This window comes from Asticcacaulis sp. (assembly GCF_051954415.1).
In the GTDB taxonomy this organism is placed as follows: Bacteria; Pseudomonadota; Alphaproteobacteria; order Caulobacterales; family Caulobacteraceae; genus Asticcacaulis.
Genome location: NZ_JBQCHT010000043.1, coordinates 1 through 57671, shown reverse-complemented (window position 1 = coordinate 57671; position 57671 = coordinate 1). Strand labels below are relative to the sequence as shown.

Genomic DNA, 57671 nt, shown 5'->3' with positions numbered 1-57671 from the left:
ATTTTTGATACGCGACCGTGGCATATTGCCGGCGAAGGCCCAACTCAACTCACATCCGGTCAGTTTGGTGAAGGCGGCTTCAAGGGGTTTAGTCGTGAAGATATCCGTTTCACGACCAAGGGCAAAGCGCTTTATGCCATGACGCTGGGACGCCCAGGCGAGCAAATCAGCATCGCTTCGCTCGGTGAGCGCCGAAAAGTGTCTCGGGTAGAAGTGGTTGGCAATTCCGAACCTTTGCGCTTTACCCAAAACAAGGCCGGCCTGCATGTCGATATTCCCGCAAGCGCGGCTCATGATTTCGGGGTGGCGATCAAGATCCTGGGAAACGGCCTGGTCTAGCCGGATTTCGACCTTTCCCGAAACAGGTTTGTTCGAGCGGGAATGTCATTGTTCGGTCGACCGGCGGCTTGACAGGAAAAGTTGGCTTAGACGCAGATTTGTGCGGTTATACTGAAAGTCGGGCGCCGATTTGCCTGGCAAAAAATATCTGCTGTGCAGGATTGGAATTTCCTTCAAGTCAGAGACATCTGTTATATCCGCAAAGCCACACTCTGTTTCGACTTATCCAGCTCTGGCTGCCATAAGGGATTATTCCATGACGCTTTTTGGCGGGCATTTCCGTCGTTTGATCTGGCGGGTAAGCTTGGGTGTCTTACTCGCATTGGGGCCTGAACTGTCGCAGGCTGCGCCGGTAACCCGCCAGGCCGTGACGGTCAGGGTCGCTCCGCGTTGGGCCGAGCCGGGCCAGCCATTCGAGGGATGGGGTACGGCCCTGGCCTGGTTTGCCAATGTGACGGGGAAGCTGCCGCCGGCGCAGCGCGAACACCTGGCGGATTTGCTCTATGGCGCCGATGGCCTGAAATTCAATATTGCCCGTTATAATATCGGCGGCGGCAATGCGTCCGAAACGGAAACCTATCTGCGGTTGGGGGCTGATATCCCCGGCTTCTGGCGCCGGCCGGCCGGTGCCGCCGGTATGGACTGGTGGAACCCCGACGAGGCGGCGCAGTGGGACTGGTCGGCGGATGCGGGGCAGCGCTGGTGGCTGGATGCCATCCGGACGCGGGTGCCGGCACGTGAGCAGATTTTTGAAGCGTTTTCAAACTCGCCGCCTTACTTCATGACGGTAAGCGGGCGGGTTTCCGGCAATGCCAGCGGCCTGGATGACAATCTGCGGCCCGGTTACGAAGATAAATTCGCCGATTATCTGGTCAGGGTGACGCTTGAGCTGGAAAAGCGGCACCATATCCATTTCCGCACCCTATCGCCGGTCAATGAGCCGGGTACGCCTTACTGGTATGCCGCCAATACGCAGGAGGGCGCGCACTGGTCGCCGGCCCGGCAGTCGCTGATCTTGAAGGCGGTCCGAAAAACCTTGCGTGCGGAGAAATCGGACATGCAAATATCCGGCATTGACGAGACCAATGCGCAGACCTTTGTGCAGGACTGGGAGGGGCTGGACGATGAGGCCAGGGCCGCGATCGATCAGATCAATGCGCACAGCTACAATACAACCGGCAAGACGGCGGTGCGCGATATCGCCTGCATGACCGGCAAGCGCCTGTGGATGTCCGAGGTGGACCTGTCGCCGCCCAATGTGACGCAGGATTTCGACGATATGCGTCCGGCCATTGCTTTGGGCGAGCAAATCGTCAGCGATATCAACCGTATGCAGCCAGTTGCGTGGGTACTGTGGCAGGCGGTTGAGCGCGAGACGTTGGAACCGGGCAAGGGGTCGAACTGGGGGCTGATCAAGATGGATTATACCAATCCGACAGACCCAAAGATCAATATTACTTCGAAATATGGCGCCATGGCCAATTTCTCCCGCTATATCCGGCCGGGTGATCGCTTCCTGCCGGTGGATGATACTGATACGGTCGTGGCGGTAAGGGCGGACGGCCAGTCGTTCGTGGTCGTTCATGTCAATCCGGGGCCTTATGAACGCCGCCTGGACATAGACTTTCCTGGTATGAAAACAGGTTATCACGTCACCAGGATTGTAACGGACCAGACGCATCGGGCGGTAAAGGCCGGCGAGGCTGAGCCTCTTGAGCAGGGGCTGGTGGCGCCGCCATTATCGGTGACCACCTTTATTGTGACGGCGCGGTCGTGACTACCGCCTTGCGCCGGAAGGCGGCCTCGCTCATAAAGCACAGGCATTGGGAGCGGTGTGAGGCATGACTGAGAACGGAAATGGTCCCGACCTGGAGGGATTTGGCGATTCGACCTATGAGGAAGCGGTCTCCCATGGGCGGCTGCATGGCACCCTGGCGCATCGGCTGGCCGTCGATATCCTGAATGGTGTCTACAGGCCGGGTGATACATTGCCCTTCCAGCTCGATTCCAGCGAGGCGCTGAATATTTCCCGCACGCCTTACCGCGAAGCCTTGAAAATTCTGGCCGCCAAGGGGTTTGTCGATAGCCGGCCCAAGCGCGGCACGCGCGTGCGCGAACGCACGAACTGGAACCTGCTCGATCCCGAAGTCATGGGCTGGATGTTCGAGACCACGCCGACGGAGGATTTTATCCATGGCCTGTTCGAACTGCGCCTGATCAATGAGCCGGCCGCGGCGGAACTGGCCGCCGAACGCCGGACGGCGGAAGAGGTCGAGCGTATGCGTCACGCGCTGGAGGTGATGCGCGTGGAGACCCTGGCGACCGAAACCGGCCGGCTGGCGGACATCGATTTTCACAAGACACTGCTGATTGCCACCCGCAACGAGGTGCTGATCTCGCTCAACAGTTCGATCGCCGCGGCCATTGCCTGGTCTACCCGTCTGAAATCGACGGACCCCAAGGACTCGCGCAGCAGTTGGCAGGATCATGCGCGCGTCTTTGAGGCCATCGAGGCGGGGGACGGCCGGGCGGCGCGCTGGTCGATGGAGACCCTGGTGCGCCTGGCGCTGGAAGACACTCGCCGATCGCAAAAGCGGCGCGAGGCTGAAGACGAAGCGCGATAATCTGGCAATAAATCGCATTTTATAATTGCTGTATTCTTATTGTGTGATAATTCATAGGCGTGGCCGCTTATGGATTGGTCTGTCGCCCGTGAAAATTCTGCGTTTTCAGTTCGGCAGGTTGGACGTTTGAAAATTCCTTCCAGGTGGCGAATAAATTAATCACACTAAATGTGAGCGTTGGGCGTGCCTGTGCGTGCGCAGCCTGAGCCAGGAGGAACGAATGAGCCAGATGAAACAAACGCGCCGGAATTTCCTGGCATCGGTGGGCGGCGCCGGCGCCGTGATTGCCCTGTCCGGCGCGGCCGGCGCAAAGACCGCATCGCGTTTTACGGTGGCGAATGACCAGTTCATGCTTGATGGCAAGCCGTTCCAGATCCTGGCGGGCGAAATGCACTATCCCCGCATTCCGCGCGAATACTGGCGCGATCGCCTGCGCAAGCTGAAATCCCTGGGGCTCAACACGCTGACCACCTATGTGTTCTGGAATGCCCATGAGACGTCACCGGGCGTCTTTGATTTCAGCGGCAATCTCGACGTTGCGGCCTATATAAAACTGGCGCAGGAAGAGGGACTGTGGGTGAACCTGCGGCCTGGCCCTTATGTCTGCGCCGAATGGGACAGCGGCGGCTTGCCGGCCTGGCTCTTCCCCGAAGAAACCGGCATCGCCCGCACCAGCGACCCCAAATTTGTCGGACCGATGAAGGCCTGGTTCAAGCGCCTTGGCCAGGAACTGGTACCGCTGCTGATCGATAATGGCGGGCCGATCATTCTGACCCAAATCGAAAACGAATACGGCGCTTTCGGCGCTGATCACGACTATATGCGCCAGGTCATGGAGGCCGAGCGCGACGCCGGGTTCTCCGGCCTGCTTTACACGGCCGATCCGTCGCAGTTTGTCGCCAACGGCTCTTTGCCGGGCATCGTCGCCGGCATCAATTTCGGCACCAACTACAAGGCGGAAGAAGAGTTCGCGGCGCGGGTCAAGGTGCGCGGCGACGGGCCTTTCTTCAATTCCGAGCTCTGGGGCGGCTGGTATGATGCCTTCGGCGACCTGCACACGACCATGGAGATTCCGCCGCTGGTCGACAGCCTGAAATGGATGCTCGACCGCAAAATGTCGATCAGTTTCTATATGCTGCACGGCGGCACGTCATTCGGCTGGTATGCCGGCGCCAACTGGGATTCCAAGGGCTACAGCGCCGATATTTCCAGCTATGACTACGACGCCATTCTGGACGAGGCCGGCCGGCCAACGCCGAAATATGCGGCGGTCAAGGCCCTCTTCCAGAACTATCTTCCGGCAGAGTCTTTCGCGCCCCTGCCGCCGGCCGAGGTGCCGGTGACGGTGCCGCGCTTCCGCCTGACGGAGGCGGCGCCTCTGGAGCCGCTTCTCGGTAAGCTAGTGCACCAGTCGTCGCCGAAATCGCTTGATGAGCTGGGCCAGATGCACGGCCTGATGGTCTACCGCCATCGCGCTGAAGCGCCGTTGTCGGGCGTCCTGAAATTCGACGATGTCCGCGACTATGCCCTGGTGCGGGTCAATGGGATCACGGTGGCAACGCTGGACCGCCGCCTGAAAGAAACCTCCGTGGCCATCGACGTCGCCAAAGGGGCGGTGCTGGAAATCTGGGTCGATACCCATGGCCACTGCAACTATGGCAAAAACATCGGCCGCGACCAGAAGGGCCTGATCGGACAGGCGACGCTGAATGGCGCGCCGCTTAACGGTTGGGAGCAGGCGGGCATCACCTTCGATAATGTCTCGGGTTTGACGTTTGCCGCCAAGCCCGTGGCCGGGCCGGCCTTCTATCGCGGCACTTTCACTGTGACGGCGGATGGCGGCGTGCCGGGCTTTACCTTCCTGGATATGCGCGGCTGGGGCAAAGGCTATGTCTTCGTCAACGGGCATAATCTTGGCCGTTACTGGTCGGTTGGTCCGCAGCGCGCCATGTTCGTGCCGGGGCCCTGGCTGAAGTCGGGCGTCAATGAAGTGGTCGTGCTCGATCTGCATGAGGCGGGCGAGCGCACACTGGCGGGCGGGCCAAATGAAATCTGGGATTTGCCGGGACTGGTGAAGGCGTAACGGCCTCCGGGTTTAATGCCGCATTTTTGGATGCTAACTGCATTACGCGATAGGAAATGAAAATAATCGGCTTTAAAGAGTCGATTATTTTCAAAATGGTATGATTAAATGTAGTCTTCGCTGCGAAGCGTGTTTTGCCTTCACTGCCCATTACGGACGGTTTAAAAGAGTTTATTTTTTAAAATATTGTTTATAATCAATATGTTTTATACATTGCACGATGCGGTGCGGCCTTTTTGCGTTCGGGATGTGGGTCCAGTTGTTGCATAATTGTTACGACGCGGCCTCATTACTCATTCTATATAAATCCGATTTGAAAATAAAATCATATTGTCGTACAAATCCCCTCAACCGGCGCCGTGACGCCGCCAGAAGAAACAGGAGGGAACTTTATGAAGTCCAAAATGAGATTGCTCGCGTCTGCGTCCATCGTGCTGATGATTGCTGGCGGTGCCGCGTTTGCCCAGGAAGCGGCCCAGGAGACGGCTCAAGAGACGGCGGCCAGCACCGATCAGGCAACTGCCGAAAAAGCCAAGGATAAGGACGATCCGACCGTCATCGTGGTCAAGGGCTATCGCGCCAGTCTGCGCTCCGCCCAACAAATCAAGCGCCGGTCTGATTCGATCATCGACGCCGTCGTGGCCGAAGATATCGGAAAGCTCCCCGATGTGAATGCGGCCGAATCGCTGGCGCGCCTTCCGGGCGTTCAGATCACGCATGGCAGTGACGAAGGCAGCGGCGTGCTGGTGCGCGGCCTGCCGGATGTGGCCACGACCGTCAATGGCCGCGATATTTCAACCGCCGAACTGCGCCGTGTTCAGATGCAGGATTTCCCGTCCGGCGCCCTGGCCGGCATGGAGGTCTACAAATCCGGCACGGCTGACCTGCTGGAGCCGGGCCTGGCCGGCCTGATCAATGTCCGCACCCGCCGCCCGTTCGATTTCAAGGGTTTTGAAATCGATGGCGCCGTCCGCGAGACCTATAACGACCAGAACGGCAAGTTCAACACCAACGGCAACGTGCTGATCACCGATCGCTGGATGACCGGCGCCGGTGAAATGGGCGCCCTGCTGAACCTCTCCTACACCGAGCAGGATTTCCGCAATGCCGTGCGCTGGGCGACCGGTTATATCGCTTCCGGTACTGTGAATGGACAAACCGTCAGGTATCCGGACCAGGTTGGCGTTTATATGGATACCGGCCACCGCTGGCGACCTTCGGCCAATGCCACCCTGCAATGGCGCCCGAACGATCAAACCGAACTTTACGCCGACTTCCTGTGGCAGGCCTATCGCGCCGAACACTGGAATGACTGGGCCATGGCACCGTTGTGGAGCGGTACAAAGACCAATGTCGTGATGCAGGAAGGCACCAATCAAGTCGCCAGCATGACCAACACGGGCGGTGATCCGATCCAGTTCTACCGCTCGACAGGCTTTGACCGCACTGACACACAGCAGATCGCTGTGGGCGGCAGCTGGACCAGCGGCAAGCTGAAGCTCTCCACTGATCTGGCCTATACCAACAGCCTTTATTCGAACTCGTCATGGAGCCTCGACTCGGCGCTCAAGCAATCCTATCCGATTAATGTCAGCTATGTCACTGACGGTGGCGCTGCCTGGTCGGCCGAAGGTCTAGATGTCTCGGATGCCAGCAATTATATCTGGCGCGGCTATTATGAAAGCATCTACAAGGTTGGCGGCAACGGTATCCAGTGGCGTGGCGATGCGGTCTATGATACCGATTGGGGTATCTTCAAACAGTTGAAAGCCGGCCTGCGTTACTCGGATCGTAACGCTTTCTACGAAGCCAATGATCGTTATGGCTGGGTGTTGCCGCTCGCCATTCCGTTCGACTCGATCGGTGTTGGCGAACTGTCTCTCACGCAAGATACTTTCAGGGGCAGCGATCAGGGCTTCCGGAACTACCTGCAGCCTTCGCGTGCCGGCATCGTAGACAACACGACGCTGCTGGTGGAAGAGACCCGCGCGGCGCTTGCCCAAATGGGGAATACTGGTGGCGTGGCGCAGTACACCCCGATCCTCATGGGCTATGATCCATTCCGTGGTTTCACCGCCAAGGAAGCGACCCGTACAGCTTACGCCCAGGAGCACTATCAAACCCACTTCTTCAACTCGGATGTTGACGGTGTGATTGGTGTGCGTGTGGTCAATACGGTCGGCAAATACAGCGGATATTCGCGCGTGAAGTGGAACAATGTCGAAACCGGCGTTCCGAAAACCATTGATCAGAACTACATCGATGTTCTGCCTAATTTCAGCATGCGCCTGAAGCCGAACAGCGAAATGCAGATTCGTCTGGGTGTAACCAAAACCCGCACGCGTCCTGACTTCGGTCAGCTCAACCCGGCGTACAATATCACCCAATTTGATCCGAGCACTGGTGGTAACAATCCTGACCCGGCCGACGCCTACGGTTCTGCCGGTAATCCAGACCTGAAGCCGCTGACCTCGACCAACTACGACATCACTTTGGAATATTATCCTTCACAAAATACCTCCGCGAGTGTGGCCGTATTCTATCACGATCTCTTTGGCTTTATTAACAACTACACGACGCGGACGAATGATCCCGTTTACGGCGTTCTTGAAGTGTCCCGTCCTGAAAACGCCGGCGCGGGTAAGATCAAGGGTATAGAAATTGCGGGCCAAACCTTTTTCGACTTCCTGCCTGACGCATGGAATGGTCTCGGTGTTCAGTCGAACCTGACCTATATCGACGCCTATAACGAACTGCCCGCGGCTTTGGGTGGCGCGGGCCAGATGGTGAAGATCCCAGGTGTGTCGAACTGGAGCTACAACCTGGCCATCTTCTACGAAAAGGACAAAATCTCGACACGTCTGTCCTATAACGGCCGTTCGCGCTGGATCAATTCCTATGATAATCGCAGCGGTGGCTGGGAAGGTGAAGGCACGGAAGCGGTAAATCGTCTGGACTATTCGTTCAGCTATTCGCCGACCGACGCCTATACGCTCAATCTTGATGTCTCGAACATCCTGGCCAAGCCTTTCCATAACTTCCATGAGTACGAAGCGGGTAAGCGGTTCGTCCGTGATATCCGTGACGAAGGCCGCTACTATGGCCTGTCAGTCCGCTTCAAATATAACTGATGAATGAGGGGGCCGCGCCTTGCGGCCCCCGAATTATTGCTGGATTTCAAGTTCTTGGGACCGGTCCGGACGGATTCGGCCCCATCGCTATCAGTCAGGGGCCCATTCATGAGAACGCGCAAATCCCTCACCATCACGCTTGCCGCGCTGACCGGCTTGTTTGGTCTCTGGTCGGGCGCCGCTGATGCCGAACCGAAAAAGCCGGATACGGTCCTGTTCGGCGTCGCCTATTACGATGAATACACGCCCGTTGATCGCGTCGAGGAAGACGCGCGGATGATGAAGGCGGCAGGCATTTCCGTTGTCCGTATCGCCGAATCCACCTGGGGCACGCTTGAGCCGCAGGAAGGCGTCTTCGATTTCAGTCATATTGATCGCACCCTGGCGGCCATGAACCGGCAAGGCATCAAGGTGATCATCGGCACGCCCACCTATGCGGTCCCGACCTGGCTGGTCCGCGCGCATCCCAATGTGCTGGCCATCACGCCGCAGGGGCCAAATAAATACGGCCCGCGCCAGAATATGGACATTACCGATTCGGATTACCGCCGGGCGTCAGAGCGGGTGATCGTCGCCCTGATCGACCATGTGAAGGATAATCCGGCGGTCATCGGCTATCAGGTCGATAATGAAACCAAGGCTTACGGAACGTCAGGCCCGAATGTGCAGGCCGGCTTCGTGGCGCACATGAAGCAGACATATCCGGACCTTGACGATCTGAATAAAGCCTTCGGCCTCGACTACTGGAGCAACCGGATCAATAGCTGGGAGGATTTTCCTTCGGTCAGTGGTTCCATCAATGCCAGCCTGAGCAATGCCTTCGCCGAATACCAGCGCGGTCTGGTTACTGATTTCTTGATCTGGCAGGCCGGTCTGGTGCGTGCCCATGCGAGGCCGGACCAGTTCATCACGCAGAATTTCGACCTCGGCTGGCGCGGTTATTCCTACGGCATCCAGCCGGAGGTCAATCACTGGGAAGCCGCCAAACCGCTCGATATCGCCGGCATCGATATCTATCACCCCAGTCAGGATAAGCTGACCGGCACTGAAATCGCCTTCGGTGGCGATGTCACGCGCTCTATGAAGAATGGTCAGAACTATCTGGTGCTGGAAACCGAGGCGCAGGGCTTCCCCGACTGGACGCCCTATCCGGGGCAGTTGCGTTTGCAGGCATTCAGCCATCTGGCATCGGGCGCCGACATGGTGGAATACTGGCACTGGGCCACGACCGCCAATGCCATCGAAACCTACTGGCGCGGACTGCTCTCGCAGGATTACCAGCCGAATGCCACCTATGAAGAGGCCAAGACCATCGGCGCCGATTTCAAGCGCCTGGGGCCAAAGCTCGTCCATATGCAAAAGCATAACAAGGTCGCCATCTATGTCAGCAACATGGCACTCAGTGGCTTTGATGCCTTCCGGATCAATGCCGAGGGCAGGAGCATTGGCTATAACGAGGTGCTGCGCCCCTTCTACGATTCCCTGTATCGCCAGAACGTCGAGGTCGATATCCTGTCGCCGTCATCGACCACGCCCCTGGAGGATTATCAGTTGATCGTCGTGCCGGCGCTCTATGCCGCCAGCGATGCCGAGATCGACCGCTTGAACGCCTTTGCAAAGAAGGGCGGGCATCTCGTCTATACCTTCAAGAGCGGTTTCTCCGATGAGAACACCAAGGTGCGCTATGAGAGTCAGCCCGGCCATATCGCCGAGGCCGCCGGCATAAAATACAACCAGTTCACGATCCCGGACAATGTGTCGCTCGAAGGCAATCCCTTCGGCGTTGGCGAGGCGGATAACAAGGCGCGCTGGTGGATGGAATTTGTGACGCCGACCACGGCCAAGGTGGTGGCGCGTTACAAGCACGCCTCATGGCCGGACTATGCCGCCGTGACGCGTAATCAGTACGGCAAGGGGCAGGTAACCTATATCGGCTTCATGCCCACCGATGCCCTGATCGACAAGATCCTGGCGCAGGAAGTCCAGGGCGCGGGCGTAGCCGATCAGTCGTCCGGGGCGCGCTTCCCCGTCATTGTGCGTTCCGGCACTTTGCATAATGGCCACAGCGTCCATTATGTCCTGAACTATTCTGCGACGCCGCAAACCCTGTCCTATCGCTTTGCTGCCGGCAAGGAGCTTTTGTCGGGTGCCGGCGTGGCGACCAACACGGACTTGGGTCTTGAGCCCTGGGGCATCAAAATTATCGAAGAAAACTAATAATAACTGGAGGAAATAGTCGTGAGTTTCATGTCTTCGAAAGCTTTCCGCGCGGGCGTGGCGTCTGTGGCGCTTCTGGCCATCCTTGGCGGTCAGGCCCATGCCGAGACGGCCCGCTGGACAGCAGTAGCGGCGAACCAGTGGTACGCGAAGCAGCGCTGGCTGGTCGGTTCCAACTTCCTGCCGACCGACGCCATCAACCAGTTCGAGATGTGGCAGGTCGATACCTTCAATCCGGCCGAGATCGACAAGGAATTCGGTTACGCCGAAGGTATCGGCATGAACACCATGCGCATCTTCCTGCAGGACCAGCTATGGGCGCAAGACCCGGAAGGGTTCAAGAAGCGCATCAATACCGTGCTGGATATCGCGGCCAAGCACCATATCAAGCCGATGCTCGTCCTGTTCGATTCCTGCTGGGATCCGAACCCGAAACTGGGGCCGCAGCATCCGCCGATCCCGGGCGTGCATAATTCCGGCTGGGTGCAGTCGCCCGGCACGGCCGGCCTGATCGAAGAGGCCGGCTGGGGCAAGTACGAAGCTTACGTCAAGGGCATTGTCGGCGCTTTCGCGAGGGATGAGCGCATCCTGGCCTGGGACGTGTGGAATGAACCCGACAATCAGGGCGGCGGCAACTATAAGCAACTCGACGAACAGACGAAGACCGCGCAGGTGGCCAAGCTGCTGCCGCAGGTCTTTGCCTGGGCGCGTACGCAAGACCCCAGCCAGCCCCTGACCTCCGGTGTCTGGCATAATGACGACTGGTCGCCGAACGGCAAGCTGAATGCGGTTGAGCGCGTGCAGATCGATCAGTCGGACGTCATCAGCTTCCATAGCTATGACTGGCCGGAGCGCCTGGAAGAGCGCATAAAGTCGCTGCAACCCTATGGGCGCCCGCTGATCATGACCGAGTACATGGCGCGCGGCAACGGCTCGACCTTCGACACGGCCCTGCCGATGGCGCGCAAATATAATGTCGGCGCTATCAACTGGGGCTTCGTGCTCGGCAAGAGCCAGACCAACCTGCCGTGGGATTCATGGGAAAAACCCTACACGAAAAGCCCTCCGACCCTTTGGTTCCACGATATCTTCTATCCGGATGGCAAGCCTTACCGGCCGGCCGAAACGGCGCAGATCAGGGCGATGACGGCCGAAGCGGAAAAAACGTTCAGGAAGAAATAGGGCGGTTCGCGGGGAACTGATCATGCAGGGGACGGAGGACGGGCTCGGCGAACAACCGGCCCGTCAAGAAAGCGGCTTTGGGTAGTTCCAACTGTTTTCTTATTTTATTCTTTGTACGCCAAAAAGCTTCCCCGCACGCACTCGACGATCGGAACCGTGAATAACAAGCTCGAAAGTGAAGCCCTGCTGGCGCAGGCCCGCCTGGGGGCGATTGTCGAATCGTCCGACGACGCCATTGTCGCCAAGACGCTGGATGGCATTATCACCTCATGGAATGAGGCGGCTGCCAAGATTTTCGGCTATTCCGCGCAGGAGGCGATCGGCCAGCACATTACCCTGGTCATTCCCGATGACCGCCGCTCCGAGGAAGACCTGATCATCGGCAAGATCAGGGCCGGCGAGCGCGTTCATCACTTTGAAACGGTCCGCCGCCACAAGTCCGGGGCGGCCATTGATCTGTCGGTCACGGTATCCCCCATTCGTGACCCGGAGGGCCGGATTATCGGGGCATCGAAGATTGCCCGTGATATCTCTGAGCAGAAGCGTGAGACGGTCCGCCGCCAGGCGCTGATGCGGCTGACTGACGAAATCCGCGATGTGGAAGACGCCGACGAGATCGCTTTTGTGGCAGCGAGGCTCCTGGGTGAAACCCTTAAGGTCAGCCGGGCGGGATATGGCGTGATCGATACGCTCAACGAGACGATTACCATCGAGCGTGACTGGAATGCGCCCGGTATAAAAAGCCTGGCCGGCGTGCTGCATTTCCGTAATTACGGCTCCTACATCGAAAACCTGAAGCAGGGCGAAACCGTGATCTTCGCCGATGCCGAAACCGACCCGCGAACCGCCGGCTCTGCTGCGGCTCTGAAAGCGATCAGTGCGCAGTCGGTCGTCAATATGCCGGTCACCGAACGCGGGCGCTTTGTCGCCCTGCTTTACCTCAATCACGAGACCGCGCGGGAATGGCCGGAGGAGGAACTGGCCTTCGTGCGCGAGGTGGCGGAGCGGACCCGCACGGCCACCGAACGCGCGCGTGTCACGGCGGAACTCAGGGCGCTCAATGCCCAACTGGAAGAGCGTGTCAGCGCGGCCCTGGCGGAACAGCGCATCTTGGCCGACATCCTGGAAGCGACCGACGCCTTTGTGCAGGTCGCGGATATGAATCTGAACTGGCTGGCCATCAATCGGGCGGGTTCAGAAGAGTTCAGTCGTACTTTCGGTGTCACGCCGAAGGTCGGGGACAATATACCGACGGTTCTCAGCCATATGCCCGAGCAGCAGGCGGCGGTCCGCGCGCTCTGGGGCCGGGCTCTGGACGGCGAAGCCTTCACCGAGGTGGCCGAGTTCGGTGCCCCGGAGCGGGAGCCGCGCCATTATGAAATGAAGTTCAACCCCCTGTATGACGAGAGGGGGCGCCAGATCGGCGCCTACCAGTTCGTCTTCGACGTGACCGAACGCATACGGGACCAGGTGCGCCTGCATGAAGCCGAGGAGCAACTGCGCCAGGCCCAGAAGATGGAGGCCGTAGGGCACCTGACCGGCGGCGTGGCGCACGATTTCAACAATATGCTGGCGGTTGTGTCCGGTTCGCTGGAACTCCTCGACCGTCGCACAGCGGTTGATGATCCGCGCGCCAAGGCGCTGATTTCTTCGGCGCTTGAGGCGTCCAAACGCGCCGGCAACCTGACCCGACGCCTCTTGGCTTTCTCGCGCCAGCAGCCTCTGAAGCCGGAAGTGACCGACCCTAACAGGCTTGTGGCCGGCATGTCGGACCTGTTCCGCCATTCCCTCGGCGCAGATGTCCAGTTGGAGACGGTTTTAGCAGGTGGCGTCTGGCGCATACATGTCGATCAGAACCAGTTGGAAAGCGTCCTGCTCAATCTGGCGGTCAATGCCCGCGACGCCATGGAAGGGGGCGGCCGTCTGACCATCGAGACCCAGAACGCGCATCTCGACAAACGCTATGTCGCCAGGGAACTGGGCATCACGCCCGGCCAGTACGTCATGATCGGCGTGACCGATACCGGCAGCGGCATGGCGCCCGATGTCCTGGCCAAGGCGTTCGACCCGTTCTTCACGACCAAGGAGGTCGGCAAGGGGACCGGCCTGGGGCTCAGCCAGGTTTATGGTTTCATCAAGCAGTCGGGCGGGCACACCAAGATCTATTCCGAGGTCGGGCATGGAACGAGCGTGAAAATATACCTGCCGCGCTACATGGGCGATGCTGTTGACGGAGGCGACGCCGACCGCCTGGTGGATCTGCCGAGCAATGAAGGGTGTGAACTGATCCTGGTGGTCGATGACGAGGATCTGGTCCGGCAGTTCTCGGCTACAGCGCTGACAGACCTGGGATACCGCGTTCTCGAAGCCAGCAATGCCCAGGGCGCCCTGGCCACCCTGCTCGACCGGCCCGATGTGGACCTCGTGTTTACCGATATCGTCATGCCGGAAATGAACGGCCGCAAACTGGTTGATCTGGTGCGCGAAAAGCGCCCGGACCTGCCGGTGATCTACACCACCGGATACACGCGCAATGCGGTGGTCCACAATGGTATACTGGACAATGATGTCGAACTGATCGGCAAACCCTTCACCCTGGAGGAACTGGCCCTGCGCGTGCGTGAGGTACTGGACAGGGCCGCGCTGAAGCGGCGATAGGCGCGGAGGCGAATTTACGTGGCGGCGCCGTCTGCCAGCCTCCGGTCGCATCGATATTTTACGGGGCCTGTCATAGCTTCGCTCAACCCAACCGACTGGAGTTGACCACAATGACAAGGGCTGGCGACAAAACGGACAGCCAGAATCCGCATCCCGAAACACCCGGCTTTACCCCGGAAACGCTAAACCTGCGTGCCGAACTGAAGGCGGCCGATGAGCCGGAAAGCCAATGGCTATTTGGCGATTATACGGTTTCCACCCACCATGGCCGGGACTCGCTTTGGGTGGTCGTTCGCGGACCGGGCCAGGGCGGCATTGCCCTGCGCACCTATCCGATCATGGGCCAGAATATCATTGTCGAGGCCCATCGTCGTGAGGATGGCGGCGACTGGAAAGTCGAGACCCATTCCGGTGTTTACCGCATCAGCCTGACCTTTCTTGGCGACAATCTCCTGCGCATGATTTCGCGCCTTGTACCCTCGCATGACCTGCTGGTCGTCTTCTGGCCGCGTGATCTTTATGTGCTCGATGAAAACGACGATCCGCGTCAGGCCGAAGGCCGGGTGGAGGCGGGGCAGCGGGGTCTAAATGCCGGCCTTTGCTATCTGTGCCTTAAAAAGCCGGCCTTTGGCAGCGTGCTCTACATGCAGAATCTGACGGCACTCAATCCCTTCTTTATCGACACAAAAACCAAGCCAGACGGCGTGGTGGGCGGGCAATGGCCGGAACTCGGCTACCAGCCGCCGGGATCACCCAATGGCGACTCGCCGCCGGTCAATCCGCTGAAGGAGGGGCAGGACTACGTGATCTCCGACGCCCTGGTCAGCCTGCGCGCTGACTGCGGGGCGAACGAGTTCGAGGTGGCGCGCAACTTCGTCGAGATGCTGGCGGACATCTATCCCCATCTCGACAAACCTGAACCGGAATACCGCGACTGGATCTGGCGGGCCGACAAGACTCTGCTTGACCTCAAGACATCGCCCGATGTCATCGAGGTGCATGACGGAAAAACCTATATCCGGCCCTATGTCGCGGCGGAATATCCCGACAGCATGGTCCAGATGACGGTGCTGAAATCCCTGCGCGAGTACGAAGCCTGGCGCGGGCGCCGTGATCCGTTTTCGGATGACCTGGCCGATGCCATGGAAGGGTTTTTTGACAATGACCTGCGCACCCTGCGCCGCTACCTGCCGGATGTCGGTGACGACAAGGACCGTGACGCGGTCGATTCCTGGTATATCTACCATCCGCTGATGAACCTGGCGCGCCTGGCGCTTAAGGGCGAAGCCTGGGCCGATACTTTGTTCCGTAAGTCGATCGCCTTTACGGTGAAGGCGGCGCACCATTTCAAATACAAATGGCCGATCCAGTACGACCTGACGACCCTGAAGGTGATCGAAAAGGATCGTGGTGATGGCCTGGGCCAGACCGATGTCGGCGGCTTCTATGCCTATGTCATGCTGCTGGCGCACGAACTGACCCAAGACAAAACCTACGTCGCCGAAGCGAAGGCGGCGCTGAAGGCCTTGGAGGATGACCGCTTCGAACTGGTCTACCAGACCAATCTGACGGCCTGGGGGGCGTTGGCCTGCCTGCGCCTGTGGAAAATGGGGGACGATCCGCATTATCTCGATCAGGCCTACGTCTTCATTGCCGGCCTGATGCACAATTGCGAACTGTGGGGATCGAAGATCGGCTGGGCCCGCCACTATGCCAACTTCTTCGGCGTGACCTGCCTGCATGACGGGCCCTATATGGCGGCCTACGAGGCCTTTGAGATGTTCGCGGCATTTGATGAAGCGCTGAAGATATCTGATGCGGAGCTGCCTGAGCCGCTGAAGCTTCTGATGTGCGAATACCGGCGCTATGCACTTGATGTGCTGTGGTCCTTCTATCCCGATTTCCTGCCGGCGGAGAGCCTGTCCGATACAGTCCGAAATGGCCACCTCGACCGGGCGCTTTCGCTTCCGCTGGAAGATATCTACGGTGACGGCAGTCCCGCGGGGCAGGTGGGGCAGGAGGTCTATGGCGCCGGCAGTGCGTTCTTCCTGGTGTCGCGCGCCTATTTCCCCTGCGGTGACGCGCCCTTCCGGTTGTACGTCGATTATCCGGCCAATGTCGAGCCGAAGGACGGCTACCTCGCCATCAAACTCAAGGGGCCGAAAGGATGTATCGCGCGCCTCCGTCTGATCGCACTCGACGGCAAGGCCGGTCCGCCCGCAGTCTCAATTGACGGTCTGGAAGCCACGGGTAGGGGTGATGCCTATGTCGAATACCGTCCGATGGCCGATGCCGAGATTACGGTGCGCTGGAGCGCATGAACGGAAAGCGCCTGAATTCACAGACAGGCAAGCCGGCCAATTCCGCATTGGTTCCTAACAGAGAACCGGGCAGTATGAACGCATAATGGAAATTCAGACAGGGAGGTTCTGATGGCTCAATACCATGCGGTTGCAAACAGCCGGAACATTGGCCGCGGCATGGCCTTCACCATCCAGAGCGGCGTCCTGCGCCGGATGGATGTTCTCGATTTACACCTGGAAGAGGACGGTAAGGTCGAGGCCACGATTGAGCATTTTGACCCGACCGGGCTATGCATCAGCCTGAATGGGGCAACCTTCAAATGCCGTCCGTGGCGAATGGGGGATGCGGCGGTCAGGCGGCTGCCGGGCACGATTTCAAGCTGGACCATCGACCAGATACTGGAAGAAGCTGCGGATGCCTGACAAGGTTAGCGCTTGACCCGGTCCCTGCTTGCGCCCTAAGGTCTTACCGTTACGGCGTGGGGGCGCCTGTATGGCGAACGGGACGGGGGATAGCAGGCTTTGACGCAGACCGGGGCAACAGACAGCGCCTCACATGCCGTGGCGGGTGCCGGGCATGGCAGGGTCGATGTTGTCGAAGCCAAGCGCCTGATTGGGCAGGTCAATGGCAGTCATGACCTGCAAACCACCTTCACGGCCCTGCCCAAGCCGGATTTGAAGGCGCTGGAATTCTGGAAACGGGTTTTCAAGAATATCGGTGAATTTTTCGAGAAGGTCGCCAGTGTCTTCAAACCGCTGGCCCCCTTCATGCCCTATATTCTCGCAGCCCTGGCCATTGCCCTGATCGCGCTTCTGCTGTCGCCCTTCGTGCGCATGATGATCACCTCGCGGTTTCAACGGCTTTTTGCACGCGATCACCTGCGGGCCGACGCGCCGTGGCGGCCGACACGCGAAGCGGTGACGGCCCTGCTCGGCGATATCGACAAACTGGCGGCCGAGGGCAGTTATGACGAAGCCGTCCACCTGCTGCTGGTGCGGTCTGTGGCGGATATCAACGCCTTCCGGCCAGACCTGGTGCGCAAACATTATTCGGCGCGCGATATCCGTTCGCATCCCTTATTGCCGGAAGCGGCGCGGCCCGCCTTTACCGAAATTGTCCGCTGTGTCGAAAAGAGTTATTTTGCCGGCATAGCCGCCACGCGCGCCAATTTCGAAGCCTGCCGCGCCGCCTATACCGCCTTTATTGCCGCCGAGGGGATCGCCTGATGGCCAAACCGGCGGCAACAAAAAAGACCTTCGGCCAACATATTGGGGCCAGGATCGGCAAAGCCTCCGGCTGGCTGCCGGCTGTGGCGGCCTTTCTCTGCCTGTGCTTGTTCGCGGCGGCGGCCATCACGCTTTTCGATGTCAATTCGGTGCCGAAAACGGGTCAGAAAGCCAATGCGACCGGTCTTTCGGCGCAAGGCACGGCGGGCCTGCGCCGCCTGCTGGAGGCAAGGGGACACGAGGTCATTGTCAACCGCATGGAAGACGGCCCGCTGATCGAGCATGGCGACCTGGAAATCATCACGCTCGATGATGACGGCGGCACCCTGACCTATGCCTATCATTTCGACAGCGACGATACGTCGTCAGCCTCTTCGAGCAGCGCGTCTTCGGCTGAGGTTTCCTCGGCCAATGCTGCCTCGGCCAATTTCACCTCGGCCAATGCCACCTCGGAAAGCGCCGCCTCCGTCAGCGCCTCAGCCAGCGGTGACGCGGACGAGGAAACGGGCTCCGCGACTCTGATCCCCGATCCCAGACGATCGAAACACGTCCTGCGCCAGCCGCTGGGCAAGGTGGTGCTGGTCGTGGCGCCAAAATGGAACGCCGGGCCCGATCCGCGCAACCGCTACTGGGATCGCGGACCGACCCTGGTGGCGACGGCGAATGTCATTGACAGCCTGGGCTTCCTGTCGCCGGTCAGCGAGGTGCCGGCGCCGAAAGATGACAGACAGGCGATGGCCAGGGTAAAAGCCTCGCCGCCGGGGACGCAAACCGTGCGCAATGGCGACAGTCTGGTGACGTTCGATCGGCCCCCCTATATGCTAAAACGCGACATGCGTCCGATGGCCGGGAAAGCCGAAAAGGGGACAGCACAGCCCTTTGAGCCGGCACCGCATCTCTGGACTTTCCGCCCGGCCCAGGGCGGCCCGTTCAGCGCCCCCGTTTCCGTGGGCGCGATCACCGGCCTGCAATCGATCACCGGACCGAATCTGAGGCCGCTGCTTGTTGGTCCCAATGGCGAGGCAGTCCTGTCACAAGTCATCGTCACAGGTAATCGCCCGCAACCGAAGGCGCCGATATACCTGCTTAGTGATCCGGACCTGCTCAACAACCAGATACTGGCCGATCCGGAAAAGGTCGTCGCCGCCCTGAGCCTGATCGATGCGATCAGCCCGCCGGCGGAGAAGCCCGGCCGCGTGGTCTTCAACCTGACCTTCAACGGCATATCGACCGATCATGATCTGCTGCACGCCCTCAGCCGTCCGCCGTTCATCGCCGTACCCCTGTGCCTGCTGATCGCTGGCCTCGGCCTGATGTGGGCGGCGTTTTCGCGCTTTGGTCCGGCCCGCGAGGCGCCTGTGGAGCCGCCCCTGGGGCGCGGCGTGAAGATACTGGCCGATAATGCCGCCCGCCTGATGGCCATCACCCTGAAAGAGGTTAAGCTGGGGCCGGCCTATGCCGACCTGGTGCGCGATCAGGTTCTGAAGGATAAGGGATACCGGCTGGGCGTCAGCCCTGAAAGCCCGGACGATCTCGCCGAGCGCCTCGGCCAGGCGCAAAAAACGACCGACTCCTTTATCGACCTCAAGGCCCGTGCGGCCAAGGTCATGACCGTACACCAACTCATCGATATCACACTCAAGCTCCACGCCTGGAAGACGGAGATACAACGTGCTCATACCTGACATCCAAGCTCTGGCCGCCCGGCTGCGCGCCGAGATCGGCAAGGTCATCATCGGCCAGACCGATACGGTCGACCTGCTGCTGACGGCGCTGTTTTCCGGCGGCCATGTGCTGCTCGAAGGCCCCCCGGGCACCGCCAAGACCCTGCTGGCGCGCGTTTTCTGCCAAAGCTTAAGCCTCAAATTCGGCCGCATCCAGTTCACGCCGGATATGCTGCCGGGCGACGTGCTGGGCTCGAACCTGTTCAACTTCCAGACATCGAGCTTCACCCTGACCAAGGGGCCGATTTTCTGCGACCTGCTGTTGGCCGATGAAATCAACCGCACACCGCCAAAGACCCAGGCCGCCCTGCTCGAAGCCATGCAGGAACGGTCGGTGACGCTCGATGGCGTCAGGCATGATCTGGGCCAGCATTTCACGGTCATCGCCACGCAGAACCCGATCGAGCAGCAGGGCACCTATCCGCTGCCGGAAGCCCAGCTCGACCGTTTCCTGTTCAAGCATGTGCTCGGTTATCCGAGCCTTGAGGAAGAAAAGCGCATCGTCGATACCGCCGGCAATGCGGCCGCCACCGATCCGGTGCTGGCCGGCGTCTCGGCCGTTCTCAGCGCCGCCTCTCTGGCGGAGGCGATCCAGGTCGTTTCCACCGTCAAACTCAACGACGCCAATCTCAACTATATCGTTGCCCTGATCCGCGCCACCCGTGAAGCGCCCCAGCTTTCCGTCGGCGCATCCCCGCGCGCCGGCGCCCTGCTGGCCCGTGCCGCCCGTGCCAGGGCGGTACTCGATGGCCGCGACTATGTGCTGCCGGACGATATCAAGGCGCTCTATTCCGCCACCATGCGTCATCGTGTCCTCTTGTCGCCTTCCGCCGAAATCGAGGGCGAAAGTGTCGATCGCGTCCTTCAGGGACTGCTTGAAAGAATTGAAATACCCCGCTGATGCCCATCTATCCCACACCGCGACTGCTGATCCTGTTGGCTTTGAGCGTGCTCGCTGCGCTCGGCATCGGGATATTTGCGCCCGGTTTGTGGGCCTGGGTGCCGCTGGCGGCGGCCCTGCTGTTTGTCGCCGCCCTGCTGGATGGCATGTTCGCGCCGGTCGGTGCCGGCCTGACTTTCACCATAAGACCACCGGCCGTTCTGGGCGTTGGCCGGACCGTCGATGTGCCGTTCGAGGCACGCTTCACAAAGTGGCGGCAACCGGCGAATATCGAATTGCGTCTCGGCCTGCATCGCCTTCTGCTGGCCTCGACCTATGAGCGCCGGCTGGCGCGGCAGGACGGCGCATTTCATGGTACGCTGAACCTGAAAGCCATGGCGCGCGGCCGTGGCGATATCGATGCGGCCTATATCCGCTGGCAGGGTTTCCTGGGCCTGGTCCATGTCCAGACGCGCATTCCGCTCGACAGCGAAATCGTCGTGACGCCGGACCTCCAAGGCGTCGAGCAGGATGCCGCCGACCTGTTCTCGCTCGATAATATCTACGGCGTCCGGGTGCAGAACCAGCTATATAACGGCTCGGAATATCATGCCCTGCGCGAATATGACGCCTCGCAGGATCACCGCCGCATCGACTGGCGGTCGTCGGCGCGGCACATGAAGCTGTTTTCGCGTGAATATCAGGCTGAACGAAATCATCATATCGTGCTGGCTTATGATACCGGCCGCCTGATGGGCGAACCGCTCGGCGGGCTGAAGCGGCTTGATCGCGCCATCTATGCCGGCTTGCTGCTCGGCTATACGGCGCTGAAGATCGGCGATAATGTCCGCACCTTCGCCTTCGCTGCCAAGCCCTATCACATTGCGCCGCCGATCTCCGGTACCAACGGGTTCGCCACGCTGAAATACCAGTTGTCGGCGCTGGAGGATTCGCCGGAAGAATCCAACCATACCCTGGCCTTGGCCGATCTCAATGCCACCGTGGCGCGGCGATCGCTGATCATCCTGTTTTCCGATTTCATCGACGAAATCAGCGCCGACCTGATGTTAGAGAGCCTGAACCGGCTGTCGAAGAAGCATCTGGTGCTGTTCGTCGCCTGCCGGGACGAGGTGGTTGAAGCGCTGATGGCGAAAACACCGGCTCAGGCGGAAGACGTAACGCGAGCGGTTTTTGCCCGCCGTCTGGCCAGCCAGCGCGAACGCGTGCTCACGCAACTCCGCCGCCAGGGCGTCGAGGTGCTGGAAACGCCGACCGAGCAGATGGCGACAGCGATCGTCAGCAAGTACCTGGCGCTGAAACGCGCCGACCGGCTGTAGGGGAGGGACGAGATGAACGACGACATTCACACGCCGGCTGACGCCCCAAAGCCCGTCCTGAGGCTAAAAAGCCAGAAGTTCCGCGAGGCGCGGCAATCGGACTGGCGCGCCCTCTCGACGCAACTCGACAAGGTGGAAAGGCGCGGCCTTGGCAGCTTTTCCATCGATGAACTGCTGAACCTGCCGCTGCTGTATCGTTCGGCCATGTCGTCGCTCTCCATGGCGCAGTCGATCTCGCTCGACCGCAACATGATTACCTATCTTCAGGCCCTGTGCGTGCGGGCCTATGTCTATGTCTATGGACCGCAGACCCGTCTGAAGGACGTGCTCTACAGCTTCTTCGTCCTGGGTTGGCCGCGCGCCGTGCGCAAACTGGGCGGCGAAATTGCCTTGGCCTTCGCCACCCTGGTGGCGGGCGCCATTGCCGGCTGGCTGATGTGCGCGCACGATTCCACCTGGTATAATGTCTTCCTGCCGGGCGAACAGGGCAGTCGCGGTCTGGACTCTTCGGCGGAGGACCTGCGCAAGACCATAGGCGGCAATCCGGAAAACCATGCCCTGTCGCCCTTCGCCGTCTTCCTGATGACGCACAATGTCGGGGTGGCGATCTCGACTTTTGCCTTTGGTGCGGTGTTTGGTCTGCCGACCTTCGCCCTGACGCTCTATACCGGCATTACGCTGGGCGCCATGGTGTGGCTGTTCGCGCAGCAGGGGCTGGGCTTTGAATTCGCCGCCTGGCTGACCATCCACGGCACGACGGAACTGTTCGCCCTGGTCATCGCCGCCGGATGCGGCTTCCATATCGCCCGCCGGCTGATGTTCCCAGGCGACGCCACCCGCAAGCAGGCGCTGCGGGAGGCAGGCACCCTGACCGGCACGGCCATGATCGGCGTCGCTGTCATGCTGACGGTGGCCGGCTGCCTGGAAGGCATCGGCCGGCAGATGATCACCGATCCGTTTGCCCGCATTGGCATCGGTGCGGTCATGCTGACAATCTGGGGGCTCTATTATACCTCTATCGGTCGCAGCAAACCGGGGGAGGGCGCCTGATGGCCAAACCTGGCAAGCGCGACCTGGCCAGCGATGCGCCCTATGGCGAAATCGGCCGCACGGCGTCGGAAATACTGACACCCGAAGGCGTCGTCCTGCCCTTTATCAATGCCACGTTCGGCGAGCGCGTCGGCGCCCTGCTGCTCGACTGGCTGATCATGATCCTGGCGCCGGTCATCGTACTGATCATCTGGTTGATCCTGCCGCTGGAGCATGTATTCGACAACGGCAAGAACAAGGCGCTGGGCTCGTTCGTGCTGATCGTAGCCATGTTCTTCCTGTTTTTCCTGCGTTCCGGCTATTTCATTCTCTTCGAGATGGGCGTGCGCGCCGCTACCCCTGGCAAGCGGGTCATGAAACTGCGGGTCATTTCGCATGATGGTGGCCGGCTGACCCCGGCGGCGGTCTTCACGCGCAATGCCCTGCGCGAAGTCGAACTTTACCTGCCGGTGACCCTGATCTTCGCCTGGTCGGCCAATCATTCGGCCGGCTCATGGCTGGCTTTTTTATGGGCGCTGGCCTTGCTGCTCCTGCCCCTGTTCAACAAGCAACATGCCCGTCTGGGCGATTTCCTGGCCGGTACGCGCGTCGTCCACATGCCGAAGGCATCCCTCAGTTACGATCTGGCCGACCTGGAAGGCGACCGCAATCTGGGGCTCAGCTTTACGCCGGATCAACTGGCCTATGGCGAGATGGAACTGACCGTGCTGGAGCAGGTGCTGCGCGAACGCAAACCGGCGGTGATGAAGGCGGTGGCCGCCCGGATCAAGGCGCGGATCAACTGGGTGGACCCGAAAAACGATCCGCCGGGTGACGAGACTTTCCTGCGGGCCTATTACGGCGCCCTGCGCGCGCACCTGGAAGCGAAGATGCTGCTCGGCCGCCGCCGTAAGGACAAGCACGATGCGCCTGTGTGAAACTGGAGGCCGGGCCGGTTGCAATGCTGCCAGCCGCGACCATATGAAGGCCAGACAGTTACATATTGAGGTGCGCCATGGCCGATAACGATCCCGCCCAAAACCAGCCCGCCGGCTATGTCGTGCCAAAAATCTGGCAGTGGGACAAAGGCAATGGCGGACAGTTCGCCAATATTAACCGGCCTGTCTCCGGTGCAACGCATGACAAGGAACTGCCAACGGGCAGGCATCCGCTCCAGCTCTATTCACTTGGCACGCCAAACGGCATCAAGGTGACCATCATGCTGGAGGAATTGCTGGCTTCCGGTCATGCTGGTGCCGAATATGACGCCTGGCTGATCAATATCGGCGAGGGCGACCAGTTCGGCAGTGGGTTCGTCTCCATCAATCCGAACTCCAAGATTCCGGCCCTGGTGGATTATTCGACCGCGCCCTCGACGCGCCTGTTTGAAAGCGGCTCGATCCTGTTTTACATGGCGGAAAAATTCGGGGCCTTTTTACCAACAGATCATCACAAGCGCGCCGAAACGATGAACTGGCTGATGTGGCAGATGGGCTCGGCGCCGTTCGTCGGTGGTGGTTTCGGGCATTTCTATGCCTATGCGCCGTTCAAGATCGAATACGCCATCAACCGTTACGCCATGGAGACCAGGCGCCAGTTGCATGTGCTGGATACGCAGTTGGGCAAAAGCGAATATGTGGCGGGCGATGACTATACCATCGCCGACATGGCCATTTACCCCTGGTATGGCGGCATTGTGAACAATGCCTATTCCGCCGCCGAATTCCTGTCGGTTGACGAGTACACGAATATTCGCCGCTGGATGGACCAGCTTGAGGCACGACCGGGCGTGCAGCGCGGCCGGCGGGTCAATCGCGCCGCCGACGGGTTGAAGGAACGCCATGACGCGGCCGATTTCGACGCCCTGCCGGGACTGCAAACGACCTGATACAATCGGTCACCATATTTCGCTTGCCTTTGCGGATGCAGTTGGGTTTGGTTCGCCTCAAAGTTTTTGATGACTCGCTCCGTGGGTTTGGGCAAAATAAGGTCGAAAAATGAAGATTACGATGATTGGCTCGGGCTATGTCGGCCTGGTTTCGGGTGTGTGTTTTGCCGAATTCGGCCATGATGTCGTCTGCATGGACCTGAATGTCGACAAGATCGAGGGCCTGAAGAAGGGCGTGATTCCCATCTTCGAGCCGGGTCTTGAGGAAATGACGCTCGATAATGTCAAGGCCGGCCGCCTGACCTTTACGACCGATATCAAGGCAGCCGTTGCCGGCGCCGAGGTGGTCTTTATCGGCGTGGGCACGCCGCCGCATCCGGAAACCGGCCATGCCGACCTGAAATATGTCTATGCCGCGGCGCGCGATATCGCCCGCTCGGTGGAGGGCTTCACCGTCGTCGTCACCAAGTCGACCGTGCCTGTGGGCACCGGCGATGAGGTCGAGCGCATCATCCGCGAAACCAATCCGAATGCCGATGTCGCCGTGGTCTCCAATCCGGAATTCCTGCGCGAGGGCGCGGCGATCAAGGACTTCATGATCCCGAACCGCATCGTGGTCGGCATCGAGGATGAACGCGCCCGCCCGGTGATGACAGAGGTTTACCGTCCGCTGTTTATCAACCAGTCGCCGCTGATGTTCACCACGCGCCGCACCTCCGAACTGATCAAGTACGCCGCCAATGCCTTCCTGGCGATGAAGATCACCTATATCAACGAAATGGCCGACCTGTGCGAAGCGGTGGGCGCCAATGTCCAGGAAGTGGCGCGCGGCATCGGCCTCGATAACCGCATTGGCACCAAATTCCTCCATGCCGGACCGGGCTAGGGCGGCTCGTGCTTCCCCACGGACACTCTGGCCCTTGTCAAGACGGCGCAGGATTTCGGTGCGCCGATCCGGCTGATCGAAACGACGGTGGAAATCAACGACGCCCGCAAGTCGAAGATGACGAAGAAGGTCATCAAGGCATTGGACGGCAGCGTCGCCGGCAAGACGGTGGCCGTGCTCGGCCTGACCTTCAAGCCGGAAACCGACGACATGCGCGATTCCCCGGCCATCACCATCATCGAGGAACTGGTCGAGGCCGGCGCCACCATACGCGCCTTCGATCCGGAAGGCATGGAAAATGCCAGGGCTGTCCTGCCGCCGATCACCTATTGCGAAGGTGCCTATGACGCCGCCACCGGCGCTGACGCGGTGGTGATCGTCACCGAATGGAACGAATTCCGCGGCCTGGATCTCAAGCGCATCAAGGCGGCCTTGAAATCACCGGTCCTGGTCGATCTGCGCAATATCTACCGCCGCGAGGAAGTGGCGCGCCACGGCTTCACCTATTCGTCGATCGGCCGCCCCAGTGAGGATATAGCGGCCGGCTGAATTTCAGACTGAAAATTTATAATGAACGCGATTGTATAAGGTCGTCGCGCGTGAAAGCGGCAATGGGGCAGACAGTAAATGTTTTGCAAGCCCAGGAGGAGGCGATGACCGCCATTCCCGCTACCCTTACCGCCGCCGGCCAGGCCGACGTCATTGAACTCACCCTTGCCGGCCTCAGGCAGCACAGCCTCACCGAGACGGAAACCCGCGACGATATCCTGCTGTTGTTCGATATCGACCTGACAGTCGAGCAAGCGCGGCAGATGTCGGGTTATCTCACTCGCGTGCTGTCTGCGGTGCGCGCCGGTGATATGTCGGCTGGCGACGCCGCCTGTGATATCCGCCAGGTGATGAGCGCGTTTCTGCCCGATGAGCCGGTTCAGTATGAAATGAACCTGATCTGACCGGCTGTGCGCCCTGACTACGATCTTGAACGCTTTGTCACCGCGCAGGCGCCGGTCTATGCGCAGGTGCTGGCCGAACTGCGGGCGGGCCGCAAGACCAGCCACTGGATGTGGTTCATCTTTCCGCAATTATCCGGCCTTGGCCGCTCGGCACGGGCGCAATATTACGGCATGTCCGGTCTGGCGGAGGCCAGGGCCTATCTGGACCATTCTGTTTTGGGAGAGCGCCTCTGCGCCTGTACGCGCAGTGTCATCGACACGCAGGCGCCATCACTGCATCAGATATTCGGCACGCCGGATGACCTGAAGTTTTGCTCCAGCATGACGCTTTTTGCCGCGGCGGCAGCAGAGGAGAGCGCACTATTCAAGGCAGCGCTTGACCGCTGGTGTGCCGCGCCGGACAAGGCGACCCTGCGGTTGCTCGAAAGCGCCTGAAACCTGCTTAACGTTGGCGCAACGGCGCCGTGGAGCCGCGCAGCACGATATCGTGCGGCAGAACCTGGTGGGGCACCGGCGTCGGCCATTCCGAGGTGCCGAGCGGCGACAGGCGGGTGAACAGAAGGTCGCCGGCCATGGCGCCCAGTCTTGGCACGGGCTGGCGAACCGTGGTCAGCGAAGGCCACAGCATTTCAGACGTCGGGATGTCGTCGAACCCGACGATCGAGCAATCGTCCGGCAGGGTCAGGCCCATTTCATGCGCCACCTTGATGACCGCGACGGCCATTTCGTCATTGCAGGCAAATATGGCGGTCGGTGGCTCGTCGCGTTCCAGCAGCCGGCGGGCGCAGGGAATGGTGGCGAAATAGCGGAACTCGCCGTCTTCCACCAGGCCGGGATCCACCTCCAGACCGGCCTCTTTCAGTGCCTGGGCATAGCCTTCAAAGCGATAAATGGTGGCGGCATGATTGGGCAGACCGCGAATAAAGGCGATCCGCCTGTGGCCATAGGTCAGCAGGTGTTGCGTCATCTGGTAGGCGGCACGCTTTTCATCGATCCTCACGCTCGGCAGATGCGGGACTTCCGTCACCGGCGACACCCGGACATAGGGCACGCCGGCTTCATCGAGCACGCCCAGCACGATTTCGTTGTCGGTCAGTGGCGCCGTCAGCACTGCGCCGTCGAGCTTCAGACGCTTGACCAGATCCTTGGCGCGGCGCTCGACATCCGGCGACTGATAATCCAGTTCCTCGACGACAAGGTGATAGCCGAAATAGCGGCAGCGCTCCATCAGGCCAAGCTGGATGTCGTGGGTATAGAGCCCGCCGGCGTCGCCATAGAGGTGGGCCACGACATAGGATTTTTCCGGCGCCAGGCTGCGCATCCCGCGCGCCGATTCATTGGCCTCGAAGCCCAGTTCGGTAACCGCCTGCCGGACGCGTGTGCGCATATCGGCCGAGACGTGGCGTTCATTATTGATGACGCGCGAGACGGTCTTGATCGAAACCCCGGCCAGGCTGGCGACGTCGATAATGGTCGGTTTGCGGGTGATCGGATCGGGCATCTAACGGCTCACGGTGAGAAAGGGATCGGCGCGTTTGGGGGCGGGCGGCGCGGCAAAGCCGTGCGCATAGACCTGGGTAATCAGGTCGCGGTGCGTGGGCAGGTCGCGGAGGGCGCCATCGGTAAAGGCGCGGATACGGGCGAAAATCTGGTCGGCGGCCTCGGCCCGGCTGTGGATCGGCGCCTGGGCGCTTATGTCGGTCGGGTAGTTCATGCCGTAAAGGATATATTGGTAGGAGGAGGCGGCGAAGATATCGATATCGGTCAGAGTGTCGAAACGCGAAGGCGGCCGATATTTCCACATATCGAGCAGCCCGCGCAGGTTTTCAGGGATGGTGGCCGGATCGGTATTGTCGCGCCAGAAGGCTTCCGGGCGGCGGGAAATGCAGTAGTGCAGTTTCAGGAATTCGGCGGTTTTCTCATAGCGCTGGCGCATACGTTCGTTGAACAGGCCCGCCGAGGCATCGGCCGGGCCGGTGAAGGGAAAGCAATCGACGAGCAGGCTAATGGCGACCTCGATCATCATGATTCCGGTGGCTTCCAGGGGTTCGTAGAAGCCGGCGGACAGGCCGATGGCGCAGCAGTTCTTGACCCACTGCGCCTTGCGGTAGCCGGGGTCGAACCGGATCAGTCGCGGCTCCAGGTGGTCGGCCTTGTCGCTGGCATACCGGCGCAGATAGGTGCGCAGGACATGACGCGCACGGTCATCCGAACTGTGGGCGCTGGAATAGACATAGCCGACGCCGCGCCGGCTATTGAGGCCGATGTCCCAGGTCCAGCCGGCCTCATGCGCCGTGGAGATCGTATAGCTGGGAATGGCTTCCTGCGGGTCGGCATAGGGCAACTGGATCGCCAGGGCGGTGTCGGTGAGAAGCACGTCCCTGACGGAGTGGAAGGGCGAGCCCAGGGCCTTGCCGATCAACAGGGCGGCAAAACCGGTGCAGTCGATAAAGAAATCGGCCTCCAGCCGGCCGTGTTCGGGGGAAATGACGGCGGTAATGCCGGTCTCCCCGGTCTCGACCTCGCTGATACGGCCTTCCAGATGCGTGACGCCATAGAGCCGGGCATATCGGGCCAGCAGGTTGCCGAAACGGCCGGCGTCGAAATGATAGGCATAGTTCATGCGGCCGCCGAAATAACCGCCCTCGTGCGCGCGCTTGGGGGCGCGTCCGGCATCGGCCACCCGCTTTTGCAGGGTGACGGCTTCGGCGAAAGGCGGCCGCGTGGCCGGATCCTGCATCAGCCAGTAGGGCAGGAGCCCGGCGCCATCGGTAAAATAAGGGGCCTCAAAGGGGTGGCTGTAGCTGGTGCCCTCTACTTCCCAGTCATCGAAACGGATGCCCTGCTTGAAGGTGGTCGAGCAGTCGCGCAAAAATTCGGCCTCGTCTATGCCCAGGGTTTGCAGGGTGGTGCGGATCGTCGGGATGCTGCCTTCGCCCACTCCCACCGTGCCGATATCGGGCGATTCGATCAGGGTGATCCGTGGCGCACCGGCTCCCTGGCCGAATACGCGCGCCAGATAGGCGGCGGTCATCCAGCCGGCCGTGCCGCCGCCAGCGATCAGGATTCGCGGTGAGGATGTCATGCAAGCCCCCAAAAGCACGATAGAAATGATGCCAGGAATGTGGACGCTAACACGCGGCTGGCCGCAGGGCAAGCGATGGACAGGCGGGCGAGACAGTCTAAGAATTTGAAAGCAAATGGAAAATTTCAGCCCCGGTGCATGATGGCTGTCTTTCTGACGTGGTCTGGTTATTCGGCTGGACAAGGCGCCTGCGGCAAGCCTATGAAAAATAGAAATATTTTCTGTGATATTTATGCAAAAGGACAATTATTTCAATAAATTGGTATTGTTGCTGCGATGTGTCTCTGGCTGACAACATTGTCAGGATTCATTTACAGCCGGTCTTGCCGGGACTATGTGTTTCACGCGTCACAAGCCCCGGATAAACCGGTCCGATGACCAGCGAAACGATCATCGGGCTGCCGGCATATCCGGAAAAATACGCTTCCTGAGTTCCCGAGACTCAGGAAGCGATCTATTTCTGATAGACCCGCACATAGTCGATCTTGAACTGCCATGGCATGGTGCTGTCATCGACGCCGGTCTTGCCGCCGAAATCACCGCCGACCGCCAGGTTGAGGATCAGTTCATGCGGCCGGTCGAACGGCCAGGCGCCCTTACCGGTGCCTTCGTTGCGGAAGCGGTAGTAGAAGCGGCCGTCTATGCCTTCCTTTATCTCGTCCGGCGTCCACAAGAGGCTGTAGGTATGCCACTGGCCGCAGACGGCCGGCATGGTTTTGAGAACACCCTTTTGTGTGCCCTTGACGTGGTTGTAGAGGCCGGTGTGGACGGTGTGGTAGATCGTGTCCGGGTTCCAGCCGACATATTCCATGATGTCGATTTCGCCGTCATCCGGCCATTTGAGTGCCTTGGTGGCCGGCAATTGCCAGATGGCGGGCCAGACGCCCAGGCCGCACGGCAATTGTGCCCGCACCTCGACATAGCCGTAGGTATAGGTCTTTTTCGACAGCAGGCGGGCGGAGGTGTAGTGCTGGCCGCCCCAGTCAGACCTGTCTTTCAGATCTTCCCTGCGGGCCTCGATAATCAGGCTGCCGTCCTCGATGCGCGAATTTTCCGGCCGGGCGTCACTGTAATATTGCAGTTCGTGATTGGCCCAGCCGTGTTTATTGGCGCCGGTGTCGTATGTCCACAGCCCCGCATCCGGCAGACCCGGCGTGCCGAATTCATCCGACCATTTCAAGCTGTAGCCGGCCGGCACACCGCCCGGTTCGTCAATGGCGAGGGAATCGGCCGCCGGTGGCGTGGACGGATCGGCCCGGGCGGTCAGCGGCAGGAACAGGGCAAGCAGGGGCATGAAACGGGCGAGGGGCGACACGGGCGTCTCCTGTAAAAAGAGTTTGTTTTTTGTGTTTCGCTGGCGCCTTTTTCGGCTTATGCCGGCAGCCTAGCAGACGCCGCCAATTATGCAAACCAGATGACCACGGCTCCGGTCAGCAGCAGCAGGGCTACGGAAAGTACGCGGTAATTCTGATACCATTTTACCGTCTTCAGGTGCGCGGTCTCCGCCTGCCAGACATCTTTTGCGAACATCAGGTGACTGACCGTGGCGGGGTCTGGCGCGGGCGCCGTCAGGCTGCCGGCCAGCAGGGCGATAAAGGCGACCGCGAAAATGACAATGGCCGCCACGAGGAAATGCAGCGGCAGAAGGTGAAACGCGAAGGCGTCGACAAACAGGATCAGGCTGGTGATCGTACCGGCCACCAGCCCGGCCGCGGCGCCGGCGCGGTTGACCCGTTTGATGAACAGGCCGGCGATAAAGACGGCGGCGATCGGCGGCACGAAATAGCACAGCACCGCCTGGAGATATTTCCACAAGGTATCCTGAAAATGGATGATCTGCGGCGTCCACAGCACCGAAATGACCATCAGGATCACCGTGATGACCTGGCCCGTCCGCACCAGTTGCACATCGGTCATGTCCGGTTTGAGCTTGCGGATGAAGTCCATGGTCAGGAGCGTCGAGGTCGAATTATAGATGCCGGAGAGGTTTGCCAGGATGGAGATCAGGCAGGCTGCCACGATCAGGCCGATCAGGCCGTGCGGCATGATCTCGAACACCATGTGCGAGAACACGCGGTCGGGTTGTGGCAGGGCGGGAAAGAGCAGCAGGGCCGCGGCCCCCGGCAGGATAACCAGGAAGAGGTTGGTCAGCTTGAGCGCCCCGCCCATCAGCGAGCCCCAGCGCCCGTGATCGAGCGATTTCGCCGCCAGAACGCGCTGGACCATGATCTGGTTGGTACACCAGAAATAAAAGCCGATCAGCGGCACGCCGGTGAGCAGGCCGGTCCAGGGCATGTCCTTGTCATCGGCCGGCATGATCAGTTTGAGATGCGCAGGATCGATGGCTTTCAGCGTGTGGCTCCAGCCCGCCAGGACATCGCCGCCGCCCACGGCCCGGAAGGTGAAGAAGGAGATGCCGGACGCGACAATGACCATGACCACGCCCTGAACGCCTTCGACCATTAGGACGGCGCGCAGGCCGCCGGCGATCAGGAAGCCGCCGGCGAGGATGGCAAGCAGCGCGCACACCTGCCACAGCGGCCAGTCCGGCACCAGGATCTGGAACAGGATCGACCCGGCGAAAAGGCCGCCGGCGGCATCGAGGAAAATACCGAGCACGACAGACAGACCTGACACATAGGTGCGCACGAACCGGCCGTATCTCAGTTCGAGGAACTCCGGCACGGTGAAGACCTGCGATTTGATATAGGTCGGCAGGACGAAGGCGCAGAATATGGTCAGCACGATGGCTGCCATCCATTCGTAGTTGAAGACGGAAATGCCGTGCGAATAGGCGGCGCCCGTCAGGCCGACGAGCGAGGTGGCCGAGATGGTCGAGGCATAGAGCGCAAAGCCGATCTTCGGCCATGAGGCGGATTGACCCGCCAGGAAATGTTCGCGGGCCTTGAGCTGCCGGTGGCGGTCGAGCAGGCCGAACAGCAGGAGGCCGCCGATATAGACACAGAAGACGGCCAGGTCGAGCCAGGTCAGATTATGCGCCAAAGGCATGGTGTCCGCGTCCCCGTATTGTTTTCGTGAGCCTAGCGGAATTCACAAAGGGCGCAAGCCGGTGGTATAGTGGCTTCCTGTTTGATGTGGAATTGAGATGGATAAGTCTGGCCCCCTGCCGCCCGGCCATGTACCCGACCTGCTGACGCCGCGCCTGAAGGTTGTCTTCTGCGGCACGGCCCTGGGGCGCGTATCGGCCGAGCGAAGGGCCTATTATGCCAATCCGGGCAACTTCTTCTGGCGGACCCTGCACAATACCGGCCTGACGCCGGAGCGCGTCAAACCGCAGGATTATGCCCGGCTGCTCGATTACGGCATCGGCCTGACCGATCTGTGCAAGGCGCATTTCGGTAATGACAATCAGCTTCCGCCGGGGGCGCTGGATGCGGTCGCCCTGCGCGAAAAGATCGAAAAGTACCAGCCGAAAATCCTGGCCTTTACCAGCAAGACCGGCGCGAGTGTTTCCCTGGGGCGGCCGACCGGCCATATCCCCCTTGGCTTTCAGCCGGAAACAATCGGCGACACCCGCATCTATGTCTTGCCGTCGCCTTCCGGGCAGGCGCGTATCTTCTGGAACCAGAATGTCTGGCAGGAGCTGGCTGATGCGGTAAAGACCTTTACCTGACCGCTGGATAAGCCTAACCTTGCGTGTGATCCCCCGACAGGTGCCCCATGATTTACGAATTCCAGCATGGCGTTATCACGGGCGCTTTCGCGCCGCCCCTGGCTGATGATCTGGCCCGGCTGGAAGAGGCTTTCCGGCGTTGCGGACATCTCCATATCGTCCTGACCGGCGCCGACCGGGCGCCGTCAACCCAGATGCCGTGGCCGGCCCATATGCGTGAGGCTATGTTGCGAGCGGCGCTGGGGGCGCTGGCGGATCGGGCCGATTTTTGCCATGCGCGCGATCATCTGTACCGGCCGGATCTACAGGGCAGTATCTGCGAACAGGTGACGGCACTTATGCCGGAAGATGGCGGCGGCTGGCTGGGCGCGGAAGACCTGGCCCATCCGCCGGCTGAGCCCGAAAGGGCCGAGCAGGTGCGCGCTGGCTTTCTGCGCGATGGGCCTGACGCCATTGCCGGGCAGGTGCCAAAGGCGGTACTGGAGATGCTGCGCGCCTATGCCGCGACGTTCGATTTCAACCGCCTGCGCGAGGAACAGCTCTATATCGACGACTACAGGTTAAGCTGGGGAGTGGCGCCCTATCCGCCGATATTCGTCACCTGCGATACCCTGATCCAGCATGGCCGTCACCTGCTTTTGATCAAGCGCGGCGGCCAGCCGGGCGCAGGGCTTTGGGCCCTGCCGGGTGGGTTTGTCGAGCCGGACGAGACCCTGCTGCAAACGGCGGTGCGCGAGGTGGCGGAGGAGACGCGCCTTGACCTGACGCCCGCCCATATCGCCGAACATCTGGTGGCGTCGCAGGTCTTCGACTATCCGAAGCGCTCGGCGCGCGGCCGCACCATCACCCATGCCTTCCATTTCCGTTTTCCGGAAGGGCCGTTGCCGAAGGTCGAGGCTGCCGATGACGCCGCCGGCGCGCACTGGGTAGCCATCGATGATCTGGACGCCATGCGCGGCCAGATGTTCGAGGATCATACCGATATCATCGAATTCTTCCGGCTGGACACACAGATGAAAAACGCGTGACGTGGTGGGGCGGCCTGTGTTACCCTGAATAAATATAACAAATATATTTATTCAGGGAGAAGACCATGCGCCGTAATAATCCGCATAGGCGGGCGCTGCTGAAAACCTCGGGCGCCGGGCTGGGCTTGGCCCTGCTCGCCAGGCAGGCACAGGCGAAAACGACAGCCGGGACGCTGATCGAACGGCGGATCGACACCGGCTGGCAGATGCGCCAGGCGGGCAAGGACGACTGGATCGCGGCCACCGTGCCGGGAACAGTCCATACTGATCTTCTGGCGGCGGGCCGGATTGCCGATCCCTTTTATCGCACCAATGAACGCGACCAGCAGTGGATCGACAAGGTTGACTGGGAATATCGCACCACGCTGGATATCGACGCGAAGACCCTGGCGCACGATCACATCGAACTGGTGTTCGCGGGGCTCGATACCTATGCCGAGGTCTGGCTCAATGACGTTCTGGTGCTTTCCGCCGACAATATGTTCCGTGAGTGGACGGCGGATATCAAGCCGCAGGCGAAGGCCGGTGCCAACGCCCTGCGCATCCTGTTCCGCTCGCCGATCACCGAAGGGCTGAAGCGGCTCGATGCCCTGGGTTACAATCCGCCGGCGCCGAATGATCAAAGCGAAAACGGCGGCCTGGGAGATAAGCGGGTGAGCGTCTTTACCCGCAAGGCCGGCTATCATTATGGCTGGGACTGGGGACCGCGTTTTGTCACGTCCGGCATCTGGCGGCCGGTCACTCTGCGTGCCTGGAGTGGTGCCCGGATCAATGATCTTCAGGTGGTGCAGGACAGCCTCTCGGCGGATGCGGCGGCGCTCACTGTCGTATTCGAGATCGTCGCCGCTCAGGCCGGTCCGGCGGTGATCGAGCTGACCAGCGAGACGGACGGGGCCATCCGTCCGCGCCAGGCGGTCACGCTCGTCAAAGGCGTCAATATCCTGCCGCTGAAGGTGACCGTCAAACAGCCGAAACTGTGGTGGACCAACGGTCTGGGTGAGGCGCACCTTTACAGCCTGACCGGCCGGGTGGTCACCGCCAGTGCCACCGACAGCCGGACCGTGACCACCGGGCTGCGCACGGTCAAGATCGTCCAGACGCCGGATGCCGAGGGCCGCAGCTTTTATGTCGAACTGAACGGCGTGCCGGTCTTCATGAAGGGCGCCAACTATATCCCCAATGACAGCTTCCTGCCGCACGTGACGCATGAGGTCTATGACCGCGTCGTGCAGTCGGCGGTCGATACCAACATGAACATGCTGCGCGTCTGGGGCGGCGGCACTTATGAGGATGATTATTTCTACGACCTGTGCGATCGCAACGGCATACTGGTCTGGCAGGATTTCATGTTCGCCTGCTCCATGTATCCAGGCGATGCCGCCTTCCTTGAAAACGTCCGGCAGGAAGCGGTATATAATGTCCGCCGCCTGCGCAACCACCCGTCCATCGCCCTGTGGGTGGGCAATAACGAGATCGACGCCGCCTGGCAGAACGATGTGCCAGAAGGCGGCTGGGGCTGGAAGCAGAAATATACGCAAAGTCAGCGCGATGAGATGTGGAAGGGCTATCAGGCCGTCTTCCTTGATATCCTGCCGAAGGTGGTGGCCGAACATGACGGCCAGCGCTTCTACTGGCCTTCCTCGCCGCAGGCGGCATGGGACTTTAAAACAGGAATTAGGCACGCCGACCTGTCGCAAACCAAACAGTCCGGCGATATCCATTACTGGGACGTCTGGTGGGGCCAGAAACCCTTTGCCGATTACCGCAGCCATATCGGCCGCTTCATGAGCGAATACGGCTTCCAGTCTTTCCCGGAATTCAGGACGGTGCAGTCTTACGCGAAGCCGGAAGATTACGACATCTTTTCGGAGGTGATGGCGGCACACCAGCGCTCGTCGATCGGCAACGGCACGATCAAGAACTACATGCAGCGCGATTATGTTGTGCCTGCGGATTTCCAGCAGTTCCTCTATGTCGGGCAGGTCTTGCAGGCCGAGGGCATCAAGGTGGCGATGGAAGCTCACCGCGCGCGTATGCCCTACTGCATGGGCTCGCTGTTCTGGCAGATCAATGACTGCTGGCCGGTCGCCTCTTGGAGCAGCATCGACTATTATGGCCGCTGGAAGGCGCAGCAGTATTTCGCCCGCAAGGCCTTTGCACCGGTGCTGGTGTCGCCCGTGCTGGAAGGCGACAAGATTACCATTACCGTGGTCAGCGATCACCTGCAAGACAGGGCGTCCACGCTTGAAATCAGGAGCATGGATTTCAAGGGAGAGGGCGGGCGCGTGCAGAGCTTGCCTATTACGCTTAAAGCCAATCGCGCCGAAGTCGTTTTCACCGGCGATGTCGCGCCTCTGCTGAACGGCTTGACGCCGGAAAACGCCCTGCTGCATATCCGGCTTACTAATAAAGAAGAGACGATGTCGGAGACTGCGGTCTATCTAAAGCCGGTCAAGGATCTGGCCCTGCCGAAACCCGTGATCGAAAGCCAGGTGAAGCCGCTTGAGGGCGCGGTGGCCGTCAGCGTCGCATCGCCGGCTTTGGTCAAGAACCTGTGCCTGGGTTTCGAAGGGCATGACGGGGTGTTCAGTGATAACTTCTTCGACCTGCTGCCGGGCGAGACACGGATTATTACCTTTACCCCGCGTGGATCGGCGCCCGGCGCCGGTGATCTGATTCTGAGGCATATGATGTCGTAACGCCTGAAATTAGAAGTTGCGTATCAAGAGCGGCTAGGGGCATGGTCGGTCCGACCTATGAGAGGATCGACCATGCCCGTTTCCCGTTTTGCGCTCGCCCTTTGTCTGTCTCTGTCTCTGACAGTGCCCCTGATGACCGCGGCCACGCCGGTGTTCGCAGGGCCGTCCGACGATCAGTTCAAGGTGATCTACACCACCGAGTGGGCCTGGCGACAATCCCTGCAACAGACCGACGAGAACAATGTCAATGCCGGCGTGGCCGCGCACCTGCCTGATGTCAGCGCGGCGGCGCAATCAAAGCAACTGGCCTACTGGCAGGATGTGGAAGCGAAGCTGGCCGCCGTAGATATCAAGAGCCTGTCAGCGGAAAACCAGGTCAATTACCAGGTCTACAAGGCACAGATCGACGCCCTGGTGGCCGCGAAACAATTCCGCGAATTTGAGAAGCCGGTCAATTCCGACAGCAGTTTCTGGGCCGACCTGACCTACATCACCGAAAGCGATTTCCACACTGAAGCGGATTTCCGCAACTATATCGGTCAGCTTTCCGACATGCCGCGCTATTTCGATCAGCAGATCGTCAATATGAAGGCCGGTCTGAAACGTCATTTCACCGCGCCGCAGGTGACGCTTGAAGGCCGCGACGCCTCGATCCGCACCGTCATTGATATCAAAAAGCCGGAGGACAGCGTCTATTACAAGCCGTTCGTGACCATGCCCGCCAGCATACCGGCAGTAAAACAGGCCGAGTTACGGGCGCTGGCGGTCAAGGCCATCGCAGAGGCGGTGATCCCGGCGCACAAGTCGCTTCTGGCCTTCTTCGATACCGATTATCTACCGCACGCGCAGGTGGCGCTGGGCGCCAGTGAACTGCCGGATGGCGCGGCCTATTACCAGTCGAAGATCCGTGAATTCACCACGCTGGATTCCTCCCCGTCGCGGATTCACCAGTTGGGCCTCGATCAGATGGCGCTCATCCGCGCCCAGATGCTCGAAGTGATGAAGGAAGTCGACTTTAAAGGCGACCTGCCGGCCTTCCTCAAATATCTGCGCACTGATCCGAAATTCTACGCCAAGACACCCCAGGATCTGCTCGATCGTGCCGCCTGGATTGCCAAGACCTTCGATGGCAAGGCCTCGCAATATTTCGGCCGTCTGCCGCGCTCACGCTTCGCCATCGTGCCGGTGGCGCCGGAAATCGCGCCCTATTATACCTCCGGTCGCGGCGGGCCGGGGGCCTATTACGTCAATACCTACGACCTGCCGTCGCGGCCGCTGTTCCAGCTCACCGCCCTGACCCTGCATGAATCGGCACCGGGTCATGCCTTCCAGATGCCGCTCGCCCTGGAAAACAAGTCCCTGCCGGAATTCCGTCAGAAAACCTATATCTCGGCCTATGGCGAGGGCTGGGCGCTCTATTCGGAATATCTCGGCGTCGAGATGGGCATGTATGACACGCCCTATGACCGCTTCGGCTATCTGAGCTACCAGGCATGGCGGGCTTCGCGTCTGGTGGTCGATACCGGCATCCATTCAATGGGCTGGACGCGCGAACAGGCCCGCCAGTACCTGCGCGACAACACTGCCCTATCCGAACACGAGATCGATACAGAGGTCGATCGCTATATCTCCTGGCCGGGTCAGGCACTTTCCTATTATCTCGGCGAAATGGCCATCCGGGATGCCCGCACGAAGGCGGAAAAGGCGCTGGGCGATAAGTTCAATATCCGTGCCTTCCATGACGCCGTGCTCGAACTGGGGTCTGTGCCGCTGCCGGTGCTGAGCGCGCACCTTGACGCCTTTATCGCGACCGGCGGCGTGGGGCCTTATCCGGATGAAGAAAAATAGCCCGATCAGGCCGTTTTCATGAAATTCTCCGACGGACAATGTTTTGCAATGAACTCGGCGTGGCGTGGCAGTTGCGCCACGATTTGCCCGATCGTTTCGCGGCGCTTCTGCATCAATTCGCGCAGGGTATCGGTCGGCACACGGTCAGCCAGTGGATCGTAGGCGTCGGCAATCATGCCCTGGCCATTATAGATGGATACCCAGGAGGGCTCGGCGAAGTGGTCGTATTTGCGCAGGATGACCTCGCCGCGCCGGCGATAGAGTTCCATCTTGTAGGCCAGGTCTTCGGGGATCGGCATGTCCGCGCAATAGCGCCACAGCGGCTCGTCCCGGCTGTTCAGGCGATAATGCAGAACAATGAAATCGCGCACCTTTTCATAGGCGTCGAGCGTACGGGCATTGTATTCGTCGCGCAGGAACGGATCGATCTCTTTCGATGGGAAGAGTTCGAGCAGGCGGATAATACCGAGTTGGATAAAATTGATCGAGGTCGATTCCAGTGGCTCCAGGAAGCCGGACGACAGGCCGACACAGATGCAGTTCTTTTCCCAGAAGCGGTTGCGGTGCCCGGTGGTGAATCGGATCAGCATCGGGTCTTTCAGCGGCGTGGCATCGAGATTGTCCAGCAACACCGTGCGGGCCGTTTCGTCATCCATGAAACGGCTTGAATAGACATGGCCGTTGCCGGTGCGGTGTTGCAGGGGAATGCGCCATTGCCAGCCGGCGGCATGGGCGGTGGAGCGGGTGTAGGGTGAAAATTCCACGCTCTTACCGGTTGGCATTGCCCAGGCGCGGTCCACCGGCAGGTAGTCCGACCAGTCGGTATAACCGGCCTTCAGCGCGCCGCAGATCAGCAGGGCGCGGAAACCGGTGCAGTCGATGAAGAAATCGGCCGCTTCCACGCTGTCGTCATCGAGGGTCAGGCTGTCGATATGGCCGGTCTCGCTGTTGAGATTGACGCCGCTGATCTTCGCGTTGCGCCGCCTGACGCCGCGCGCCTCGCAATGGGCGCGCAGGAATTTGGCGTAAAGCGACGCGTCGAAATGAAACGCATAACTATAGTCGTGCATGGGTGAACGCGGATCGGGGTTCGGCGGAAAGAACTTGCCGGCATAGGCCATCTGGGTGGCCAGGCTGTAGGCTTCCAGCGGTGTATCATCTCCGGCTGCGTTAAGCTTTCGCCAGATCTGGTGCGCGGCCAGACCCTCGTGCATGGCACCGTAATCGCCGAACGGGTGAAAATAGCGGTTGCCGACATGCCCCCAGTTACGGAACTCGATACCCAGCTTGAAGGTCGCTTCGGTGGCGCGGATGAACTCGGCTTCGTTGACACCGATATGCTCATTAAACACGCGCATGGTCGGGATGGTCGCTTCGCCGACGCCGATGATGCCGATGTCCTCGGATTCGATCAGCAGGATATCGACCGTATTTCCCAAACCGGCCTTCAGCGCCGCCGCCGACATCCAGCCGGCTGTGCCGCCGCCGGCGATAATGATCTTGCGGATAGGTTCGGCCATTCACGTTTCCCCGATTCAATAGCCCTGTCTTATAGCAGCAAAAGCAGGACCTGACATAAAAAGCCCCTCCCGGCAGGACCGGAAGGGGCAGGTAAAAGGAACCTTGGGGAGGAAGACTTGCGGCAATCTCGGTGCCGCAAGCCGGTCAGGTCCTAGAACAGGCCGCGCAGAACGACCGAGATACGGCGGTCGGTCTTGATAGCCGAGTACCACTGGGTTTCCAGCGGCGCGGTCAGATCGCTCGACACCAGTTGGGTGGTGGTCGAGTGCGTCAGGTTCACGGCCTGGACACCGATCTTGTAGTTCGGGTTGATCGTGTAGAAGATCGAGCCGTCGAGCTGGCCGTAATCATCCGCCCAAAGCGGACGGTTCACGTTGGCCGCCGAGGTGGTGTAGAGGTACTTGGAGCGCCAGTTATAGGCCAGGCGCGCCGAGATGCCGTACTTTTCATACATGAGAGCGACATTGTAGCTGTCCGGCGACATGCCTTCCAGCGGCAGGGCGTTAAGGGCGCTTTCGTTTGTCGAGCCGGAATTGCGGCCGCCCGACGAGTCGATGTGGGTATAGTTGGCCTGCACGCCCAGACCGTTGAACGGCGCCGGCAGGAAGTCGTAGAACTGCTGGTAGGCGACTTCAAAGCCGTCCACCTTGCCATCGACCGTGCCGTTGAAACGGCGGGTCACGTCATAAGTGAAGGTCTGGCCGTTGCTGGTATAGGTTTCGGCGCGTGTACCATTATAGATGTAGTTCGTGAGATCCTTCTTGAACAGGTCTAGCGTGAAGCTGCCCGTCGGGGCGAAGTACCATTCCGCCGTCAGGTCGTACTGATTGGCTTCGATCGGCTTCAGGTTCGGATTGCCGCCGGTGCCGGTGTATGTTGGCTCTTTACCTGGGTCGTAGGAGACGCCGAACGTGGCGTCGGCGGCGTCACCAACCTGATAGGTGGTAAAGCCATAACCGAGCGAGGTGTAAGGGCTCAGCCAGGCGAGTTCCGGGCGAACAATTCCCTTTGAAGCGGCGAAGCGGAATTGGAGCTGATCGTTCCACTTAAGGCGAACGTTCAGGCTCGGCAGGGTATTGGTATAGTCCTGCGAACCACCGTAGGCTTGGCCCAGCTTACCAAAGGCGACAGCCGCGTTGTAGTCGGTGCAGTTTTCAACACATGTGCCGGCCACATTCGGAAGCGTTGCCGAAATAAAGCTGTCGCCTGACGCTTCCGTTTTCACAACGCGGACACCGAAGTTTCCGTCAACCGTATGGCCGCTGATTTCGCCGCCGAACTTGGCGGTGAGATAGGCGGCGGTCGTCTTTTCATTCTGAGTGTTCAGACCGCCGGAAGCGGCATAGGTCGACCAGTCATCGCTGAGCGGTTTCCAGCCCCAGCCTGAGGTATTAGCCATGGCCAGCAGTTGGGCGGTGATGGCAGTGCCGCGATTGACGACAGAAGCTTCAGGGAAGATGACTGAACCGGGGACCGGCACGTCGCCATTCATGAAGTTGCTGAAATCGCGTACTTCATAGGTGCCGGAGCCGGTATCTGTTGTGGATTGCGGGTTGCCGGCATTGCCCCAGTACTGCGAAGACAGGAAACCCCAGTTATAACCGGACTGGCGGGTGACGTAATCCTTGTCGGTGGTGCGAACACCGAACTTGAAGCTCTTCAGCCAACCAGCGTCGAGCTGGTAATCGCCATCGATGCGGGCGGCGATTTCCTTACCATCGTTCTTTTCGATATGGTCCATCGCGGCGGCCCACCAGTAATCGGTGGCGTCCGAGGTGTCTGAGCCCGAAACGCTGATAACTGGCAGCTTGCCGGTCAGGTCAATCGTGGCGTCCGGCTTGTTGCCGATCTGCAGGAAGGCTGTGTTGGAGAGCACCTTGGCAGTGGACTTCACATACTGGAGGTCGCCAGCCAGGGTCAGTCGATCATTGACATTCCAGCGGGTGTGGAGTGAGAGGTCGGTCGTTTCATTGTGATCTTCGCCATAGCGCGTATTCGAAGTAATGCCGGCATCCTTGACCGTGCCGCTCTTGAAGACGCCATTGGCGTCATACTGATAAGTTGCCATGGAATCGGCCGAAGAGAATTCGCCGCTGTCGTTATAGAAACCAACATTGTATTCGGTGTTCTTCGGCTCCGCCTTGGCGTTCAGCACCGACAACGTGAACTCCAGATCGTCGCTCGGACGCCATTGCAGGGCGCCGTTGATGGCCGTGCGCTTCTGGTTCCAGTCGATGGTCCGCCAGCCCATGGTGTTCGGGATCAGCTTGTCACCGACCTGATTGTAGCGGTCAACGGCGATAACGTTGGTCATATTGCCTTCATTGACCAGCGAATAGTTGAACAGGGCGCCGACTTCACCGGCCGAGGTGTTCCAGCGGTTGGAGAGGAGCACACTGGCCGAATAGTGATTCTTCTTTTGCAGGTCGCCCTGCGTGGCGTCGGCGGTGAAAGCGATGATCGGCTTCTTGGAATCGAAGGGCAGGCGGGTGCGCAGGTTGACTGTGCCGCCGATGCCGCCTTCGACCATGTCGGCGGAGGGGTTCTTGTAGACGTCGACGCCGGCCAGCAGGTCGGAGGACACGTCGCCCCAGGAGAGGCCGCGGCCGTTCTTGGCCGAGAAGATGTCACGGCCGTTGGTTTCCGAACGGACCCAGGCCAGGCCGCGGATTTCGACGCCGCCAGCTTCTGCCGTCATGCGGATCGGGTCGTTGGCTTCGGCGGCGCGCTGGATGGTGACGCCGGAAATGCGCTGCAGGGCGTCGGCCACCGAACGGTCCGGAAGGGCGCCGATGTCAACGGCGGTGACCGAATCCACGATCACGTCCGAGTCCTTCTTGATCTTTTGCGCGCTCTTGAGCTGGGCGCGTTGGCCGGTCACGATGATGACCGTATCGTCAGCCGGGGCGGCGGCGGGCGCGGTATCCTGAGCGTGGGCGATGGCGCCAAGGGCCAGCGTACCGAGAACAGCCATCGAGGCGGTTCCCATCAGCAGGCCCAGTTTCTTTTTAGTCGTCGTCATTAAAACGTCTCCCTGGAGTGAACGGCCGCGCGCTTTCCGAACGCGGCATAAGCAAAACTGACAAGATGGGAGAACGGCCCACGGCGCTGGCGGCCGCGTGCATATAAAACATTGTTTAAATGTAAAAACGCTGAAACGTGACAATCAGGCCCGTATGAGCGTTTCGCCAATCCTTACGTTCTTTCCCAACTTGTTTGATACGATACTCGCCGGCGGACTCGGTGTGTGTGCCGAGGGCCTTGGGTCCGTATTCCTGATAACGCTATCATAGGGCCTGACAACGTTGCCAGGTTTTATTGATCACTTGTACTATAAATAGGCTGCGTGATAGCAAAAATGCCACAGAAGTCATTGAAATGGCATAAATTTTTTTATGTATGATAAATGCGCGGCATAAAATTTCAGAATTAAAAAGATTATTACAGGCGAAATATTTAATGTCCGTCTTGTGACTTTCCATTTTCGATTTCCGGATAATGAATGGAACCTCGACCTGACGGGGCGCCCCGAATCTGTGGCAAAAAATGCGCATGACGGCGTTATTCTGCGCCCTGTGAAGGGCCATCTGCGTCCTTGAGATTGCACTTTGGTTAATTTGGGTTAACCCTGTTATCCGGGCTGATTGCCAAAAGGGCATAAGATAAGGCAGGGGGTTGCGCGTGGGTTCGTTATTGCCTGACTCGATCGACGTGGCGGCGGGGCTGGTCTTCGTCTACCTGTTGATGAGCCTGCTGACCACCGTGGTGCGCGAAGCCATAGAAGGCTTCATGAAGCGCCGGTCGCGCAACCTGGAAAAGGGGCTGATCGAGCTTTTGTGCGATCATCCGCCGCAAAACGTCTCGAATAAAGGCGCCGTCGTCAAGGCCGATGCCAGTGGCTACGAACTGCTGAAGAATTTCTACGATCATCCCCTGACCATGTCGCTTTATCGCGGCCGCTATACCATTCCGCCGAAGCGCGGTTTCTTCCAGGGCAAGAACCTGCCGTCCTATATTCCCAGCAGCCATTTTGCCTTCGTTGTGCTCGACCTGCTGGCCGACAGCGGCGGAAATAACGCCGAGGGCAGCCTCGATCCGAACGCAATCCTCACGGCCAGCCGCAACCTGCCCAATGCCCGGCTGTCAAAAATGGTCCAGTTCGCCATCAACAATTCGGCCGGCGATATCGACAAGGCGCGGATATTCCTGGAAAACTGGTACAATGCCACCATGGACCGCGTTTCGGGCTGGTATCGCCTCGAAACCCAGACCCTGATCTTCTGGCTGGCCCTGGTCACCTGCGTCATCCTCAACGTCAATACGGTGGTGATCGCCCAGAGCCTCTATCTCAGCCCGTCCCTGCGCAAGGCGGTCGAGGCATCGTCGGAGACCTATTACAAGGAAAAGGCCAGCGCCCACAGCGACGCCTCGCAGCTTATGCCCGATTCCGGCAAGAACCCCTTGAGCGCGCTCGACCTGCCGCTGGGCTGGAACGACACCACCATCGACACCATGAACCACCTGTTCCGCTTCTGCGACAGTCCGGGCGACGCCACCTATACGCCGGGTAATTGCCGCACCACGGAAATTCCGGTGACGCCCATGCCGGATTGGTCGAAGGGCAGCTTTACGCATAATCTCAGCCAGAGCTGGCGCAATATCTCCGAACGCACGGTCAATCTCTATCGCGGCACGCCTTCGCTGGGCGATAATGCCCTGTTCAATGTCCTGCCGCTGATCTCATTGGTTGCGGGGTGGCTGATGACGGCCTTCGCCGTGACGCTCGGCGCGCCTTTCTGGTTTGATATCCTGGCTCGGCTGATGACGGTGCGCTCGACCCTCAAGCCCAAGGATGGCGGCAGCGGGGTGACCGGATCGGACGGCCTGGCCTCCCTGATGAACGCCTTCAAGCCGGCGGCGGATAATACCGGCACTTCGCAGGTCACGCCGCAGCTTGGCTACCAGCCGTCTCTCGTGGCGTCTGCTGGCAAAGCGCCGGACGATCTGGCAGCCCTGCGCGCGCTCGATCCCGGCCAGCGCCCGCGTGACGACTGACGGGCGGGGGCACGCATGACCATCATCACGCCTGAACGGCTGAAGGCGCTGTCACCCTCTATCCGTGACGACCGTGCGCTGGCCTATGCGCCGGCGCTGGAAGCCTGCCTGGCCCTGGGCAATATCACCTCGCGTCAGCGCCTCGTCCATTTTCTGGCGCAACTGGCGCATGAAAGCGCCGGGTTTCGGGCCCTGAAGGAAAACCTGAACTACCGCCCGGATGTGCTGCTGGCCGTCTTCCGCAGCCGGGTCCAGACCATTGAGAAAGCCAATGAACTGGTGGCGACGGGACCGGACGCCATTGCCGAGTTCGTCTATGGCAACCGGCCATCGCTCGGCAATGTCAATCCGGGCGACGGGGCGAAATATATCGGCCGCGGCTTCATCATGATCACCGGCCGCAGCAATTACGCCACCTATGCCGCGCTGATCAATCAGCCCTTGATCGACCGGCCGGAATTGCTCGAAGACCCGGTCTATGCGGCGCAAGGGGCCGCTGCCTTCTGGAAACAGACCGGCTGCAATGCCAAGGCCGATGCCGACGACATCGAGGGCGTGACGCGCCTGGTCAATGGCGGGGTCAATGGCCTGGAAGACCGCAAAATCTGGCTTGATAAGGCCAGGGCCGTCTTCCCGGCGCTGGACGTGCCTGCCGAACCCGCGCCGCCGGCCAACGGTTTCGCGCAGTATTTCACGCTCGACGAACTGACCCATACCGAGCACCGCAATATCGACAATACGCCATCGCCGGAAATGGTCGAGACCCTGCGACAGACCGCGCAACAAATGGACCGGGTACGCACGCTGCTCGGCAAGCCGATCCGCGTCAACAGTGGCTATCGCTCACCGGCCCTCAATGCAGCCGTCGGTGGCGCGCCCAACAGCGCCCATATGAGCGGCTATGCGGTCGATTTCGTCTGTCCGGGCTTGGGCACGCCATTGCAGATCTGCCAGAAGATCATCGCCAGCGACATCCGCTTCGATCAATTGATCCAGGAGGGCACCTGGGTGCATATCTCGTTCGATCCGCGCCTGCGGATGCAGCAACTGACGGCCACCTTCACCGCCGCAGGCACACAGTATTCCAGTGGTGTCACAGCCTGACCGGTGATTTGTCCGGTGGCCGGGGTGGCGACCCATCAAAGCCACATTATGTAGATAGTGAACTGAGACAATTTTCGTACTAAGGTATCCAGTATGCGTAGTCGCCGTCATTTCCTGTCCCTCGCCCTGTCCGCCGGCGCCGCCGGCCTGATCGTGCCGCGCGCCCATGCGGCCACGCCGGCCGGCCCTTCTCCGCAATTGCTGGAAAAGGCACGGCAGGCTTTGCTGACCCACGGCGACCGGATCGCCCACGCCGACCTGATGGGTATTGCTGATTTCTCCCGGCCTTCGCATGAACCGCGCTTCCATATTCTCAATCTGACGGATGGCCGCAGCCAGTCCTTCCTGGTGGCCCACGGCAAGGGGTCCGACCTGAACCACACCGGCTGGCTTCAGCGTTTTTCCAATGATCCGGGTTCGGAAGCCACCTCTGAAGGCAGCTATCTGACGGGCGATACCTATGTCGGCAAGCACGGTCTTTCACGCCGGCTTGAGGGTCTCGATCCTCAGAACAACAATGCCTTCAGTCGCGCCATAGTCATCCATGGCGCCTGGTATGTCAGCCCCGAAATGGTGGCCACGACCGGCAAGCTGGGGCGCAGCCAGGGATGCCTGGCGTTTTCCGAGACCGATCGCCAGACCGTGATGGATCGTCTGGGCACCGGTCGTCTCATCTATGCCGGAAAGGCGTAACGCGACATGAAGCTTTTTCCTGCCCTCAGCCTTTCCATCCTTGTGCTCGGTATGTCCGGGCAGGGTCTGGCCGAGACTGCGAAAAAGTCTTCCTCCATCGAGCTGGCCTATGCCGCGCAGGCGCTGAAACCCGGCGAGTGGGTCTGGGCGCCGGAAATCGCGCCCACCGGTCCGGTCATGATCTATGTCGATCTGTCCCGCCAGATCGCCACCATCTATCGCAACGGTGTGCGTATAGGCGTGACGACCATCTCCAGCGGCAAGGATGGTCACGAAACCCCGACCGGCGTCTTCACCATCCTGCAAAAGGATATCGACCACCACTCCAATATTTATGACAATGCGCCCATGCCCTTCATGCAGCGCCTGACCTGGAGTGGCGTAGCGCTGCACGCCGGCAACCTGCCAGGCTATCCCGCCAGCCACGGCTGCATACGGCTGCCCTATGCCCTGGCGGAGAAGCTGTTCACCATTACCAGCCTGGGCATTACGGTTATCGTCAATGAAGTGGATTCGGTGCCGATGCGCATGACGGGGGGAGACCTTCTGTTGCCGCTGGATGCCGTGGGCGCGGCCGCCCCGTCTTCCGACAGTGCCATGCCGACCTCGGCGGACTATGAATGGCATCCGGAACGCGCGCCGCAGGGCCCGGTGACGGTGATTATTTCCCAGGCCGATAACCGGATCATCGTCATGCGGTCGGGGGTCGAAATCGGCCGGGCGCGTATTTCCATGCCGGCGCGCGATTTCGAGAGCCATGTCCTGACCCTGACGATTACAAAATCAGGGGAAAGGCAGTGGATCTTTGCCAGCCTGCCGGGACGTGAAGGCGAAGCCGGCAAGCCGCTCGATAGCGCTATATCCAACGAAGTGCAGATACCGAAGCCGTTTGCCGATGCCCTGTCGGCCATTCTGAAAACCGGCGACACGGTGTTTGTGACGCCGGCTGTCAGTAATCTGGAAACGACGGGTGAAGTCCTGACTATCATGGAGGGGGATTTGCCCACAGGGGACGAGATTCCGCCCGGCCTGCGTATTCAGAAATGACCGGTTCAAGATGGGCGTATCAAGATTGCTATCGAATCTTTACAACATTTCCTGTTTCATGGAAGTCGGACATCATTCCCCTGTGTCCTTCCCTGAACTCTGACCCTCAATATTTGGCGTCCGGTACATTACACCGGACGCTTTTTTTCAGGTTTAGTGCGGGCGGCTGGTTGTGAGCCGCAGCTTCGAGGCCAGGTCGATCAGTTGCGCCGTACTCATCGGCCCGCGTCCGTCAACCTGCCACAAGGGGGATGATTTCAAGGGATTGATGGTGAAGCCGGCATCGCGCAGGCCCTCCACAAGTCTGGTAACCGCTTCCGTCATTTGCCCAGCCTCCATACTCAACTAACCAGTGGTTAACATGAGTCGCGCATTTGGCGAATGAGGCCAGGGGATACCGCTCAGGTCAGGCGTCTCGCAGGGTGGTGGCGATGGTCAGACCCTGTTTAAGCGTTTTGGTCACCGGGGTGCGCTCCGTCACTTGAAGCAGGCGCTCGCGTTGTTCGGGCGTAAAATCGCCGTCAAGGGTGACGGTACGGTCAATGATTTCCTTTTCACCGTCTCGATAGAAGTGCAGGGCGACATCGACCGCCTTCAGAGGCCAGCCCTTATGATCGGCATACATGCGCAGGGTAATGGCGGTACAGGACGCCAGGGCTGACAGCAGGAAATCATAGGGCGCCAGGCCGGCATCCTGCCCGCCATTGTCGGCGGGCTCGTCAGCGGTGAGTGTCCGTCCGGCGACATGAAGCGTGGTGGCATATTGCTCGGTGCCGATATGGGCGGTGGCGCGGGCCATGTGAGTCTCCTGAAAATAAAGGGTCGTCCGTGTGCGGGCGACCCTTTCATAGCATATCAGCCGTGCAGCTTAATGGCCGTTTCGGCAATCTTGCGGCCCTGATAACGGGCGCCGGCCAGTTCGTTCTCACTCGGCTGACGCGAACCGTCGCCGCCAGTGATGGTCGAGGCGCCGTAAGGCGAGCCGCCGGTGATTTCATCCAGCGTCATCTGGCCGGCGTGGCCGTAATCCATGCCGACCACAGTCATGCCGAAATGCAGCAGGGAGGTGATGATGGAAAACAGGGTGGTTTCCTGGCCACCGTGCTGCGTGGCGGTCGAGGTGAAGGCGCCGCCGACCTTGCCGTGCAGGGCGCCGCGCGCCCACAGGCCGCCGGCCTGATCCCAGAAGGCGGCCATCTGCGAGGCCAGGCGGCCGAAGCGGGTGCCGACCCCGACAATGATGGCGTCATAGTTTTCGAGATCCGCGACCGTGGCGATCGGGGCTTCCTGGTCGAGCTTGAAGTGTGCCGCTCTGGCCACTTCCAGCGGCGCGGTTTCGGGCACGCGCTTGATATCGACCTGCGCGCCGGCTTCGCGGGCGCCTTCGGCCACGGCCTTAGCCATGGTTTCGATATGACCGTAGGAGGAATAGTAGAGAACGAGAACCTTAGCCATTTGAGTCATCCTTGTACTGACTGGGGAGGAGGAGAAAGAAAGTTAAGCGATCACGCCCATGCGGCCGGCGTAATAGTCGCGGACGGCGCGTTCGAGTTCGTCGATCGTGTTCATGACGAACGGGCCATGGCGGACGATCGGTGCGTCGAGCGGATCACCGCCGACGAGCAGGATTTCGCTGTCCTGGTCGGTGCTGAGGGTGACGGTATCGCCGTCTCCGAAGCGGACCAGTTCGCCGGGGGAGACGGTCTGGCCGGCAACTACGGCCGCACCGGTCATGGTGTAGAGCGCCAGTTCGCGGGCATCGGTCTCCAGGGTGATCGCACCGCCGGCTTGCAGCGAGGCGTGGATAACGACCGGCGCGCCGAAACTTTCGAGCGGCCCCTTAACGCCGTTGACATGCCCCGCGACGATCCGCGCCGTAGCCTTGTCGCCCTGGACCACGGGGATTTCAGTGGCGGTAAAGTGGCGATAGGCCGGCTCATCGTGCTTGCGGCCCTTCGGCATGTTGAGCCAGAGCTGGATGCCATGATTACGGCCGCCGGTGCGCTGAATTTCGGCATCGGGGCCTTCGTCATGGATGATGCCGCGACCGGCGCGCATCCACTGCACTTCGCCCGGTTGCATGACGCTCATATTGCCAAGGCTGTCCTTGTGGATGCTGCGGCCTTCGAGCAGCAGGGTCAGGGTTTCGATCCCGGCGTGCGGGTGAGCCGAGGCGCCCTTGGCCTCGCCGGGCAGGAATTCGATCGGGCCGAAATGATCCAGGAAAATGAACGGGCCTATCGCTTCATAAGCCTTGGCAGGGATGGCGCGGCGCACCTCAAAGCCGTCGCCTTCCAGAGTGCGGAAAGCCGTATGGACGGTGGTGATCGAGCGATCTTTTTGTGCGGTCAGGGTGGTCATGGCGACAATCTCCTCGGACAAGGTCATTTCCTCGTCGGTGAGTGATCTTCTATGCCTTGCGGACTGTTCTGAAAATCCATATAATATTGAATAAACTTTTCGGAATTTTAGAAATGTCTAATCCCGGCACACCCACGCTTGACCAGTTGCAGATCCTGCTTTGTGTGGTGGAGACCGGCAGTTTCGCCGCCGCGGCACGCCGGCTGAACCGTGCCACCTCGGCGATCACCTATACCATCGACAATCTCGAATTCCAGCTTGGCCTGCCACTGTTCGATCGCGTGGGCACCCGCAAACCGGAACTGACCGAGGCGGGCCGGGCCGTGCTGGCCGAGGCGCGCACCGTGACGCATGGCGTCGATATCCTGCGCGCGCGGGTGAAGGGCCTGCTGGAAGGGCTGGAGGCCGAGGTTTCCGTGGCGGTGGACGTGATGCTCCCGACGGCCCGCCTCGTCGATGCACTGCAAGCCTTCCAGGCGGCCTTTCCCACCATTCCCCTGCGTCTGCATGTCGAGGCGCTGGGCGGCATTACCCAGTTGGTGACCGGGAAGACGGCGGTGATCGGCATCAGCGGGCCACTCAATACATCGGTCGAGGGGCTGGACCGCCGCCATATCGGCGCGGTGAAGCTGGTGCCGGTGGCGGCGCCCTTTCATCCGCTCGCCCATACCGGCCGCAAGGCGCCGGGCGAGGCGCGCAACCATATCCAGCTTGTGCTGACGGACCGGTCGCCGCTGACCGCCGGCCAGGATTTCGGCGTCATCGGCGTCAAGACCTGGCGGTTGGCAGACCTGGGCTCCAAACACGCTCTGCTGCTGGCCGGGGTGGGGTGGGGCTCCATGCCGGAATTCATGGTGCGCGGTGATCTGGAGGCCGGACGGCTGGTCGCGCTCAACCTGCCGGACTGGCCCGTCAATGAATACGACATGCACGCAATCTACCGCACCGATACGCCGCCCGGCCCGGCCGCGCAGTGGCTGATAGAGCGGTTCGCAACGCAAACCTGAAGCGATTATGTTAGCGCTATCAAAGACTTGCGCTGATGGTGGTCTGTGATCGCAAATTGAGGTGACAAAAGCAATTTAGCCAATTAAATTAAAGGCATAACGAACGAAAAAATCGGGAAACGCACATGCGGCACATGCCGGGGGTAAGCCTCACCTATTCGCTGGTGGAAACACTGGGCCAGGCCATCGTGGTTGGTGAATACGAACAGACCGGATTCCCGACCGAGGCCGAACTGTGCGTCGCGCACAATGCCAGCCGCACCGTCGCCCGCGAAGCCGTCAAGATGCTCACCGCCAAGGGGCTCCTGACCTCGCGCCCCCGCCAGGGCACGCGGGTGGAGCCCGTCAGCCACTGGAACCTGCTCGATCCGGATGTCACGCGCTGGATGACCGAGCGGCCCTACTCGCACAAGATTTACCGCGACCTGTCGGAGGTGCGGCTGGCCATCGAGCCGATCGCCGCCTCACTGGCTGCGAAACGCGCCACCAGGGCCGATATCAGGGCTATCCGCGCGGGCCTGAACGGGATGCGCGATGATGCCGATCATCATGACCTGGCGCTGCTGGCTGATATCGATTTCCATGTGGCCATCCTTCAGGCGTCCGGTAATCCCTTTATCATCCAGCTCAAGGAACTGATCCATACGGCCTTGACGATTTCGATCGGCCTGACCAACCGCATTGCCGGTCACACGGCCAGTATTCCGGCCCACGAAGCGGTATTGATCGCCATCGAGGCCGGCCAGCCGGCGGTGGCGGAGCGCGCCATGCGGGCGATCATTTCGGAGTCTCTGGAGATGGTGGATTCGATGCAGCCGGAAGGCGTGGCGGAGTAGCCAGCGGTGCAGGGAATCACAGCAACCCTTGCTCATGCAGGCACTTACGCAAAGCCTCGCGGATGGCGGGGGTTATAGTAGCCTCATATGGCGCAACGTGCGCCGCCGTCGGCACAATCCGCTGGGCCCCATTGACATTTGCGGTAAGTGTCAGCACTGCGCCCGTACCTTCGATCGCTTCCACATGGCCTCGTATTCCGATAATAAGACGGTTCGGTTCGCTAAGACGTGGATCGTTTAATGCGAGCGCTTCGACACCCGAACGATGCGCGAAAAGCAGGCGGGTGGCCTCAGCGCAAAGGGAGGTCTGGAAGGCCTGTATCTCAATCTCCGTAAGGCCGCTGACAACGCATACGGGCGACAGCAGTTTTGCAGAGCCATTGTAGTGGAGGGGACTTTTGGCCATGACATTGAAACCTGGTAATAAATAAAATGCGAAGCCTGCAAGGAGAAGAAAAACGATTTTTCTCATATCTGATCGCTCAATAAATAATTGTCACTCAACCTAACATGAGACCAACCCATTGACTATGAGGGATATTTCGTCTTCGGTGCATTCGTACCGTTCTTTCGCCAGGGTGTTCGCAGCTTATCAAAGTTAAGCTGCTTGAAAAACATAATAAATTTGCCTTGTTAGAGGCAGGTGTTTGTGTCATTTCTGAAACGGTCTGCGGGCCGTTAAGGGGACGGGATCGCCAGGTTCAAGGGGGAAATGTCATGCCAGGTAATGAAGCCAATATGTCCGGTGCGCCGTCTCCGGTTGTGTCACCGATGACGCCAACCTCGCCGGTCGGCTATATCGATTCCAATTTTGAGCGTGGCGGATACGGGCCGAATGGCAAAACCTCACTGACTGTCGATCAGGCGGGTGATCAGCTTACCCGTGACGGGTATTCGCTTAACGGAAGCGGGGTGACTGGCACGCCGGTCAACATCACCTATGCCTTTCGGTCGACTTATGGCGGCGCCATGCCCGAGGACACGTCTGGGTTTTCGCATTTCAGCGCGGCGCAGATCGCCGCCACGGAACAGGCGTTAGCCGCCTGGGCAGACGTTGCCAACGTGACCTTCACGCGTGTCGGCACTGGCGATAGCGGCGCCCAGGCTTATTCTGACAATGCGACCATGCTTTTCGGCAACTATTCATCCGGCATGTCTGCCGCTGCCGCCTTCGCCTATTATCCGACAAACAATGACCCCGCTGACATCTACTCCAGCGATATTTGGGTCAACAATTCTCTTGCCTATAATGCCAGTCCGTCACTGCTGAATTACGGTCAGATGACGCTTGTGCATGAAATCGGACATGCCCTCGGTCTTGAGCATCCCGGAGATTATAACGCGGGCGAGGGCGGTGACATCAATTATAATGACAGCGCCACCTATTATGAGGATTCGCGCCAATACACCGTGATGAGCTATTTCGGCGAGGAGAATACCGGCGCTGCATATTACGGCCAGTATGCCGCCGCGCCCTTGCTCGACGACATTGCCGCCATCCAGAAGCTTTACGGCGCCAATATGAATACGCGTACCGGCGATACGGTTTACGGTTTCAACAGCAATGCCGATCAGGCCTGGTTCAAGCCTGGCGGCATGTATAATGATGTCATTTTCGCCGTTTGGGATGCAGGCGGAATCGATACGTTCGATTTTTCCGGTTACAATACAAACGATACCATAGATCTAAGAGCAGGTCATTTTTCGAGCGTGAATGGTTTGGTCGGCAATGTCTCCATTGCCGAGGGCGTGGTAATCGAAAACGTCATTGGCGGTGCGGGGAATGACACAATTATTGGCAATGATGCCAATAACCTGATCGATGGCGGCGACGGAAGTGATAGTATCGACGGCGGCGCCGGGATTGACACGGTGACTTATGCCAATGCGTCCCAAGCGGTAACGGTGGAACTGTCGCAGATTTGGGCGCAATATATCAACAGTACGCAAAGCTACGAAACGCTGGTCAATATCGAGAATGTAATTGGTTCCGCATACGACGACACCCTGGGCGGCGATGCGGGAAATAATACGCTCAATGGTGGGCTGGGCAATGATACGGTATCGTATGCGTCATTCGCCACAAGTGGCGTTACGGTCAATCTTGCAACTGTGGGGGCTCAGGATGTGGGCGGCGGAATGGGCATGGATACGCTTGTTTCCATTGAAAACATATTCGGCTCATCCCATGACGACAAGCTAACCGGCAACTCAGGCAGTAATGTACTTGAAGGCAATGGCGGCAACGACATATTGGACGGAGCCGGCGGCGGCGATTACGCGTCATATCAACACGCCAACGGCGGGGTCACGGTCAGCTTGGCGATTTCCGGACCTCAGGACGTCGGTGGCGCAATGGGATCAGACACTCTTGTTGCGATCGAAAACCTGCGAGGCTCTTATTATAATGACACGCTGACTGGCAATGGCGGTAGTAATATACTCGAAGGTATGGGCGGTGATGATGTCCTCAATGGGGGAGGCGCTTATGATACGGTTACCTACATATCCAATCAGTATAGCGGTGTCACTGTTGACCTGTCCCTGACAGGCCAGCAATTTACCAGCATTGAATCGGGTTATGACACGTTCATATCCATCGAGAATGTAACGGGATCCAATTTCGATGACCGGTTTTACGGCAATTCCGGTGTCAATGTCATCGATGGCGCGGGTGGGTTCGACTATGTCGATTACAGCAAGGCGACTTCCGGCATTACGGTCGATCTGGGTCTGGCAACCTCACAGACCATTGGTGGCGGCCAGGGAACAGATACGCTGTTGAACATCGAGAATGTAACAGGCTCGGCTTTTAACGACAAACTGACCGGATCTTCAGGGAATAATGTGCTGGAAGGGGGCACGGGTAACGATATTCTTGATGGTGGTGCAGGCTTGGACGCAGCCATTTACAATGGCACGAGCGGCGTCACGGTCAATTTATCGATCACAACAGCACAGGATGTTGGAGGTGGTCTGGGATCGGATATCCTCGTAAACATTGAGCGGTTGATTGGATCGTCATATGCGGACAATCTGACGGGTGACTCCAAGGACAACAGTTTTGATGGGGGGGCGGGTGATGACGTCATTGATGGCGGCGGAGGTCTGGATACCGTCACCTTTGCTACCGCCTACAGTGCTGTAACGGTTGACCTCACCCGGACCACGGCGCAATTCGTCGGCGGAGGGCTTGGCAGTGATACCTACACAAGCATCGAAAACATCATCGGCACTGCCTTTGGCGACACATTAACGGCGGCGGGTTCCACGACGCTCATCTCCGCTGGCGGCGGGGATGATACGGTCACCATCCAAGGCAAGCTCTCCGCCACGGCACAGATTGACGGTGGCGAAGGTCTGGCGGATGTTCTCTGGCTGGATGGCGATTACAGCGGCGGACTGACCTTCGGGGCTGCGACCATGACGAATTTCGAAAGCCTGTCACTTAAGGGGGGCAATGACTATAAACTGACGCTTAATAATGCGTCGGTTCAGTCTGGTTCGGAATTCACGATCGATGCGACGGCCCTGGGCGCCGCTGATAACATGACGCTTGACGGTTCAGCGGAGGCGGATGGCACCCTGATCGTGCTCGCAGGCGCCGGCGTGGATACGATCAAGACGGGCCAGTACGACGACCATGTCATCATGTTCGGCGATCTGACGGCAACTGATAAGGTCGACGGCGGGGCGGGATATGACTGGCTTTACCTGGCGGGGGATTATGCGGCGGGCGTGACTTTCAACGCCACGACGATGAAGGACATCGAAAGCCTCTATTTTTACCAGGGTTATAATTACAACGTTAAACTGGCGGACGCCAACGTCGCGGCCGGCGCACAACTGACTGTTCATGGCGAAGAGCTTTCCTCTGGAGATATGCTCAAATTTGACGGTTCTGCTGAGACGGATGGGTCGTTTTATTTTAATACCCGCAGTGGCACCAATGATCTGAGTGGGGGCGCCCAGGCTGATATTTTCAACATTATGGGATCTGCCGGTACGATCAAAAGCGGCGGGGGAGACGACGTTGTCTTCCTGATGAGCGGCTTTACGGCTGGTGACAAGATTGACGGCGGAAGCGGCAATGATGTCGTGGCACTCTTTAACAGTTCTTATCTCGATATTGTCTTGACTGCCACTACTCTGACGAATGTCGAAAACTTACAGATCAGTGGCGGGGTGGCCAAAATCAAAACCAATGATGCCAACGTGGCGGCGGGCTCTCTCATGAGTGTCACCTCGCAGAGCAGCCTGACATTTGATGGAACGGCGGAAACTGATGGTCGTTTTACAATTTCAGGTTCGGCGGAGAATGACAGCATCAAAACCGGCAAGGGTGCAGACCAGATTTTCGGATTCGAAGGAAATGATGTCCTGAACGGCGGCGCCGGTGCAGACTGGATGTATGGCGGCGCCGGGAACGATACCTATTACGTAGACAATATCGGTGATCTGGCGAGCGAAAAGATAGGCCTTGATGTTGTCCATGACACGGGCGGTATTGACCTCGTCAATTCGTCTATCAGTTACACTCTGGGTGATTACCTGGAAAATCTTTCACTAACGGGAAGTGCCAATATCAACGGTACGGGCAATGCGCTTAACAACGTCCTGAAAGGTAATGGCGCCAATAATATATTAAAAGGCGGCGCCGGTGCGGATCAGATGTCGGGGGGGACGGGCAACGACGCATACTATGTGGATAATCTGGGTGACAAGGTGATCGAGGCATCCGGCGGCGGGACGGATACCGTCTTTTCTTCTGTAACGTTTAACCTCCTTGGCCAGTATGCCGAGAACCTGACCCTGACGGGCAGCGGCAAGATCGCAGGCTCGGGCAACGCGCTTAATAATTACATCACTGGCAATGGTAATGACAACCGGCTGGATGGCGGAGCGGGCGCGGATACGCTGATCGGCGGGCTTGGCAATGACAGCTATTATGTCGACAATGTAGCCGACCGGGTGATCGAACAGTCGGGGCAAGGCACAGATACAATTGTATCCAAAAACTACAGCTATACCTTGGGTGATTTTATTGAAAACCTGACGCTTTGGGGCGCGTCCAACCTGAGTGGAACAGGCAACAGCCTGAGCAATATCATTACTGGTAATGCGGGCGACAATGTGCTGAATGGCGGGGGCGGCGCTGATACCCTGACAGGGGGAGGTGGCAATGATACCTATTATGTTGATAACCTTGGCGACAAGGTGATCGAGACGCATGTGGCGGGGACCGATACGGTAATCTCCAGCGTCACATTCAGTATGGGGGCCCAGTTCATC

The 57671-nt window shown here is 59.7% G+C and carries 41 protein-coding genes and 1 pseudogene (1 of these 42 running past the window's edge); 31 read left to right on the top strand and 11 right to left on the bottom strand.

Annotated features, from left to right (window positions below; genetic code table 11):
* The 20 genes and pseudogenes from ACTHND_RS16285 to ACTHND_RS16190 all read left to right on the top strand — a co-directional run.
* A protein-coding gene (locus ACTHND_RS16285) for an alpha-L-fucosidase (protein ID WP_440179022.1) crosses the window boundary here: on the top strand, nucleotides 1-339 show its end. 1293 nt of this gene lie to the left of the window's left edge; 339 of the gene's 1632 nt are visible here — the last part of the coding sequence; its start codon lies off the left edge, out of view; the stop codon is at nucleotides 337-339.
* 304 nt (nucleotides 340-643) lie between these two features.
* Nucleotides 644-2116 carry a glycoside hydrolase family 30 protein gene (locus tag ACTHND_RS16280; RefSeq protein ID WP_440179021.1) on the top strand — a complete coding sequence of 491 codons (1473 nt, stop codon included), beginning with the start codon at nucleotides 644-646 and terminating at the stop codon, nucleotides 2114-2116.
* Between the two features lie 64 nt (nucleotides 2117-2180).
* Entirely contained in the window at nucleotides 2181-2963 is a 783-nt protein-coding gene (locus ACTHND_RS16275; RefSeq protein ID WP_440179020.1) for a FadR/GntR family transcriptional regulator, read from the top strand.
* 220 nt (nucleotides 2964-3183) lie between these two features.
* The gene (locus ACTHND_RS16270) at nucleotides 3184-5046 is read left to right on the top strand and encodes a beta-galactosidase (RefSeq protein ID WP_440179019.1); all 1863 of its coding nucleotides are present in this window, start codon (nucleotides 3184-3186) and stop codon (nucleotides 5044-5046) included.
* A 404-nt stretch (nucleotides 5047-5450) separates the two neighbouring features.
* The gene (locus ACTHND_RS16265) at nucleotides 5451-8177 is read left to right on the top strand and encodes a TonB-dependent receptor (protein WP_440179018.1); all 2727 of its coding nucleotides are present in this window, start codon (nucleotides 5451-5453) and stop codon (nucleotides 8175-8177) included.
* Between the two features lie 108 nt (nucleotides 8178-8285).
* Nucleotides 8286-10394, top strand: a complete 2109-nt coding sequence (locus tag ACTHND_RS16260) for a beta-galactosidase (RefSeq protein WP_440179017.1) — start codon at nucleotides 8286-8288, stop codon at nucleotides 10392-10394.
* A 30-nt stretch (nucleotides 10395-10424) separates the two neighbouring features.
* Nucleotides 10425-11576: a 1,4-beta-xylanase gene (locus ACTHND_RS16255; protein ID WP_440179016.1), complete on the top strand. Its 1152-nt coding sequence runs from the start codon at nucleotides 10425-10427 to the stop codon at nucleotides 11574-11576.
* Nucleotides 11577-11732: 156 nt separating this feature from the next.
* Nucleotides 11733-14234, top strand: a complete 2502-nt coding sequence (locus ACTHND_RS16250; RefSeq protein WP_440179015.1) for a PAS domain S-box protein — start codon at nucleotides 11733-11735, stop codon at nucleotides 14232-14234.
* A 110-nt stretch (nucleotides 14235-14344) separates the two neighbouring features.
* Nucleotides 14345-16555 carry a hypothetical protein gene (locus ACTHND_RS16245; RefSeq protein ID WP_440179014.1) on the top strand — a complete coding sequence of 737 codons (2211 nt, stop codon included), beginning with the start codon at nucleotides 14345-14347 and terminating at the stop codon, nucleotides 16553-16555.
* Nucleotides 16556-16666: 111 nt separating this feature from the next.
* Nucleotides 16667-16960, top strand: coding sequence for a hypothetical protein (locus tag ACTHND_RS16240; protein ID WP_440179013.1), 294 nt, complete (start codon nucleotides 16667-16669; stop codon nucleotides 16958-16960).
* A 99-nt stretch (nucleotides 16961-17059) separates the two neighbouring features.
* The gene (locus ACTHND_RS16235) at nucleotides 17060-17764 is read left to right on the top strand and encodes a hypothetical protein (protein ID WP_440179012.1); all 705 of its coding nucleotides are present in this window, start codon (nucleotides 17060-17062) and stop codon (nucleotides 17762-17764) included.
* Nucleotides 17764-19449, top strand: a complete 1686-nt coding sequence (locus ACTHND_RS16230) for a hypothetical protein (protein WP_440179011.1) — start codon at nucleotides 17764-17766, stop codon at nucleotides 19447-19449. The genes ACTHND_RS16235 and ACTHND_RS16230 overlap by 1 nt, the downstream gene beginning before the upstream one ends.
* Nucleotides 19436-20389 carry an AAA family ATPase gene (locus ACTHND_RS16225; protein ID WP_440179010.1) on the top strand — a complete coding sequence of 318 codons (954 nt, stop codon included), beginning with the start codon at nucleotides 19436-19438 and terminating at the stop codon, nucleotides 20387-20389. The genes ACTHND_RS16230 and ACTHND_RS16225 overlap by 14 nt, the downstream gene beginning before the upstream one ends.
* A complete protein-coding gene (locus ACTHND_RS16220; protein WP_440179009.1) occupies nucleotides 20389-21705 on the top strand; it encodes a DUF58 domain-containing protein in 1317 nt (438 codons plus the stop codon). The genes ACTHND_RS16225 and ACTHND_RS16220 overlap by 1 nt, the downstream gene beginning before the upstream one ends.
* 12 nt (nucleotides 21706-21717) lie before the next feature.
* The gene (locus ACTHND_RS16215) at nucleotides 21718-22755 is read left to right on the top strand and encodes a stage II sporulation protein M (RefSeq protein WP_440179008.1); all 1038 of its coding nucleotides are present in this window, start codon (nucleotides 21718-21720) and stop codon (nucleotides 22753-22755) included.
* Nucleotides 22755-23672, top strand: a complete 918-nt coding sequence (locus ACTHND_RS16210) for an RDD family protein (protein ID WP_440179007.1) — start codon at nucleotides 22755-22757, stop codon at nucleotides 23670-23672. Before ACTHND_RS16215 ends, ACTHND_RS16210 begins: the two co-directional genes overlap by 1 nt.
* A 77-nt stretch (nucleotides 23673-23749) precedes the next feature.
* On the top strand, nucleotides 23750-24622 hold the full coding sequence (gene yghU / locus ACTHND_RS16205; RefSeq protein WP_440179006.1) for a glutathione-dependent disulfide-bond oxidoreductase: 873 nt from the start codon (nucleotides 23750-23752) through the stop codon (nucleotides 24620-24622).
* 109 nt (nucleotides 24623-24731) lie between these two features.
* A pseudogene (locus ACTHND_RS16200) lies at nucleotides 24732-26057 on the top strand (UDP-glucose dehydrogenase family protein).
* Between the two features lie 104 nt (nucleotides 26058-26161).
* The gene (locus ACTHND_RS16195) at nucleotides 26162-26461 is read left to right on the top strand and encodes a hypothetical protein (protein WP_440179005.1); all 300 of its coding nucleotides are present in this window, start codon (nucleotides 26162-26164) and stop codon (nucleotides 26459-26461) included.
* A gap of 6 nt (nucleotides 26462-26467) precedes the next feature.
* Nucleotides 26468-26896, top strand: coding sequence for a DUF1810 domain-containing protein (locus ACTHND_RS16190; RefSeq protein ID WP_440179004.1), 429 nt, complete (start codon nucleotides 26468-26470; stop codon nucleotides 26894-26896).
* Between the two features lie 7 nt (nucleotides 26897-26903).
* Here the strand turns inward: ACTHND_RS16190 and ACTHND_RS16185 are convergent, their stop codons facing one another.
* The 4 genes from ACTHND_RS16185 to ACTHND_RS16170 form a co-directional block, all read right to left on the bottom strand.
* Entirely contained in the window at nucleotides 26904-27962 is a 1059-nt protein-coding gene (locus ACTHND_RS16185) for a LacI family DNA-binding transcriptional regulator (RefSeq protein ID WP_440179003.1), read from the bottom strand.
* Nucleotides 27963-29546 carry a tryptophan halogenase family protein gene (locus ACTHND_RS16180; protein WP_440179002.1) on the bottom strand — a complete coding sequence of 528 codons (1584 nt, stop codon included), beginning with the start codon at nucleotides 29544-29546 and terminating at the stop codon, nucleotides 27963-27965. It abuts the gene before it with no gap.
* Nucleotides 29547-30000: 454 nt separating this feature from the next.
* Entirely contained in the window at nucleotides 30001-30861 is an 861-nt protein-coding gene (locus ACTHND_RS16175) for a glycoside hydrolase family 16 protein (RefSeq protein WP_440179001.1), read from the bottom strand.
* Between the two features lie 86 nt (nucleotides 30862-30947).
* Nucleotides 30948-32555, bottom strand: coding sequence for a sodium:solute symporter family transporter (locus tag ACTHND_RS16170; RefSeq protein ID WP_440179000.1), 1608 nt, complete (start codon nucleotides 32553-32555; stop codon nucleotides 30948-30950).
* Between the two features lie 97 nt (nucleotides 32556-32652).
* On the opposite strand from ACTHND_RS16170, the gene ACTHND_RS16165 reads away from it, so the two are divergent.
* From ACTHND_RS16165 to ACTHND_RS16150, 4 genes are all read left to right on the top strand, one after another.
* A complete protein-coding gene (locus ACTHND_RS16165) occupies nucleotides 32653-33180 on the top strand; it encodes a mismatch-specific DNA-glycosylase (protein WP_440178999.1) in 528 nt (175 codons plus the stop codon).
* A 47-nt stretch (nucleotides 33181-33227) separates the two neighbouring features.
* Nucleotides 33228-34208: an NUDIX domain-containing protein gene (locus tag ACTHND_RS16160; protein WP_440178998.1), complete on the top strand. Its 981-nt coding sequence runs from the start codon at nucleotides 33228-33230 to the stop codon at nucleotides 34206-34208.
* A 65-nt stretch (nucleotides 34209-34273) separates the two neighbouring features.
* The gene (locus ACTHND_RS16155; RefSeq protein WP_440178997.1) at nucleotides 34274-36907 is read left to right on the top strand and encodes a beta-mannosidase; all 2634 of its coding nucleotides are present in this window, start codon (nucleotides 34274-34276) and stop codon (nucleotides 36905-36907) included.
* A gap of 72 nt (nucleotides 36908-36979) precedes the next feature.
* Nucleotides 36980-38755, top strand: coding sequence for a DUF885 domain-containing protein (locus ACTHND_RS16150; protein ID WP_440178996.1), 1776 nt, complete (start codon nucleotides 36980-36982; stop codon nucleotides 38753-38755).
* A 5-nt stretch (nucleotides 38756-38760) separates the two neighbouring features.
* Here ACTHND_RS16150 and ACTHND_RS16145 read toward each other — a convergent pair whose 3' ends face one another.
* Nucleotides 38761-40275 carry a tryptophan halogenase family protein gene (locus ACTHND_RS16145; RefSeq protein WP_440178995.1) on the bottom strand — a complete coding sequence of 505 codons (1515 nt, stop codon included), beginning with the start codon at nucleotides 40273-40275 and terminating at the stop codon, nucleotides 38761-38763.
* A 152-nt stretch (nucleotides 40276-40427) separates the two neighbouring features.
* Nucleotides 40428-43298 (bottom strand): TonB-dependent receptor, encoded by a 2871-nt coding sequence (locus ACTHND_RS16140; protein WP_440178994.1) that lies wholly within the window; start codon nucleotides 43296-43298, stop codon nucleotides 40428-40430.
* Nucleotides 43299-43957: 659 nt separating this feature from the next.
* Between ACTHND_RS16140 and ACTHND_RS16135 the strand changes: the two genes are divergently transcribed.
* From ACTHND_RS16135 to ACTHND_RS16120, 4 genes are all read left to right on the top strand, one after another.
* Complete coding sequence (locus tag ACTHND_RS16135) at nucleotides 43958-45331, top strand: hypothetical protein (protein ID WP_440178993.1); 1374 nt, start codon at nucleotides 43958-43960, stop codon at nucleotides 45329-45331.
* Between the two features lie 15 nt (nucleotides 45332-45346).
* Nucleotides 45347-46435: a D-Ala-D-Ala carboxypeptidase family metallohydrolase gene (locus ACTHND_RS16130; protein WP_440178992.1), complete on the top strand. Its 1089-nt coding sequence runs from the start codon at nucleotides 45347-45349 to the stop codon at nucleotides 46433-46435.
* Between the two features lie 93 nt (nucleotides 46436-46528).
* Complete coding sequence (locus tag ACTHND_RS16125) at nucleotides 46529-47128, top strand: murein L,D-transpeptidase catalytic domain family protein (RefSeq protein WP_440178991.1); 600 nt, start codon at nucleotides 46529-46531, stop codon at nucleotides 47126-47128.
* 6 nt (nucleotides 47129-47134) lie between these two features.
* A complete protein-coding gene (locus ACTHND_RS16120; protein WP_440178990.1) occupies nucleotides 47135-48175 on the top strand; it encodes a L,D-transpeptidase in 1041 nt (346 codons plus the stop codon).
* A gap of 153 nt (nucleotides 48176-48328) precedes the next feature.
* Here the strand turns inward: ACTHND_RS16120 and ACTHND_RS16115 are convergent, their stop codons facing one another.
* The 4 genes from ACTHND_RS16115 to ACTHND_RS16100 form a co-directional block, all read right to left on the bottom strand.
* Nucleotides 48329-48499, bottom strand: coding sequence for a hypothetical protein (locus ACTHND_RS16115; RefSeq protein WP_170828319.1), 171 nt, complete (start codon nucleotides 48497-48499; stop codon nucleotides 48329-48331).
* Between the two features lie 82 nt (nucleotides 48500-48581).
* On the bottom strand, nucleotides 48582-48974 hold the full coding sequence (locus ACTHND_RS16110; protein ID WP_440178989.1) for an OsmC family protein: 393 nt from the start codon (nucleotides 48972-48974) through the stop codon (nucleotides 48582-48584).
* Between the two features lie 56 nt (nucleotides 48975-49030).
* A complete protein-coding gene (wrbA, locus tag ACTHND_RS16105; RefSeq protein WP_440178988.1) occupies nucleotides 49031-49630 on the bottom strand; it encodes an NAD(P)H:quinone oxidoreductase in 600 nt (199 codons plus the stop codon).
* Nucleotides 49631-49672: 42 nt separating this feature from the next.
* On the bottom strand, nucleotides 49673-50557 hold the full coding sequence (locus ACTHND_RS16100) for a pirin family protein (RefSeq protein ID WP_440178987.1): 885 nt from the start codon (nucleotides 50555-50557) through the stop codon (nucleotides 49673-49675).
* Nucleotides 50558-50649: 92 nt separating this feature from the next.
* Here ACTHND_RS16100 and ACTHND_RS16095 point away from each other — a divergent pair, with 92 nt between their 5' ends.
* Both ACTHND_RS16095 and ACTHND_RS16090 read left to right on the top strand, forming a co-directional pair.
* On the top strand, nucleotides 50650-51543 hold the full coding sequence (locus ACTHND_RS16095) for a LysR family transcriptional regulator (RefSeq protein ID WP_440178986.1): 894 nt from the start codon (nucleotides 50650-50652) through the stop codon (nucleotides 51541-51543).
* A gap of 125 nt (nucleotides 51544-51668) precedes the next feature.
* Nucleotides 51669-52379, top strand: a complete 711-nt coding sequence (locus ACTHND_RS16090; protein ID WP_440178985.1) for a FadR/GntR family transcriptional regulator — start codon at nucleotides 51669-51671, stop codon at nucleotides 52377-52379.
* Nucleotides 52380-52395: 16 nt separating this feature from the next.
* Here ACTHND_RS16090 and ACTHND_RS16085 read toward each other — a convergent pair whose 3' ends face one another.
* Nucleotides 52396-52851 (bottom strand): hypothetical protein, encoded by a 456-nt coding sequence (locus ACTHND_RS16085; protein ID WP_440178984.1) that lies wholly within the window; start codon nucleotides 52849-52851, stop codon nucleotides 52396-52398.
* A 245-nt stretch (nucleotides 52852-53096) separates the two neighbouring features.
* Here ACTHND_RS16085 and ACTHND_RS16080 point away from each other — a divergent pair.
* On the top strand, nucleotides 53097-57671 hold a 4575-nt coding region (locus ACTHND_RS16080; protein WP_440178983.1), incomplete at its 3' end, for a M10 family metallopeptidase C-terminal domain-containing protein.

Excerpts from the sequence above, each read along its gene's own strand:
- ACTHND_RS16240 (WP_440179013.1), top strand. The coding sequence starts at position 16,667 with ATGGCTCAATACCATGCGGTTGCAAACAGCCGGAACATTGGCCGCGGC.
- ACTHND_RS16125 (WP_440178991.1), top strand. The coding sequence starts at position 46,529 with ATGCGTAGTCGCCGTCATTTCCTGTCCCTCGCCCTGTCCGCCGGCGCC.
- ACTHND_RS16185 (WP_440179003.1), bottom strand. The coding sequence starts at position 27,962 with ATGCCCGATCCGATCACCCGCAAACCGACCATTATCGACGTCGCCAGC.
- ACTHND_RS16095 (WP_440178986.1), top strand. The coding sequence starts at position 50,650 with ATGTCTAATCCCGGCACACCCACGCTTGACCAGTTGCAGATCCTGCTT.
- ACTHND_RS16155 (WP_440178997.1), top strand. The coding sequence starts at position 34,274 with ATGCGCCGTAATAATCCGCATAGGCGGGCGCTGCTGAAAACCTCGGGC.
- ACTHND_RS16245 (WP_440179014.1), top strand. The coding sequence starts at position 14,345 with ATGACAAGGGCTGGCGACAAAACGGACAGCCAGAATCCGCATCCCGAA.
- ACTHND_RS16260 (WP_440179017.1), top strand. The coding sequence starts at position 8,286 with ATGAGAACGCGCAAATCCCTCACCATCACGCTTGCCGCGCTGACCGGC.
- ACTHND_RS16275 (WP_440179020.1), top strand. The coding sequence starts at position 2,181 with ATGACTGAGAACGGAAATGGTCCCGACCTGGAGGGATTTGGCGATTCG.
- ACTHND_RS16255 (WP_440179016.1), top strand. The coding sequence starts at position 10,425 with ATGTCTTCGAAAGCTTTCCGCGCGGGCGTGGCGTCTGTGGCGCTTCTG.
- ACTHND_RS16115 (WP_170828319.1), bottom strand. The coding sequence starts at position 48,499 with ATGACGGAAGCGGTTACCAGACTTGTGGAGGGCCTGCGCGATGCCGGC.
- ACTHND_RS16085 (WP_440178984.1), bottom strand. The coding sequence starts at position 52,851 with ATGAGAAAAATCGTTTTTCTTCTCCTTGCAGGCTTCGCATTTTATTTA.
- ACTHND_RS16145 (WP_440178995.1), bottom strand. The coding sequence starts at position 40,275 with ATGGCCGAACCTATCCGCAAGATCATTATCGCCGGCGGCGGCACAGCC.
- ACTHND_RS16120 (WP_440178990.1), top strand. The coding sequence starts at position 47,135 with ATGAAGCTTTTTCCTGCCCTCAGCCTTTCCATCCTTGTGCTCGGTATG.
- ACTHND_RS16160 (WP_440178998.1), top strand. The coding sequence starts at position 33,228 with ATGATTTACGAATTCCAGCATGGCGTTATCACGGGCGCTTTCGCGCCG.
- ACTHND_RS16220 (WP_440179009.1), top strand. The coding sequence starts at position 20,389 with ATGCCCATCTATCCCACACCGCGACTGCTGATCCTGTTGGCTTTGAGC.
- ACTHND_RS16130 (WP_440178992.1), top strand. The coding sequence starts at position 45,347 with ATGACCATCATCACGCCTGAACGGCTGAAGGCGCTGTCACCCTCTATC.
- ACTHND_RS16090 (WP_440178985.1), top strand. The coding sequence starts at position 51,669 with ATGCGGCACATGCCGGGGGTAAGCCTCACCTATTCGCTGGTGGAAACA.
- ACTHND_RS16140 (WP_440178994.1), bottom strand. The coding sequence starts at position 43,298 with ATGACGACGACTAAAAAGAAACTGGGCCTGCTGATGGGAACCGCCTCG.
- ACTHND_RS16180 (WP_440179002.1), bottom strand. The coding sequence starts at position 29,546 with ATGACATCCTCACCGCGAATCCTGATCGCTGGCGGCGGCACGGCCGGC.
- ACTHND_RS16195 (WP_440179005.1), top strand. The coding sequence starts at position 26,162 with ATGACCGCCATTCCCGCTACCCTTACCGCCGCCGGCCAGGCCGACGTC.
- ACTHND_RS16110 (WP_440178989.1), bottom strand. The coding sequence starts at position 48,974 with ATGGCCCGCGCCACCGCCCATATCGGCACCGAGCAATATGCCACCACG.
- yghU (WP_440179006.1), top strand. The coding sequence starts at position 23,750 with ATGGCCGATAACGATCCCGCCCAAAACCAGCCCGCCGGCTATGTCGTG.
- ACTHND_RS16270 (WP_440179019.1), top strand. The coding sequence starts at position 3,184 with ATGAGCCAGATGAAACAAACGCGCCGGAATTTCCTGGCATCGGTGGGC.
- ACTHND_RS16210 (WP_440179007.1), top strand. The coding sequence starts at position 22,755 with ATGGCCAAACCTGGCAAGCGCGACCTGGCCAGCGATGCGCCCTATGGC.
- ACTHND_RS16170 (WP_440179000.1), bottom strand. The coding sequence starts at position 32,555 with ATGCCTTTGGCGCATAATCTGACCTGGCTCGACCTGGCCGTCTTCTGT.
- wrbA (WP_440178988.1), bottom strand. The coding sequence starts at position 49,630 with ATGGCTAAGGTTCTCGTTCTCTACTATTCCTCCTACGGTCATATCGAA.
- ACTHND_RS16165 (WP_440178999.1), top strand. The coding sequence starts at position 32,653 with ATGGATAAGTCTGGCCCCCTGCCGCCCGGCCATGTACCCGACCTGCTG.
- ACTHND_RS16230 (WP_440179011.1), top strand. The coding sequence starts at position 17,764 with ATGGCCAAACCGGCGGCAACAAAAAAGACCTTCGGCCAACATATTGGG.
- ACTHND_RS16265 (WP_440179018.1), top strand. The coding sequence starts at position 5,451 with ATGAGATTGCTCGCGTCTGCGTCCATCGTGCTGATGATTGCTGGCGGT.
- ACTHND_RS16150 (WP_440178996.1), top strand. The coding sequence starts at position 36,980 with ATGCCCGTTTCCCGTTTTGCGCTCGCCCTTTGTCTGTCTCTGTCTCTG.
- ACTHND_RS16215 (WP_440179008.1), top strand. The coding sequence starts at position 21,718 with ATGAACGACGACATTCACACGCCGGCTGACGCCCCAAAGCCCGTCCTG.